Origin of the sequence: Pseudomonas sp. (genome assembly GCF_049301935.1) — a bacterium.
Lineage (GTDB): Bacteria > Pseudomonadota > Gammaproteobacteria > Pseudomonadales > Pseudomonadaceae > Aquipseudomonas.
Genome location: NZ_JBAQLP010000115.1, coordinates 1 through 49,510 on the forward strand (window position 1 = coordinate 1; position 49,510 = coordinate 49,510).

At 63.3% G+C, this 49,510-nt stretch carries 47 protein-coding genes and 1 pseudogene; 32 read left to right on the forward strand and 16 right to left on the reverse strand.

All coding sequences use genetic code 11. The features are described from left to right. Positions 1–2: 2 nt before the first annotated feature. From phoU to WA145_RS15330, 3 genes are all read left to right on the forward strand, one after another. Positions 3–734 (forward strand): phosphate signaling complex protein PhoU, encoded by a 732-nt coding sequence (gene phoU, locus WA145_RS15320; RefSeq protein WP_422582393.1) that lies wholly within the window; start codon positions 3–5, stop codon positions 732–734. A 133-nt stretch (positions 735–867) separates the two neighbouring features. Continuing rightward, on the forward strand, positions 868–1,773 hold the full coding sequence (locus WA145_RS15325; RefSeq protein WP_422582394.1) for a response regulator: 906 nt from the start codon (positions 868–870) through the stop codon (positions 1,771–1,773). A 123-nt stretch (positions 1,774–1,896) separates the two neighbouring features. Then, positions 1,897–2,793, forward strand: a complete 897-nt coding sequence (locus WA145_RS15330) for a peptidoglycan DD-metalloendopeptidase family protein (RefSeq protein WP_422582395.1) — start codon at positions 1,897–1,899, stop codon at positions 2,791–2,793. 139 nt (positions 2,794–2,932) lie between these two features. Here the strand turns inward: WA145_RS15330 and WA145_RS15335 are convergent, their stop codons facing one another. The 6 genes from WA145_RS15335 to glcC form a co-directional block, all read right to left on the reverse strand. Continuing rightward, positions 2,933–4,273 (reverse strand): hemolysin family protein, encoded by a 1,341-nt coding sequence (locus tag WA145_RS15335; protein WP_422582396.1) that lies wholly within the window; start codon positions 4,271–4,273, stop codon positions 2,933–2,935. Between the two features lie 69 nt (positions 4,274–4,342). Further along, positions 4,343–5,650, reverse strand: coding sequence for a phosphate regulon sensor histidine kinase PhoR (gene phoR / locus WA145_RS15340; RefSeq protein WP_422582397.1), 1,308 nt, complete (start codon positions 5,648–5,650; stop codon positions 4,343–4,345). Between the two features lie 49 nt (positions 5,651–5,699). Further along, the gene (gene phoB / locus WA145_RS15345; protein ID WP_090379663.1) at positions 5,700–6,389 is read right to left on the reverse strand and encodes a phosphate regulon transcriptional regulator PhoB; all 690 of its coding nucleotides are present in this window, start codon (positions 6,387–6,389) and stop codon (positions 5,700–5,702) included. Positions 6,390–6,486: 97 nt separating this feature from the next. Continuing rightward, on the reverse strand, positions 6,487–7,383 hold the full coding sequence (gene ubiA / locus WA145_RS15350) for a 4-hydroxybenzoate octaprenyltransferase (RefSeq protein WP_422582398.1): 897 nt from the start codon (positions 7,381–7,383) through the stop codon (positions 6,487–6,489). Between the two features lie 134 nt (positions 7,384–7,517). Then, complete coding sequence (locus WA145_RS15355) at positions 7,518–8,069, reverse strand: chorismate--pyruvate lyase family protein (protein WP_422582399.1); 552 nt, start codon at positions 8,067–8,069, stop codon at positions 7,518–7,520. A 74-nt stretch (positions 8,070–8,143) separates the two neighbouring features. Continuing rightward, positions 8,144–8,917, reverse strand: coding sequence for a transcriptional regulator GlcC (gene glcC / locus WA145_RS15360; RefSeq protein ID WP_422582400.1), 774 nt, complete (start codon positions 8,915–8,917; stop codon positions 8,144–8,146). Between the two features lie 256 nt (positions 8,918–9,173). On the opposite strand from glcC, the gene glcD reads away from it, so the two are divergent. From glcD to WA145_RS15420, 12 genes are all read left to right on the forward strand, one after another. Further along, the gene (glcD, locus tag WA145_RS15365; protein ID WP_422582401.1) at positions 9,174–10,673 is read left to right on the forward strand and encodes a glycolate oxidase subunit GlcD; all 1,500 of its coding nucleotides are present in this window, start codon (positions 9,174–9,176) and stop codon (positions 10,671–10,673) included. Continuing rightward, positions 10,673–11,737: a glycolate oxidase subunit GlcE gene (glcE, locus tag WA145_RS15370; protein WP_422582402.1), complete on the forward strand. Its 1,065-nt coding sequence runs from the start codon at positions 10,673–10,675 to the stop codon at positions 11,735–11,737. The genes glcD and glcE overlap by 1 nt, the downstream gene beginning before the upstream one ends. Before the next feature lie 3 nt (positions 11,738–11,740). Then, positions 11,741–12,958: a glycolate oxidase subunit GlcF gene (gene glcF, locus WA145_RS15375; RefSeq protein ID WP_422582403.1), complete on the forward strand. Its 1,218-nt coding sequence runs from the start codon at positions 11,741–11,743 to the stop codon at positions 12,956–12,958. 15 nt (positions 12,959–12,973) lie between these two features. Further along, positions 12,974–13,375, forward strand: coding sequence for a heme-binding protein (locus WA145_RS15380; RefSeq protein ID WP_422582404.1), 402 nt, complete (start codon positions 12,974–12,976; stop codon positions 13,373–13,375). A 69-nt stretch (positions 13,376–13,444) separates the two neighbouring features. After that, positions 13,445–15,622 carry a malate synthase G gene (locus WA145_RS15385; protein WP_422582405.1) on the forward strand — a complete coding sequence of 726 codons (2,178 nt, stop codon included), beginning with the start codon at positions 13,445–13,447 and terminating at the stop codon, positions 15,620–15,622. Between the two features lie 194 nt (positions 15,623–15,816). Then, a complete protein-coding gene (locus WA145_RS15390; protein ID WP_422582406.1) occupies positions 15,817–17,517 on the forward strand; it encodes an L-lactate permease in 1,701 nt (566 codons plus the stop codon). A gap of 147 nt (positions 17,518–17,664) precedes the next feature. Further along, a complete protein-coding gene (locus tag WA145_RS15395; protein ID WP_422582407.1) occupies positions 17,665–17,832 on the forward strand; it encodes a rubredoxin in 168 nt (55 codons plus the stop codon). Positions 17,833–17,928: 96 nt separating this feature from the next. Beyond that, on the forward strand, positions 17,929–18,096 hold the full coding sequence (locus tag WA145_RS15400) for a rubredoxin (RefSeq protein ID WP_422582408.1): 168 nt from the start codon (positions 17,929–17,931) through the stop codon (positions 18,094–18,096). A 63-nt stretch (positions 18,097–18,159) separates the two neighbouring features. Further along, positions 18,160–19,308: an NAD(P)/FAD-dependent oxidoreductase gene (locus WA145_RS15405; protein WP_422582409.1), complete on the forward strand. Its 1,149-nt coding sequence runs from the start codon at positions 18,160–18,162 to the stop codon at positions 19,306–19,308. Positions 19,309–19,492: 184 nt separating this feature from the next. After that, positions 19,493–19,765, forward strand: a complete 273-nt coding sequence (locus WA145_RS15410) for an HU family DNA-binding protein (RefSeq protein WP_108489153.1) — start codon at positions 19,493–19,495, stop codon at positions 19,763–19,765. A gap of 138 nt (positions 19,766–19,903) precedes the next feature. Then, the gene (locus tag WA145_RS15415) at positions 19,904–20,296 is read left to right on the forward strand and encodes a helicase (RefSeq protein WP_422582410.1); all 393 of its coding nucleotides are present in this window, start codon (positions 19,904–19,906) and stop codon (positions 20,294–20,296) included. A 79-nt stretch (positions 20,297–20,375) separates the two neighbouring features. After that, positions 20,376–21,113, forward strand: a complete 738-nt coding sequence (locus WA145_RS15420; RefSeq protein ID WP_422582411.1) for a hypothetical protein — start codon at positions 20,376–20,378, stop codon at positions 21,111–21,113. 54 nt (positions 21,114–21,167) lie between these two features. On the opposite strand, the gene WA145_RS15425 is transcribed toward WA145_RS15420, so the two are convergent. The 3 genes from WA145_RS15425 to WA145_RS15435 all read right to left on the reverse strand — a co-directional run bounded on the left by WA145_RS15425 (position 21,168) and on the right by WA145_RS15435 (position 25,676). After that, a complete protein-coding gene (locus tag WA145_RS15425) occupies positions 21,168–22,574 on the reverse strand; it encodes an HDOD domain-containing protein (protein WP_422582412.1) in 1,407 nt (468 codons plus the stop codon). A gap of 91 nt (positions 22,575–22,665) precedes the next feature. Beyond that, entirely contained in the window at positions 22,666–24,741 is a 2,076-nt protein-coding gene (gene recG / locus WA145_RS15430; RefSeq protein ID WP_422582413.1) for an ATP-dependent DNA helicase RecG, read from the reverse strand. Between the two features lie 8 nt (positions 24,742–24,749). Further along, positions 24,750–25,676 carry a hydrogen peroxide-inducible genes activator gene (locus WA145_RS15435; RefSeq protein WP_422582414.1) on the reverse strand — a complete coding sequence of 309 codons (927 nt, stop codon included), beginning with the start codon at positions 25,674–25,676 and terminating at the stop codon, positions 24,750–24,752. 268 nt (positions 25,677–25,944) lie between these two features. On the opposite strand from WA145_RS15435, the gene WA145_RS15440 reads away from it, so the two are divergent. The 14 genes from WA145_RS15440 (at position 25,945) to WA145_RS15505 (ending at position 41,759) form a co-directional block, all read left to right on the forward strand. Further along, entirely contained in the window at positions 25,945–26,358 is a 414-nt protein-coding gene (locus WA145_RS15440) for an NADH-quinone oxidoreductase subunit A (protein ID WP_090379694.1), read from the forward strand. 10 nt (positions 26,359–26,368) lie between these two features. Further along, positions 26,369–27,046, forward strand: coding sequence for a NuoB/complex I 20 kDa subunit family protein (locus tag WA145_RS15445; protein ID WP_422582415.1), 678 nt, complete (start codon positions 26,369–26,371; stop codon positions 27,044–27,046). Between the two features lie 56 nt (positions 27,047–27,102). Then, positions 27,103–28,884 carry an NADH-quinone oxidoreductase subunit C/D gene (nuoC, locus tag WA145_RS15450; protein ID WP_422582416.1) on the forward strand — a complete coding sequence of 594 codons (1,782 nt, stop codon included), beginning with the start codon at positions 27,103–27,105 and terminating at the stop codon, positions 28,882–28,884. Position 28,885: 1 nt separating this feature from the next. Then, on the forward strand, positions 28,886–29,398 hold the full coding sequence (nuoE, locus tag WA145_RS15455) for an NADH-quinone oxidoreductase subunit NuoE (protein ID WP_422582417.1): 513 nt from the start codon (positions 28,886–28,888) through the stop codon (positions 29,396–29,398). Between the two features lie 5 nt (positions 29,399–29,403). Continuing rightward, positions 29,404–30,753: an NADH-quinone oxidoreductase subunit NuoF gene (nuoF, locus tag WA145_RS15460; protein WP_422582434.1), complete on the forward strand. Its 1,350-nt coding sequence runs from the start codon at positions 29,404–29,406 to the stop codon at positions 30,751–30,753. 159 nt (positions 30,754–30,912) lie between these two features. Then, positions 30,913–33,633 carry an NADH-quinone oxidoreductase subunit NuoG gene (nuoG, locus tag WA145_RS15465; protein WP_422582418.1) on the forward strand — a complete coding sequence of 907 codons (2,721 nt, stop codon included), beginning with the start codon at positions 30,913–30,915 and terminating at the stop codon, positions 33,631–33,633. Beyond that, positions 33,630–34,622 carry an NADH-quinone oxidoreductase subunit NuoH gene (gene nuoH, locus WA145_RS15470; protein WP_422582419.1) on the forward strand — a complete coding sequence of 331 codons (993 nt, stop codon included), beginning with the start codon at positions 33,630–33,632 and terminating at the stop codon, positions 34,620–34,622. The genes nuoG and nuoH overlap by 4 nt, the downstream gene beginning before the upstream one ends. Before the next feature lie 13 nt (positions 34,623–34,635). Beyond that, positions 34,636–35,184 carry an NADH-quinone oxidoreductase subunit NuoI gene (nuoI, locus tag WA145_RS15475; RefSeq protein WP_422582420.1) on the forward strand — a complete coding sequence of 183 codons (549 nt, stop codon included), beginning with the start codon at positions 34,636–34,638 and terminating at the stop codon, positions 35,182–35,184. 9 nt (positions 35,185–35,193) lie between these two features. Beyond that, entirely contained in the window at positions 35,194–35,703 is a 510-nt protein-coding gene (gene nuoJ / locus WA145_RS15480; RefSeq protein WP_422582421.1) for an NADH-quinone oxidoreductase subunit J, read from the forward strand. Next, positions 35,700–36,008, forward strand: coding sequence for an NADH-quinone oxidoreductase subunit NuoK (nuoK, locus tag WA145_RS15485; RefSeq protein WP_090250586.1), 309 nt, complete (start codon positions 35,700–35,702; stop codon positions 36,006–36,008). Before nuoJ ends, nuoK begins: the two co-directional genes overlap by 4 nt. Beyond that, positions 36,005–37,855, forward strand: coding sequence for an NADH-quinone oxidoreductase subunit L (nuoL, locus tag WA145_RS15490; RefSeq protein WP_422582422.1), 1,851 nt, complete (start codon positions 36,005–36,007; stop codon positions 37,853–37,855). Before nuoK ends, nuoL begins: the two co-directional genes overlap by 4 nt. A 15-nt stretch (positions 37,856–37,870) precedes the next feature. Next, positions 37,871–39,400 carry an NADH-quinone oxidoreductase subunit M gene (gene nuoM, locus WA145_RS15495; RefSeq protein WP_422582423.1) on the forward strand — a complete coding sequence of 510 codons (1,530 nt, stop codon included), beginning with the start codon at positions 37,871–37,873 and terminating at the stop codon, positions 39,398–39,400. Between the two features lie 7 nt (positions 39,401–39,407). Next, a complete protein-coding gene (gene nuoN, locus WA145_RS15500) occupies positions 39,408–40,883 on the forward strand; it encodes an NADH-quinone oxidoreductase subunit NuoN (protein WP_422582424.1) in 1,476 nt (491 codons plus the stop codon). 24 nt (positions 40,884–40,907) lie between these two features. Then, positions 40,908–41,759: an SDR family oxidoreductase gene (locus tag WA145_RS15505; protein WP_422582425.1), complete on the forward strand. Its 852-nt coding sequence runs from the start codon at positions 40,908–40,910 to the stop codon at positions 41,757–41,759. Positions 41,760–41,773: 14 nt separating this feature from the next. Here the strand turns inward: WA145_RS15505 and WA145_RS15510 are convergent, their stop codons facing one another. The 6 genes from WA145_RS15510 to WA145_RS15535 all read right to left on the reverse strand — a co-directional run bounded on the left by WA145_RS15510 (position 41,774) and on the right by WA145_RS15535 (position 47,165). Further along, positions 41,774–42,508, reverse strand: a complete 735-nt coding sequence (locus WA145_RS15510; RefSeq protein ID WP_422582426.1) for a hypothetical protein — start codon at positions 42,506–42,508, stop codon at positions 41,774–41,776. A gap of 48 nt (positions 42,509–42,556) precedes the next feature. Next, complete coding sequence (locus WA145_RS15515; protein ID WP_422582427.1) at positions 42,557–42,937, reverse strand: RidA family protein; 381 nt, start codon at positions 42,935–42,937, stop codon at positions 42,557–42,559. Between the two features lie 147 nt (positions 42,938–43,084). After that, a complete protein-coding gene (spoT, locus tag WA145_RS15520) occupies positions 43,085–45,193 on the reverse strand; it encodes a bifunctional GTP diphosphokinase/guanosine-3',5'-bis pyrophosphate 3'-pyrophosphohydrolase (RefSeq protein WP_422582428.1) in 2,109 nt (702 codons plus the stop codon). Between the two features lie 60 nt (positions 45,194–45,253). Continuing rightward, entirely contained in the window at positions 45,254–45,517 is a 264-nt protein-coding gene (gene rpoZ, locus WA145_RS15525) for a DNA-directed RNA polymerase subunit omega (RefSeq protein ID WP_296130941.1), read from the reverse strand. A 114-nt stretch (positions 45,518–45,631) separates the two neighbouring features. Then, positions 45,632–46,252 (reverse strand): guanylate kinase, encoded by a 621-nt coding sequence (gmk, locus tag WA145_RS15530; protein WP_422582429.1) that lies wholly within the window; start codon positions 46,250–46,252, stop codon positions 45,632–45,634. Between the two features lie 49 nt (positions 46,253–46,301). Then, complete coding sequence (locus tag WA145_RS15535; protein WP_422582430.1) at positions 46,302–47,165, reverse strand: YicC/YloC family endoribonuclease; 864 nt, start codon at positions 47,163–47,165, stop codon at positions 46,302–46,304. A 141-nt stretch (positions 47,166–47,306) separates the two neighbouring features. Here WA145_RS15535 and rph point away from each other — a divergent pair, with 141 nt between their 5' ends. Together rph and WA145_RS15545 are read left to right on the forward strand one after the other, a co-directional pair. Further along, on the forward strand, positions 47,307–48,029 hold the full coding sequence (gene rph, locus WA145_RS15540) for a ribonuclease PH (protein ID WP_422582431.1): 723 nt from the start codon (positions 47,307–47,309) through the stop codon (positions 48,027–48,029). 41 nt (positions 48,030–48,070) lie between these two features. After that, positions 48,071–48,442, forward strand: coding sequence for a DUF4870 domain-containing protein (locus WA145_RS15545; RefSeq protein WP_422582432.1), 372 nt, complete (start codon positions 48,071–48,073; stop codon positions 48,440–48,442). Between the two features lie 61 nt (positions 48,443–48,503). Here the strand turns inward: WA145_RS15545 and WA145_RS15550 are convergent, their stop codons facing one another. Continuing rightward, positions 48,504–49,283 (reverse strand): exodeoxyribonuclease III, encoded by a 780-nt coding sequence (locus WA145_RS15550; RefSeq protein WP_422582433.1) that lies wholly within the window; start codon positions 49,281–49,283, stop codon positions 48,504–48,506. A gap of 93 nt (positions 49,284–49,376) precedes the next feature. On the opposite strand from WA145_RS15550, the pseudogene pyrE reads away from it, so the two are divergent. Then, a pseudogene (pyrE, locus tag WA145_RS15555) lies at positions 49,377–49,510 on the forward strand (orotate phosphoribosyltransferase); the annotation flags it as partial.

Genomic DNA, 49,510 nt, shown 5'->3' on the forward strand with positions numbered 1-49,510 from the left:
ACATGATCAACAAAGAAAACCTTACCCAGCATATCTCCCAGCAGTTCAACGTCGAGCTGGAGGAGGTGCGCAGCCACCTGCTGGCCATGGGCGGTCTGGTCGAGAAGCAGGTCAACGACGCGGTTACCGCACTGATCGACGCCGACTCCGGTCTGGCTCAGCAAGTGCGCGAGATCGATGACCAGATCAACCAGATGGAACGCAATATCGACGAGGAGTGCGTGCGCATTCTCGCCCGTCGTCAGCCGGCGGCATCCGACCTGCGGCTGATCATCAGCATCTCCAAGTCGGTGATCGATCTCGAGCGTATCGGTGACGAAGCCACCAAGATCGCCAAGCGCGCGATCCTGCTGTGCGAAGAAGGCGAAGCGCCGCGCGGCTACGTGGAAGTGCGGCATATCGGCGATCAGGTACGGCGGATGGTGCAGGAGGCGCTGGACGCCTTCGCCCGTTTCGACGCCGACCTGGCGCTGTCGGTGGCGCAGTACGACAAGACCGTCGACCGCGAATACAAGACCGCGCTGCGTGAGCTGGTGACCTTTATGATGGAAGACCCGCGCTCGATCTCGCGCGTGCTCAACATCATCTGGGCCCTGCGTTCGCTGGAGCGCATCGGCGACCACGCGCGCAATATCGCCGAACTGGTGATCTACCTGGTACGCGGCACCGACGTCAAACACCTCGGCCTGACCCGCATGCAGGAAGAAGTGCAGGGCACCAAGAAAGGCAGCTGAGCCGGCTGTTGCGGGCGGCGTTGGCGCGCCGCTCGCACGGAAGATATAGATGATCGCGACATCGGATGGATTTCGGTTGGCCTTTGGCCAGCAGCCGTGACTATGCTTATGGCCATTAGAACGGGAGTGGCCGATGAGCAAAGTCAGCGTGCTGGTAGTGGACGACGCAACCTTTATCCGTGATTTGGTGAAAAAGGGCCTGCGCGATCACTTTCCAGGCATCCAGATCGAGGAAGCCGTGAACGGGCGCAAAGCTCTGCAGATGCTGACGCGCCAGCCGGTTGACCTGATTCTCTGTGACTGGGAAATGCCGGAAATGTCCGGCCTGGAACTGCTCACCTGGTGCCGCGAACAGGAAGCCCTGAAGATCGTCCCGTTTATCATGGTCACCAGCCGCGGCGACAAGGACAACGTGGTGCAGGCGATTCAGGCCGGCGTTTCCGACTTTATCGGCAAGCCGTTTTCCACCGAACAACTGATCACCAAGGTGAAAAAGGCCTTACACCGTGCAGGCAAGCTACAGACCATGATGGCCAGCACCGCGCCGAAGATGCTTAGCAGTGGCTCTTTCGCCAACGACTCACTGTCCGCTCTGACCGGCGGCAAAGCCGACGCGGTTAAACCGGCTGCAGCTGCCGTGACCGCCACCGCGTTTGCCGTAAAGCCTGCAGCCAAAGCACCGGCCGCCAGCGCGCCCAGCGGTCGGGGGCAAGGCCAGCTGCGTTTGCCCGGTGGCGCTACCCTGTCCTGCGTGATCAAGGCGCTGAGCCTCAAGGAAGCGCTGCTGGTGGTCAAACGCACCGAGGAGCTGCCGCAGGTGCTGGAAAGCGCCGTGCTCGATCTGGAGCAGGGCGAGGCGGCGGAAACCGCACGGCTCAACGGCTACCTGCATGCCGTCGCGGCCTTCGAGCCGAAACCGGACAGCGAGTGGCTGCAACTGACCTTCCGATTCGTCGACCGCGATCCGCAGAAGCTCGACTACATCTCCCGGCTTATCGCCCGGGGGACCGCGCAGAAGCACTTCAGCCCCGGCGCCTGAGCAAGCCCAGTCCTACCGGTGCATGCGAGATGGCTCACAACCCGCGCGCGCCGGTTCGCTTAGCGTGGGATCGGCTGCTAATCTCAACGATCCGGACAAACAAATCATAAGATCCGAGTCGTTATGCTAGGGCGCTTGATACTTCTCTGCAGTTTGTTGACCCTTGCCGGCCAGGCAGCGGCGTTGACTATTTACAAGTACACCGATGCCAACGGCGTGGTCACCTACACCGACCAGGCCGCGCCCGGTGCGCAGGTGTTCGTGTTTCGCGACCGCATGGTCGAGCGCCTGGACAATCAGGTAAAGCTGGAAACCAAGAAGCACGAAGCCGGTGAAACCCTGTTGGTGCGCAACGACCTGTTTGCCCCGGTGCAGATCGAGCTGCGCCTGGACGCCACTGACAACGTCACCGGCGTGCCGAACAAGCCGATCAGCTGGGTGCTGCCGCCGCGCAGCAAGATCCGCCTGGCCACCCTGGCCCCACGCGATGCCAGCCAACCCATGCGTTACACCCCCAAGCTGCGCTACGCCATGGGTGATCCGCGCCTGCTGCCGACGCAGAAGAGCTACCCGCTGCCGTGGCGTGGCGGCCCGTTCCGCCTGACTCAGGGTGCCAACGGCAAGTACAGCCACTTCACCCCCAAAGGCCGCTACGCCATGGATATCGCCATGCCCGAAGGTACGCCGATTGTCGCGGCGCGCGGCGGGGTTGTGGTGAAAACCGAGAATCGGCAGAGTGGCCGTGGCAACAACCCATCCGGCAACTATGTGCGCATCCTGCATGACGACGGCACCATGGGTGTCTACCTGCATCTAATGAAGGGTTCGGTGGCGGTCAGCGAAGGCAGCCGGATCAACGCCGGCAGCCTGCTCGCGCGCTCCGGCAATACCGGCAACAGCACCGGCCCGCACCTGCACTTCGTGGTGCAGCGCAATGTCGGCTTGGCCCTGGAGTCGATTCCGTTCGACTTCAATCAGCCGGTCAACAGCCTGCCTAATTTTGCCGTGGGCGGTGAGTAGGCGCGGTTTAGATCGTAGGATGGGTTGAGCTTGCGATACCCATGCGGTGCGGCTGGCGTTGTTGATGGGTTACGCCTGCGGCTAACCCATCCTACGGCCCCTATCGCGGCAAGGCGCATCACAGATCGCACGGTGCCGCTCAATCCAGCTTAAGCACCTTGGCCAGGACGATCTTCGGGCCTTTCATCTTCTTGACGATAATCCGTAGGCCGTCGACCTCCAGCACTTCCTCTTCCTCGGGCATGCGCTTGAGGGTTTCGTAGATCAGCCCAGCCAGGGTTTCCGCTTCGACGTGATCGAGGTCGACACCGAGCAGGCGTTCGACCTTGGCCAGTGGCGTGTCGCCGCGTACCAGCAGCTTGCCCGGCTGATAGGCGAGGATGCCGCGCTCGGCCTTGCGGTGTTCGTCCTGGATGTCGCCGACCAGGGCTTCCAGCACGTCTTCCATGGTCAGGTAGCCGATCACCTTGCCATCGGCTTCTTCGACCAGGGCGAAGTGCGAGCCGCCGATGCGGAACTGCTCCAGCAGGCTGGACAGCGGCATATGCCGGCCGACCCGTTCGATCGGGTGCATCAACTCGGCCAGTTTCAGCGCCGAGGGCAGCATCTCCAGCAGCGACAGGTGCAGCAGCAGGTCCTTGATATGCAGCACGCCGACGTACTCGCCACTGCTGTCATCGTAGACCGGGTAGCGGCTGTACTTGTGCCGACGGAACACGCTGAACACTTCGTCCAGGGTGGCCGTCAGCGGCAGGGACACCAGGTCCTCGCGCGAATTCGCCCAGTCCACCACTTCCAGCTCGCCCAGCTCCACGGCCGAGGCCAGTACGCGCATGTCCTGGTCGCTGGGGTCGCTGGCGCGGCTGGAGTGGAGGATCAGCTTAAGCTCGTCGCGGCTGTAGTGGTGTTCATGGTGCGGCCCCGGCTCGCCCTGGCCGGCCACCCGCAGAATGGCGTTGGCGCTGGCGTTGAGCAGGAAGATCGCCGGGTACATGGCCCAGTAGAACAGATACAGCGGCGCGGCGGTCCACAGCGACAGCAGCTCGGGTTTGCGGATGGCCCAGGACTTGGGCGCCAGCTCGCCGACCACGATATGCAGGTAGGAAATGATAAAGAACGCGGTAAAGAAGGCGATGCCATGTATCAGCTTCGGCGACTCGATGCCGATACCCGCGAGCAGCGGTTCGAGCAGGTGGGCAAAGGCCGGTTCGCCGACCCAGCCCAGGCCCAGGGAGGCCAGGGTGATGCCCAGCTGACAGGCCGAGAGGTAGGCGTCCAGTTGGTTGTGTACGGTGCGCAGGATATGTCCGCGCCAGCCATTTTTTTCCGCCAGGGCATCGACCTTGGTGGCGCGCAGTTTGACGATGGCGAACTCGGCGGCGACGAAAAAGCCGTTGAGCAGCACCAGAAACAGGGCGAAGAGCACGAGGCCGAAATCGGCGAAGTAGTTGCTGGCGACGTAACTCGTGGAGGGGTCCATAGAGGGTTCGGCTAGTGGATGAGCGCTAAAGGGTGGGGGCTGACAGGCGGCTTTGCAAGTAGCGCGCGGTTACTGGCCGCGCCGCACCACCTGCAGCGCCGGGAAGTGGCAGGTGAAGGTGCTGCCCTGGCCCAGGCTGCTGTGGATATCCAGCCGCCCACGGTGGCGCAGCAGCACATGCTTGACGATGGCCAGGCCCAGGCCGGTGCCGCCGGTGTTGCTGGCGCGGCTGGAATCGACCCGGTAGAAGCGTTCGGTCAGGCGCGGCAGGTGCTTGGCCTCGATGCCCAGGCCACTGTCCTGCACGCTGAGGTGGGCGCCCTGGTCATCGCCCCACCAGCGAATGCGGATCTCGCCTTCGTCCGGGGTGTATTTCACCGCGTTGAACACCAGATTGGAGAAGGCGCTGCGCAGCTCCGCCTCGCTGCCCTTGAGCTTGAGGTGCGGGTCCGCCTCCAGGCTGATGCGGTGATGACGCTCGCCAGACAGCGCCTGGGCATCGTTCTGGATACTCAGCAGCAGCAGATCGACGGCCACCGGCTGGTTGTCCGAGGGGTAGTCGGTGGCTTCCAGCTTGGCCAGCAATAGCAGGTCATTGAGCAGGTTCTGCATGCGCCCGCCCTGTTGCTGCATCTGCTGCAGGGCGCGCAGCCAGCGTGGGTTAACGCCCTCGACGTTGTCCAGCAGGGTTTCCAGGTAGCCGGCGATCACTGTCAGCGGGGTGCGCAACTCGTGGGACACGTTGGCGACGAAGTCCTTGCGCATCTGTTCCAGCTGGAACAGCCGAGTGATGTCGCGCACCAGCATCAGGTGTTCACGGTTGCCGTACTGGGTGATATGAAATTGCAGGCGCAGGCGGTCGCTGACCGGTGAGGGCAGCTCCAGCGGTTCGTTGTAATTGTGGTTCTCGAAATATTCGATAAAGCGCGGATCGCGCACCAGATTGGTGATCTGCTGTCCGCTGTCCTGGGGTGTTTTCAGGCCCAGGAGTTTTTCCGCGGCGATGTTCCACCACTCCAGGTTGCCGTCGCGGTCGAGCATGATCACCGCATCTTTCAGCGCGGCGGTGGACTCCTGCACGCGGTCGATCACCGCCTGCAGGCGGCCACGGACTTTCTGGTCGCGGCGCTGCAGGTGATAGATGCTGTCGAACACTTCACCCCACAGGCCGTAGCCATCGGGCGGCGCTTCGTCAGCCTGGCGGGTGCGCAGCCATTGGTGCAGGCGCAGCAGTTGCTGCAGGTGCCAGCCCAGGTAGCCGGCCAGGCCGAGTACCAGGGCCCAGGCGTATTCGCCGGTGATCAGCCCAAGCAGCAGGCAAACACCGACCAGCAGCAACAAGCGACGTATCAGGGGGCCGCGCCAGTCTTGATTCAATTCGAACTCATCCGCCAATCAATCCATGGTTGCCAGGTGCTGCAGGGGCTCAGCTCTTGGTGGAGAAACGGTAACCCGTGCCGCGCACGGTTTGCACCAGGTTTTCGTAAACCTCGCCGAGGGCTTTGCGCAGGCGGCGGATATGCACGTCGACGGTACGCTCCTCGACATACACGTTGCCACCCCAGACCTGATCGAGCAGCTGGCCACGGGTGTAGGCGCGCTCCTGATGGGTCATAAAGAACTGCAGCAGGCGGTATTCGGTGGGGCCCATCTCGGCGGGTTTGCCGTCGATGGTCACGCGGTGGCTGACCGGATCGAGCAGCAGGCCGCCAACTTCAATCGGCCCTTCGCTGTCGGTCGGGCCGGCGCGGCGCAGCACGGCTTTCAGGCGCGCGACCAGTTCGCGCGGAGAGAACGGCTTGGTGATGTAGTCGTCGGCGCCGACTTCCAGGCCCTGGATCTTGTTGTCCTCTTCGCCCTTGGCGGTGAGCATGATGATCGGGATATCGCCGGTCAGCTCATCGCGCTTGAGGCGCCGGGCCAGTTCGATGCCGCTGGTGCCGGGGAGCATCCAGTCGAGCAGAATCAGATCGGGTTTACGGTCGACGATGATGGCGTGCGCCTGCTGGGTATTCTCCGCTTCCAGGCACTCGTAGCCGGCCATTTCCAGGGCCACGGCGATCATTTCACGGATCGGTGCTTCGTCATCGACGATCAGGATGTTCTTGCCAACCATGGGTCAAGCCTCGGGTCATCTCGCTGTAATGGGCTGCATTAGATAACGGAATTATTGCAGCGATATGACAGCTGCGCGGCAGGGCACGCGAAGATGCCTACCCGCGCACAGCGTAGTCCAGCACCAGGCCGATAAAGATCGCCAGACCGGCCCAGTGGTTGTGCAGAAAGGCATTGAAGCAGGCCATCGGCTTGCGGTTGCGGGTCTTGTGAAACTCCCAGGCAAAGCAGCCGGCGGCTGCCAGCAGGCCGAGGTGGAAGTACAGGCCCAGCTCGAAACGCGCCGCCGCCAGCAGCAGGCAGAGCAGCGCCAGGCCCTGGAGGATGACGATGATCAGGCGGTCGGCATCGCCGAACAGGATGGCGGTGGATTTCACCCCGATCTTCAGGTCGTCCTCGCGGTCGGCCATGGCGTAGTAGGTGTCGTAGGCCACCGTCCACAGCAGGTTGGCGATATACAGCAGCCAGGCCTCCGGTGGTGGCATCTCTCCAGTCACCGCGCTGAAGGCCATCGGCATGCCCCAGGAGAACGCTGCACCCAGTACCACCTGGGGGTAGAAGGTGTAGCGCTTCATAAAGGGGTAGCAGGCGGCCAGGGCCAGGCCGCCGAACGACAGCCAGATGGTGGTGGCATTGGTAAACAACACCAGTACGAAGCTGGCCGCCACCAGCACGGCGAACAGCATCAGAGCTTCACGCGGCTGCACCTTGCCACTGGCCAGCGGCCGCGCCTGGGTGCGGCTGACATGGCCGTCGAAGTTGCGGTCGGCGTAGTCGTTGATCACGCAGCCGGCGGCGCGCATCAGCAATACACCAACGACGAAGATAAACAGGTTTTTCGCGCTCGGCACGCCGCCTGCCGCCACCCACAAGGCCCACAGCGTTGGCCACAGCAGCAGGTAGATGCCGATGGGCTTGTCCAGGCGCATCAGCTGGATAAAGTCCCAGGCGCGTGGGTGCAGGCGGTTGAGTGAATGCAGCAGGCGGGTGTACATCGGGCGCGTCTCCGTGCGAGTTGCGGCTGATTATACGGGCGATATGGGGTCTGTAGGATGGGTTGAGCGCAGCGATACCCATGGGGTGCAAGGGGTGCTGCTTATTGATGGGTTACGCCTGCGGCTAACCCATCCTACGGCTCGATGGTGGCCGCGGCCCAGAAGGCCGGCAGGAATACCTCGGCCACCAGCACCCCCAGCGCGCCACGGCTAAAGCATGAGCGGCGTGCCCATAAGCGTTGGTTGCAGGCTTGCACTGGCAACCACTGCGCCGGGTAGCGGCATGCCTGCAGCTCACCCCGGTCGAAGGCGCGGTCGCTGAACAGCAATTCCCCCAGCGAGCGGCTGCCCAGCTGATCCAGTGCCAGGCCCGAGCCTTCCAGGGCGCTGCGCGCCGCCACGCTGCGGGCGAATATCCAAGGTTGGCCATGGCCACGCAGGTACACCTCGCGCACCCAGCCCTGGCTGCCGTCGGGCACGCCAAGGGCAGCACATTCGTCGCTGCGCAGGCGCTGCCAGCCCTCGATCAGCGGGGTGACGCTGAAGCCATCGGCCGACAGGGCGGTCAGCCGCCGCGTCAGCGAGTCCTTATTGAACAGCCAGTCGCGCACCACGGCCGTGGGTGTGGGGTGCAGTTGACTGGCGGTCAGCCAGCGCGGCGGGTGGGCGAGGGCGGCGTGGGGCACGAGCAATTTCACCGTTGGCAGAGGCGCGCGAGTCTAGCACGGCCGTTCGCCGGCGCTCACTGGCTGCGCGCCGGTCACGACCAGCCCTCCAGGCGCATGGTCGCGCGCACTAGGCGCTGCTCTTCCTGCTCGATGTCCTTGAGGTTGTCGCGGATGCTGAAGATGTGCGCGCGCGCGGCCCGTTGTGCCTGCTCTGGCAGGCGCTCGATCACCGCGTGATAGAGACGCGCGTGCTGGCGGTCAATCTGGCGCTTCTGCAGGGGGCGATGGTAGAGGTTGTTGACCGAGGCAAACACCGTGCTGAGCATCAGGTCGGTGAGCGACTGCAGGGTGTGCAGCAGCACCGGGTTGTGCGAGGCCTCGCAGATTGCCAGGTGAAAGGCATGGTCCAGGCGGGCGTGTTCACGGGGTTCGAAGCCCTCCGGCTGGGCGTGGGCAGCGAGCATTTCCTCGTAGCGGCGGGTCAGCAGGACGAAATCCGCGTCGGTGCCGCGCAGCGCGGCCAGGCGCGCCGATTCGGCCTCCAGCAGGGCGCGTACCTCCAGCAGATCAAACAGGGTGCGCGGTTGCGAGCTGAACAGGTGCATCAGTGGGCTGGCATCGCGTGGCCCATTGAGGTTGGCCACGCGTGAGTCGCGGCCCTGGGCGGTTTCGATAATGCCGCGTCCGCGCAGCGCCTTGAGCCCCTCGCGCAATGCCGAGCGGGAAATCCCCAGCTTTTCGCACAGGCGACGTTCCGAGGGTAGCGCCTGGCCGACTTTGAGCACGCCATCGACGATCAGGCGCTCGATGCGCTCGGACACCACATCGCTGACTTGGCGGCGTGCCGCCGCTGCTGAATCTGTCATCACCGAACCTCTCTGGCACTGGTAGTACCAATTTTTATGTGGTCGCCAAGGGTTTTCCAATATAAGCGCTTCGCTTAGATTTAATAAGGCTTACAGAGGAAAAGCGCTGAAAGGTAGGAGAAAGAAACTGGTACGACCAGTGCTTTATGCGATGGACGCTCTGCGGCAGGAGGTCTAAACATGCAGGCCACATAGCAGCCTGGGCGCCCAGTACCCAGGCCGCACACAATAACAACGCTGCCTGATTGAGCCTGCCATGAGCATTCTGTACGACGAGCGCGTCGACGGCGCGCTGCCTAAAGTCGATAAGCCAGCCCTGCTGGCCGAACTGCGCGCCTGCCTGCCGGACCTGGAAGTGCTGCACACCCAGGAAGACCTTAAGCCTTACGAGTGCGACGGCCTCTCGGCCTATCGCACCACGCCCATGCTGGTGGTGCTGCCCGAGCGTCTGGAGCAGGTCGAGAGCCTGCTCAAGCTCTGCCACCGGCGCGGCGTGCCGGTGGTGGCGCGCGGCGCCGGTACCGGTTTGTCCGGCGGCGCCCTGCCGCTGGAGCAGGGCATCCTGCTGGTGCTGGCGCGCTTCAACAAAATTCTCGAAATCGACCCGGCCGGGCGTTTCGCCCGGGTTCAGCCTGGCGTGCGCAACCTGGCGATTTCCCAGGCGGCGGCGCCCTACGGTCTGTATTACGCGCCTGATCCGTCTTCACAGATCGCCTGCTCGATCGGCGGCAACGTCGCCGAGAACGCCGGCGGCGTGCACTGCCTGAAGTACGGCCTGACCGTGCACAACCTGCTCAAGGTGGACATCCTCACGGTCGAAGGCGAGCGCATGACGCTCGGCTCCGATGCCCTGGATTCACCCGGCTTCGACCTGCTCGCGCTGTTCACCGGCTCGGAAGGCATGCTCGGCATCGTCACCGAGGTCACGGTCAAGCTGCTGCCCAAGCCGCAGGTGGCCAAGGTATTGCTGGCCAGTTTCGATTCGGTGGAAAAGGCCGGGCGCGCGGTGGGCGACATCATCGCGGCGGGCATCATTCCCGGCGGCCTGGAGATGATGGACAACCTGGCCATCCGCGCCGCCGAAGACTTTATCCGCGCCGGTTACCCGGTGGAGGCCGAAGCCATCCTGCTGTGCGAACTGGACGGCGTCGAAGCCGACGTGCATGACGAATGCGAGCGGGTGCGGGCGGTGCTGGAACAGGCCGGCGCCACCGAAGTGCGCTTGGCCCGCGACGAAGCCGAGCGGGTGAAATTTTGGGCCGGGCGCAAAAATGCCTTCCCGGCGGTTGGGCGCATCTCGCCGGACTACTACTGCATGGACGGCACCATCCCGCGCCGCGAGCTGCCGGGTGTGCTCAAGGGCATTGCCGAGTTGTCTGCCGAATACGGCCTACGCGTGGCCAACGTGTTCCACGCTGGCGACGGCAATATGCACCCACTGATTCTCTTCGATGCCAACCAGCCCGGCGAGCTGGAGCGCGCCGAAGCCATTGGCGGCAAGATTCTCGAACTCTGCGTGAAAGTCGGCGGCAGCATCACCGGCGAGCACGGCGTGGGCCGCGAGAAGATCAACCAGATGTGCGCCCAGTTCAACAGCGACGAGCTGACCCTGTTCCACGCGGTAAAAGCGGCCTTCGACCCCAGCGGCCTGCTCAACCCCGGCAAGAACATTCCGACCCTGCACCGCTGCGCCGAGTTCGGCGCCATGCATGTGCACCACGGTCAGCTGCCTTTCCCCGAACTGGAGCGTTTCTAATGGTTATGCGGCATGACGCAGATGCCAGTACGGCGCTGCTGGAACAGGTCAACCACGCCCTCAACAACGGCACTGCGCTGCGCATCCAGGGTGGTAACAGCAAGGCGTTTCTCGGCCGCCAGGTCGCCGCTGAGGTGCTCGATACCCGTGCCCACCGTGGCATCGTCAGCTACGACCCGACCGAGCTGGTGATTACCGCGCGCGCCGGCACGCCGCTGAGCGAGTTGCAGGCGGCGCTGGATCAGGCCGGGCAGATGCTCACGTGCGAGCCGCCGCATTTCAGCCCGCACGCCACCGTCGGCGGCATGGTCGCGACCGGGCTGTCCGGGCCGCGCCGGCCATGGTCTGGCTCGGTGCGCGATATGGTGCTCGGCACCCGCCTGATCACCGGTTTCGGCAAGCACCTGCGCTTTGGTGGCGAGGTGATGAAGAACGTCGCCGGTTACGACCTCTCGCGCCTGCTTACCGGCAGTTTCGGCTGCCTCGGGGTGCTCACCGAAGTGTCGCTCAAGGTGCTGCCCAAGCCGCGCCAGTGCGTCAGCCTGCGCCTGGAGATGGACGCTGCCGTGGCCCTGCGGAAATTGGCCGAGTGGGGTCAGCAACCCATTCCGCTGAGCGCCGCCAGCCATGACGGGCGTGCCCTGCACCTGCGTCTGGAAGGCGGCGAAGGCTCGGTGGCCGCCGCCCGCGAACGCCTCGGTGGCGAGCTTTTGGCCGCGAGCTACTGGGACGAGCTGAATGAACAGCGCCTGGAGTTCTTTGCCGATACGCGGCCGCTGTGGCGCCTGTCGCTGCCGAACAACTGCGCTCTGCTGGACTTGCCGGGTGAGCAGCTGATCGATTGGGGCGGCGCCCAGCGCTGGCTGAAGTCGGACGCCGCTGCTGCGTTGATCCGCGCGGTTGTCGGCACCCTCGGCGGGCATGCCACCTGCTTTAGCGCCGACCACTGCGACACGCCGTTTCAGCCGCTGGCCGCGCCGCTGTTGCGTTACCACCGGCAGTTGAAAGCCCTGCTCGACCCGCAAGGGATCTTCAACGTCGGCCGCCTGTACGCAGAGATTTAAGCCATGCAAACCAACTTGAGTGAACAGGCCAAGCAACTGCCGCGCGGCGAAGAAGCCGAGAGCATCCTGCGTTCGTGCGTGCATTGCGGCTTCTGTAATGCCACCTGTCCGACCTATCAACTGCTTGGCGATGAGCTGGATGGCCCACGCGGGCGTATCTACCTGATCAAGCAGGTGCTCGAAGGCAATGCAGTTACCGCCAAGACCCAGCTGCACCTGGACCGCTGCCTGACCTGCCGCAACTGTGAAACCACCTGCCCATCGGGCGTGCAGTACCACAACCTGCTCGACATCGGCCGTGCTGTGGTGGATGCCGCCGTGCCGCGCCCACTGGCCCAGCGCGTGCTGCGCGAAAGCCTGCGTGCGGTGGTGCCGAATGCAACCTTGTTCAAAGGCCTGACCCAGGTCGGCCAGGTATTCCGTCCGTTGCTCCCAGCCAGCCTCAAAGCCAAATTGCCACGCCTTACCAATGCCGCCAAGCCACGTCCCGCGCCGCGCCATGCGCGCCGGGTACTGATGCTGGAAGGCTGTGTGCAGCCTGGTTTGGCGCCCAACACCAATGCCGCTACGGCGCGGGTGCTTGATCGTCTGGGCATCAGCGTCACGCCGATTGCCGAAGCCGGTTGCTGCGGTGCGGTGGATTACCACCTCAACGCCCAAGAACAAGGCTTGCAGCGTGCGCGGCTGAATATCGATGCCTGGTGGCCTGCCATCGAGCAAGGCGCCGAGGCCATTGTGCAGACCGCCAGCGGCTGCGGTGCGTTTGTTAAGGAATACGGGCACATGCTGGCGCAGGACTCGGCCTATGCCGAGAAGGCCAAGCGTGTCAGTGCGCTGGCCAAGGACCTGGTTGAGGTGTTCAGCGCCGAGCCACTGGAGCAGCTCAATGTGCGCGCCGATAAGCGCCTGGCCTTCCATTGCCCCTGCACCCTGCAGCATGCACAAAAGTTGGGTGGCGCCGTTGAAGGCGTGCTCACTCGTCTTGGCTTTGGTTTAACCGCCGTGCCCGACAGCCACCTGTGCTGTGGCTCGGCCGGTACCTATTCGCTGACCCAGCCGGAGCTGTCCAGACAGCTGCGCGACAACAAGATGAATGCCCTGGAAAGCGGCAAGCCGGAGGTGATCGTCACCGCCAATATCGGCTGCCAGACCCACCTCGACGGCGCCGGCCGCACCCCCGTGCGGCACTGGATCGAGCTGGTCGAAGAAGCCCTGAATTAATCGGAGACACAACCCATGCACAGCAAAGCCGTACTCAGCCAGACCGACGTCAGCCGCATCCTCCAGGCTGCCCGCGCCGAAGCACAGCGTAACAACTGGGCGGTATCGATTGCCGTGGTCGACGACGGCGGCCACCCGCTGGCCCTGGAGCGCCTCGACGGTTGCGCGCCGATCGGCGCCTATATCGCCAGCGAAAAAGCCCGCACCTCGGCCCTCGGCCGCCGTGAGTCGAAAGGCTATGAAGACATGGTCAATGGCGGGCGCAGCGCCTTCCTCTCGGCGCCGCTGCTGACCTCGCTGGAAGGCGGTGTGCCGGTACTGGTCGACGGCCAGGTGGTCGGCGCCATCGGCGTGTCCGGCGTAAAGGCCGAGCAGGACGCGCAAGTGGCCCATGCCGGCGCGCAGAGCCTGACCTGAATTGAACCCGAGCCGGCACCCCGGGTGCCGGTGGCGTGATGCGCCGCAATAATTGATGGAGAGTTGAAGATGAGTGATCGCGTGAATATCCAACGCCTGCAAGTGGCCAGCGAACTGCAACGCTTTGTCGATGAAGAAGTGCTGCCGGGCACCGGGCTGGCGCGCGATACGTTCTGGGCCGGGTTCGACGCGCTGGTCCATGAGCTGGCGCCGCAGAACCGTGCGCTGCTGGCCGAGCGTGAGCGTCTGCAGCGTGAACTGGACAGCTGGCACCGCGCCCATCCGGGGCCGGTGACGGATATGCCGGCCTACCGTGGTTTCCTCGAGTCGATCGGCTACCTGTTGTCGCAGCCGCAGGAGGTGCAGGTCAGCACCGCCAATGTCGACAGCGAGATCAGCAGCCAGGCCGGTCCGCAGCTGGTGGTACCGGTGATGAATGCGCGTTACGCGCTGAACGCCGCCAACGCTCGCTGGGGCTCGCTGTACGATGCGCTGTACGGCACCGATGCGATCAGCGAAGCCGGCGGCGCCGAGAAGGGCCCGGGCTACAACCAGGTACGTGGCGCCAAGGTGATCGCCTTCGCCCGCGCCTTCCTCGACCAGGCCGCGCCGCTGGCCAGCGGTTCGCATGCCGACGCCACGGCTTACCAGGTGGTCGCCGGCCAGTTGCAGGTAAGCCTGGCCAATGGCAGCCAGAGCGCGCTCAAGCAGCCGGAAAAATTCATTGGCTATCAGGGCGCCGCGCTGCAGCCGCAGGCCGTGCTGCTGAAGAACAACGGCCTGCACGTGGAAATCCAGATCGATCCGCACAGCCCGATTGGCCGCACCGACGCCGCTGGGGTCAAGGACCTGCTGCTGGAGGCGGCGCTGTCGACCATTCTCGATTGCGAGGACTCGGTCGCCGCGGTGGACGCCGCCGACAAGGTGCTGATCTACCGCAACTGGCTCGGCCTGATGCAGGGCGACCTGAGCGAGGAGCTGGACAAGGGCGGCAAGCGCATTATCCGCCGGCTCAACCCGGACCGCGACTACACCGCCGCCGATGGTTCCGGCCTGAGCCTGCATGGTCGTTCGCTGCTGTTCGTGCGCAATGTCGGCCATCTGATGAGCAACCCGGCGATCCTCGACGGCGACGGCAACGAAATTCCCGAAGGCATTCTCGATGGCGTGATGACCAGCCTGATCGCCCTGCACGACCTTAAGCGCCAGGGCAATTCGCGCACTGGCAGCGTGTATATCGTCAAACCGAAGATGCACGGCCCGGCGGAAGTGGCCTTCGCCGACCTGTTGTTCAGCCGTATCGAAGACCTCCTCGGCATGCCACGGCATACCCTGAAGATGGGCATCATGGACGAGGAGCGGCGCACCAGCGTCAACCTCAAGGCCTGCATCGCCGCCGCCAGTGCGCGGGTGGCCTTTATCAACACCGGTTTCCTCGACCGCACCGGCGACGAAATGCACACGGCCATGGCAGCCGGCGCGATGCTGCGCAAGGGCGACATGAAAACCAGCCAATGGATTCAGGCCTACGAGCGCAACAACGTGCTGGTCGGCCTGGCCTGCGGCCTGCGCGGCAAGGCGCAGATCGGCAAGGGCATGTGGGCCATGCCCGACCTGATGGCCGACATGCTGGTGCAGAAAATCGGCCACCCCAAGGCCGGCGCCAATACCGCCTGGGTGCCGTCGCCGACCGCCGCCGTACTGCACGCCCTGCATTACCACCAGGTGGACGTGCAGGCGGTGCAGCGCGAGCTGGAACTGATCGACCTGAATGGCCAGCGCGACAGCCTGCTGAACGACCTGTTGAGCGTGCCGGTAGCGGTTGAGCGCAGCTGGAGCGCGGCGGATATCCAGCAGGAACTGGACAACAACTGCCAGGGCATCCTCGGTTACGTGGTGCGTTGGGTCGAGCAGGGCGTCGGCTGCTCCAAGGTGCCGGACATTCACAACGTCGGCCTGATGGAAGACCGCGCCACCTTGCGCATTTCCAGTCAGCACATCGCCAACTGGCTGCACCACGGCGTGGTCAGCGAGGCCCAGGTCAACCAGAGCCTGCAGCGCATGGCCAGGGTGGTCGACCAGCAGAATGCCGGCGATCCCCTGTACCGGCCGATGGCCGCCGATTATGCGGCCTCGATGGCGTTCCAGGCCGCCTGCGATCTGGTCTTCAAGGGCCGCGAGCAACCCAGCGGTTATACCGAGCCGTTGCTGCATGCCTGGCGTCTGCGCTTCAAGCAGCAGGCCTGAGCGAGGCTCGAGCGCCTGTGGTGAGGGCGAAGTACAACCGGCCCCGACAGCCCATGGCTGGCGGGGCTATTGAGCATGAGCGCGGCGGCGGGTGATCCCTGTCGACGCGGCTCACAGAGCGCATGCGCTCTCGATGCGTGGCACCGGGTACCCCCGGAAAACTGTGGTTCACAAAAAGAAAAAGGAACCAATCCATGAGTCAAACACTGCTGTCCATCCTGGCCTTTGTGCCGCTGGTGCTGGCGGGTGTGCTGCTGATCGGCTTTCGCTGGCCAGCCAAGTACGCCATGCCGGTGGTCTTCCTGCTGACGGCCATCATTGGCCTGACCGCCTGGGACATGTCCTTCAATCGGGTCCTGGCATCCAGTCTGCAAGGGCTGATTCTCACCGCTGCGATTCTCTGGATCATCTTCGGCGCCATTCTGCTGCTCAACACCCTTAAACATTCGGGTGGCATCGCCGCTATCCGCCGTGGCTTCTCCACCATCACCCCCGACCGCCGGGTGCAGGCCCTGATCGTCGCCTGGCTGTTCGGCTGCTTTATCGAGGGTGCCTCGGGCTTCGGTACGCCGGCCGCCGTCGCCGCGCCGCTGTTGGTGGCGTTGGGCTTCCCGGCACTGGCTGCCGTGGTGCTGGGCATGATGGTGCAATCCACGCCGGTCTCCTTCGGGGCCGTGGGTACACCGATTCTGGTCGGCGTTGCTGGCGGGCTGGATCAGGCGGGCATGTCCGCTCAGCTGGTCACGCTCGGCAGTAGCTGGGAGGTGTTCTTCCACCTGATTTTCTCCCGTGTAGCAATCACTCACGGGTTGATCGGCATCTTTATGCCATTAATCATGCTGTCGATCATGACGCGCTTCTTCGGCAAGAATCAGTCGTGGAAAGAAGGCCTGGAAATGGCCCCATTTGCCATCTTCACCGGCTTGGCGTTCGTCATACCCTACATCGCCGCTGGCGTGTTCCTCGGCCCTGAGTTTCCGTCGATGATCGGTGCCATGGTCGGTCTGGCGATTGTGATCCCGGCGGCCAAGGCCGGCTTCCTGCTGCCTAAGACCGTGTGGGACTTCGCCGATGCCAAAGACTGGCCAGCCGAGTGGATGGGCAAGATCGAGATGAAGCTCGAAGACATCGCCGGCAAAACGCCGATCTCGGTACGCATGGCCTGGGCGCCATATGTGCTGTTGGCGGCCTTCCTGGTGGCTTCGCGGGTGTTCCCCGAGCTCAAAGCGGCGCTGTTGTCGGTCAGCTTCGGCTGGATCGACATCCTCGGCGAAACCGGTATCTCCGGTAAGCTCGAGCCACTGTACCTGCCGGGCGGCATTCTATGCATGGTGGTACTGGTGACCACACTGCTGCACCGCATGCGCCTGTCCGAACTGGGCGCGGCCGTGCATGAGTCGAGCCGCACGCTGCTGGGTGCTGGGTTCGTGCTGATCTTCACCATTCCCATGGTGCGTATCCTGATCAACTCCGGGGTTAACGGTTCCGATCTGGTGTCGATGCCGGTGGCCATGGCACAACTGGTGGCCGACAGCGTGGGCGGTGTCTATCCATTCTTCGCGCCGGCAGTCGGTGCCCTGGGTGCCTTTATCGCCGGTTCCAACACCGTGTCTAACCTGATGCTGTCACAGTTCCAGTTCAACGCGGCAAGCCTACTAGGGGTGTCTGGCGCGATGATGGTGGCCGCGCAGTCGGTTGGTGCGGCGGCGGGCAATATGATCGCGATCCACAACGTGGTGGCGGCTTCAGCCACCGTGGGTCTGCTGGGGCGTGAAGGCATCACCCTGCGCAAGACCATGCTGCCGACCCTCTACTACCTCTTGGCTGCGGGTAGCTTGACCATGATTGCCATGTACGGCATGGCCATCAGCGATCCGCTGGTGGTTTTACCCTGAGGTACGGGGCTGCTCAGGCTTCAGTGGGCGGCTCCCGACTTTAGTTGGCCTGTTGCACCGGCTATTCATCGCCCGGCGGCTTGGCGCACTTGCGTAGATACGGTAGTTTCCACCGCGCAATAGCCGTGTGATTCGCCTGAGGTAGTTATGAAGAAGTGGCAATGTGTAGTCTGTGGACTGATTTACGACGAGAGCCAGGGCTGGCCTGATGAAGGCATCGCCGCCGGCACGCCCTGGCAGGATGTCCCGGAAGACTGGCTGTGCCCTGACTGTGGCGTCGGCAAACTGGATTTTGAAATGATCGAAATCGGCTGAGCTCAAGCTGTAACAGACGGCGACCTAAGGGTCGCCGTTTTGTTTAGTGAATGCGCATACTAGATACCAACGAGCTGAATAGGCGGCGAGGTGGCTATGCGCAAGTGGCAGTGTGTGGTGTGCGGTTTTATCTATGACGAAGCCCTCGGCCTGCCCGACGAAGGCATCGCACCCGGTACGGCCTGGGAAGATATTCCCGCCGACTGGCTGTGTCCCGATTGCGGCGTCGGCAAGCTGGATTTCGAGATGATCGAAATCGCCTGAGCCGCGTCAGCCCTGAAATCTATTACGGCCGCCGCAATGCGCGGTCTGTGTGAGGAATGCAGTATGAGTGCACCTGTCGTCATCGTCGGCACCGGCCTGGCCGGCTACAACCTGGCCCGTGAATTTCGCAAGCTGGACAGCCAAACCCCGCTGCTGCTGATCACCGCCGACGACGGTCGCTCGTATTCCAAGCCGATGCTGTCCACCGGCTTTGCCAAGAACAAGGACGCCGATGGCCTGAGCATGGCCGAGCCGGGCGCCATGGCCGAACAGCTCAAGGCAGAAGTGCGCACCCATACCCGGATCAGCGGCATCGACCCCGGCCACAACCGGCTGTGGATCGGCGAAGAGGCCGTACCCTATCGCGATCTGGTGCTGGCCTGGGGCGCCGAGGTGATTCGCGTGCCGGTGGAAGGCGATGCCAGTGACGCGATCTTCTCGATCAATGACCTGGAGGACTACGCGCGCTTTCGCACCGCCGCCGCCGGCAAACAGCGCGTCCTGCTGCTGGGCGCCGGGCTGATCGGTTGCGAGTTTGCCAATGACCTGAGCCTGGGTGGCTATCAGGTCGAACTGGTCGCGCCCTGCGAGCAGGTGATGCCCGGTCTGCTGCATCCGGCGGCTGCGGCCGCAGTTCAAGCCGGCCTGGAAGGCTTGGGCGCGCGTTTCCACCTCGGTCCGGTGCTGGCCAGTCTGCATCACCAGGGCGATACGCTGCAGGCGCACTTGTCTGACGGCACGCTGCTCGAGTGCGATCTGGTGCTTTCGGCCGTGGGTCTGCGTCCGCGTATCGAACTGGCGGCTGCGGCCGGGCTGGCGGTCAATCGCGGGGTGGTGGTCGACCGCCAGCTGCGCACCTCCCACGCCAATATCTACGCCCTGGGCGACTGCGCCGAGGTCGATGGGATCAACCTGCTCTACGTCATGCCGCTGATGACCTGCGCCCGCGCCCTGGCGCAAACCCTGGCCGGCACCCCGACGGCGGTGAGCTACGGGCCGATGCCGGTCACGGTGAAAACCCCGGTCTGTCCGCTGGTGGTATCGCCGCCACCGCGCGGCTTGCAAGGCGAGTGGAGCGTGGAAGGTAGCGCTGGCGACATCAAGGCGCTGTGCCATGACAGCAGCGGTGCGCTGCTCGGTTACGCGCTCACCGGCACTGCCGTGCAGGAAAAGCTGGCCCTGAATAAGCTTTTACCTGCACTTATGGCCTGAATGACGGCCGTTCTGTCGGATATGCCACAAAGTTGCCCGGTTTAACTGTCGGACAAGACTGGCGCAGGGCCGGATGGCATGCCATTCTCCCTCAGTCTGCCGCAGCCTAGAGCTGTTGCCGCGCCTTGGTATCTGCTCGCGCAGAGCAGCCCGGACACAACAACAAAAACCGAAAGAGGCATTTATGCGTAAACCGGAACTCGCCGCCGCCATCGCCGATAAGGCGGATCTGACTAAAGATCAGGCAAACCGTGTACTTAACGCGGTACTCGAAGAAATCACCAGCGCCCTGAACCGCAAGGACAGCGTCACCCTGGTGGGCTTCGGTACTTTCGTGCAACGCCACCGCGGTGCTCGCACCGGTAAAAACCCGCAAACCGGCGAGCCGGTCAAGATCAAGGCCAGCAACACCGTCGCCTTCAAGCCGGGCAAGTCCCTGAAAGACGCGGTCAACTGAGTCCTCAGGCCCGGAGCCTTTGGCTCCGGGCTGCTCCCGCCGGCTGGCGTGTTCACGCCGTTCTTTCAGCCGGATGTAGTCCCCGCCGCAAACCGCTACAATGCGCCGCCTTTTCCTTCCCTTTGCGAGGCCGCGCGCATGAAATTCCGTTTTCTTCTGTGGATGCTGGGCCGCCTGATGAACAAGGCCAGCCGTGACAACCCGGCGTTCCAGCAGCAACTGGTGGACCGCGACATGGTTTTCCAATTGCACACCCTGGACGGCAAGGTTGCCCGTCACTTTATCGTCAAAGACCAGCGCATCAGCAGTAAGCGCGGCCCGGCCAGCGAGCCGGCGTTTGCCCTCGGCTTTAAGGATGCCGCCTACGGTTTCGCCACCATGAGCGCGAAAAACAAGCAGCTGGCGTTTATGCAGGGCATCCAGAACAAGGACATCCAGATCCAGGGCAACCCGGCATTGGTGATCTGGTTCCAGGGGCTGACCAAGCACCTGATGCCGAAAAAGCCAGACGCCGCGAAAAAGGCTGCCTGAGCCTCATCGCCGCGCGCCAGGGCTGGCCGGCGCGCGCGGCTTTCGCTAGGCTGGGCATAGCCCTAGTGAGAGTTTGCCCATGCGTCTGCTGTTGAGTGCCCTGCTGTTTTCCACCTCCCTGGCCCATGCCGCGCCCCCCAAAGCCGAAGCCTTTGCGCCATTATTCGAGCTGGCCGGCATCCGTTTGCTCTGCGAACAGAGCGCGCCGCTGGTGCAGCGCGGCCTGAGCGATAAACAGCAAGCACAGTTGGCCAAGGTGTTTGCCGCCGACGGCCTGTGCCTGGACCTGGCCAAGCAGCTGACCGGCACGCTCGATCAAGCCCAGCTGCAACAGGCCCAACGCCTGCTGGAAAGCCCGCTGGCGCAGGGCTTTACCGCTGCCGAGCGTGCGGTCGGTGAGGGCGGCGCAGAAGGTTTGGCGGCTTATCGCAAACAACTGGCCGCGCGCCCGCCGCGCGAGGAACGCCTGGCGCTGGTGCGGCGCCTGGATGCCGCCGCGCACACCACCACCTTGGCCACCCTGCTGCGTTATGAGGTCGGCAAGACCCAGGCGTTTCTGGCCTTGCAGGGCCGTGGCGAAAGCATCGACGAAAAGGCCCTGAGCGCTCAGACCAAGGCCCAGAAGAACGCATTGCGGGCGTCCAGCGCCGAGGCGGTGGAGGCCTTTATGCTCTACGCCTACCGGCAGATGCCCAGCGAGAAACTGGCCGAATATGCTGCCCTGTATGAGCAACCCGCCGTGGCCCGGTTGCTCGATAGCAGCGTGCAGGTGCTGCCGCAACTGTTCGCCGCACGGCGGGCGCAGCTCAAGCAGTAATCATTCGACTGCAACGACAAAGGGGCCCGTAGGCCCCTTTGTGTTTCTGCAGATTTAATGCGCGGGGTGGAATTGCGCGGCCAGTTCGCGCAGCGCAACTTCGGCGGCCAGCACCTTGCTTACGGCTTCTTCGGCCTTGTCCCGGCTGATACCGAGGTTGTCGAACAGGCTTTGCGCAATCTCGCTCTGCGGCCCGGCACCGATGCCGCGATTGCGCAGCAGGCTGACCGACAGGCACACCAGGTTCGGGTAGGTGGCGTGGGGGCCGCTGTACTCGGGGTCATGCTGGAAGCGCAGGGCGCTGGCCAGTTCTTCCGGCATATCCCAGTAACGCATCAGCCAGGCGCCGATCTGCTCGCGGCTGATACCAAGCAAATGCTGCTCGATATAGCTGGAAGGCAGGTGTGGATTGACCTCCAGGTGCCGGCAGATCAGCGAGAAGTGCGGCGGAAACACATGCGCCAGTACCAGATAACCGAAGTTATGCAGCAGGCCGGCGAGGTAGGTCAGGCCGGCTTCCGGACGCTGTGCGCGCGGAATGGCGCGGGTCAGCCCTTCGATCACCGCGGCGCTGTAAATGGCCTGCTGCCAGTACGGCGTAGCGTGCTGCGGTTGATCTTTGGGCAGGCTCAGGGTTTTACCCAGCGCCAGACCGAGGGCCAGGTTGATCACCAGGTCGAAGCCCAGCACGCGGACGATGGCGTCTTCCACCGAGCGGATTTTCCCGGGCGCGGCGTAGTAGGGCGAGGCCGCCCAGCTGACCACCTGGGCGGCCAGCGCCGGGTCGGTTTCGACCACGCCGGTGATGTCATCCACCGTGGCATCCGGGTCGACACGCAGCTTGATGATCTTCTGCGCGGTTTCCGGCAGCGGTGGAATCTCGATGGTTTCTTCCAGGCGCTGCTGGATGCGCCGGGCGGTAAAGGCCTGCACTGCCTGGGTGATCTCCGCGCGATCGTCGTCGGGGCGATCGAGGTTCAGACGGATATTCTCCAGCGGCTCGCCGAAACGCGCGGCGCTGGCCTTGCTCAGCAGGCTCTTGAAGGCCTCGGTGCTTAGCTCCAGCAGCACGCCGCGCTGGCCCGACTCGATATACAGGCTCGGCACCTGCAGCAGGCGTTCGTCATACAGGCAGGGCGAGCTGGTCAGCGGCGGCAGGCCGGGCAACACTTTCAGGCTGTGTTTGCCGAGCATGCGCTCCAGGCGCTCCGGCTTGACCGCAGTCAGCTGGCGGCCGGTCAGTTCGGTCAGGCGGTTGAGGTCGAGCAGCTGGCTCTGCGGATAGAGCACCAGCAGGGCGCCCACTGTGTCATCCAGCAGCACCGCTTGCAGGCGTTGCGCGGCGGGCAGACCGGGCAGATCACGGCAAACTTGGTAGGCCAGACCGAGCTTATCCAGCAATTGCAGAATCACCGCAGGGGGCTGCGGCGCGGTGTCGGTGGAGAGGGCGAGTTCGGTCATGATGGCGTCCGGCTGAGGCAGCATTCTTGGCAAGTATAAACGGCGGTTGTGGCAGGCGAGGCTTGAGGCGACGGTTGCCCTGTGCGCTGCTTCACACTTGCCCGTATTGTTGGCCGTGGCGCAACCAGCGTTCAAGTAGCGGGCTGACATGCTGTGGCCAGTGTTGCAGCAGCGCCTGCGCGGCGTCGCGTACGGCGGGCAACAAGTCGGCATCGCGCATCAGATCGGCGACCTTGAACTGCAGCAGGCCGGTCTGGCGGGTGCCGAGCATCTCGCCGGGGCCGCGCAGTTCCAGGTCCTTTTCGGCGATGACGAAGCCATCGCAGGTCTCGCGCATGATGGCCAGGCGCTGGCGGCCCAGTTGCGACAGTGGCGCGTGATAGAGCAGCAGGCAGTGGCTGGCGGCGCTGCCGCGCCCGACCCGGCCGCGTAGCTGATGCAGTTGGGCCAGGCCCAGGCGTTCCGGGTTCTCGATGATCATCAGGCTGGCGTTGGGCACGTCGACGCCGACCTCGATCACCGTGGTGGCTACCAGCAGCTGCAGTTGGCCCTGTTTGAACTGATCCATCACCGCAGCTTTTTCCGCAGGCTTCATGCGCCCGTGGATCAGCCCGACATTCAGTCCGCCGAGCGCTGCCGATAAATCCTCGAAGGTGGTTTCCGCGGCCTGGCAGGTCAGCTCTTCGGATTCCTCGATCAGCGTGCACACCCAATAGGCCTGGCGCCCTTCATTGCAGGCCAGGCGCACGCGCTCGACCACTTCCAGGCGGCGGCTGTCGGCGATTACCAGGGTATTCACCGGGGTACGGCCGGGCGGCAGTTCGTCGAGGATCGAGGTGTCGAGGTCGGCGTAGGCACTCATCGCCAGGGTTCGTGGGATCGGCGTGGCGGTCATGATCAGCTGGTGCGGACACATGCGCCCGCCGATGCCTTTCTGGCGTAGGGCCAGGCGCTGTTGCACGCCGAAGCGGTGTTGCTCATCGATAATCACCAGGGCGAGTTTGTGGAACTGCACCTCCTCCTGAAACAGCGCGTGGGTGCCAACCACCATGGGCGCGCCGCCAGCGATCTGCTCCAGGGCGCTGGCGCGGGCCTTGCCCTTGAGTTTGCCGGCCAGCCAAGCGACGTCCAGGCCCAGCGGCGCCAGCCATTTGCGGAAGTTGATGAAATGCTGCTCGGCAAGAATCTCGGTCGGCGCCATCAGCGCCACCTGGTAACCGGCTTCCAGTGCTTGCAGGGCGGCGAAGGCGGCGACCACGGTCTTGCCGGCGCCGACATCGCCCTGCACCAGGCGCAGCATTGGCTCGCTCTGGCTGAGGTCGTAGGCGATTTCCGCGCCGACCCGCTGTTGCGCGCCGGTAGGGCTAAAGCCCAGGTTGGCCAGGTATTGCTGCGGCAGGCTTTGCGCCAGCGGCAGCGCTGGTGCCTGCTGGGCGCGGACGCTCTCGCGCAGGCGTTGCAGCGACAGTTGATGGGTCAGCAGTTCCTCGAAGGCCAGGCGGTGCTGGGCCCAGTGGCGGCCTTCGGCGAGTTCTTCTAGGTCGGCATCCGGCGGTGGCCGATGTAGATAGCGAATCGCCTGATCCAGCGGGCTGAGCTGGTAATCGTCGGCCAGTTCGCGCGGCAGCCAGTCCGGCAGGCTGTGCGGGCCGAGGCGCGCCAGGGCCTGTTCGCTAAGCTGACGCAGGCGTTGCTGGGTCAGGCCTTCGGTGGTCGGGTAGATCGGCGTCAGGGTCTGTTCCACGGCAATCGGCTCGCTGCCGGACAGTGCGCGGTATTCCGGGTGGTAGATCTCCAGGCCCGACGAGCCGGGGCGAACTTCACCGTAGCAGCGCACCTGGGTGCCGCGCTTAAGGCCTTCTTTCTGCGCCTGGCTAAAATGGTAGAAACGCAGGGAGAGGGTGCCGCTGCCGTCCTGCAGGCGCACCAGCAGGCTGCGCCGGCGCCCCATGACCACGTCCGCGCCAGCGACTATGCCTTCCACCACCGCATCCTGACCGGGGCGCAGCGCGCCAATCGGCACGATGCGGGTGCGGTCCTGGTAGCGCAGCGGCAGGTGAAACAGCACATCCTGCAGGGTTTCCAGGCCAACCTTGGCGAGCTTTTCCGCCAGGGCCGCACCCACGCCTTTCAGCGCGGTGACAGAAACCGCGGCCAGTTCGCTCATGGCCTGGCTTAGCTGCTCTTGGGCAGTGGACGCGCCACCGAGCAAAGGCGGATCGAGTCGGTCAGTACTTCGATGGCGTTTGGCCGCGGGAAGCTGGCGCGCCAGGCGATGGCCACGGTGCGGAACGGCGCGGGCGCGCTGAGTGGGCGTACTTCGATCACGCCGGGGGCGTAGTGATGACTGTCGACCGCGGAGAACGGCAGGATCGACACGCCAAGGCCGGAGGCGACCATATGGCGGATGGTTTCCAGCGAGCTGGATTCCACCGTGGTGTGCTTGGCGCTGTCTTCGCCGCCCTTGCGCAGGGTCGGGCAGGCTTCCAGCACCTGATCGCGGAAGCAGTGGCCTTCGCCGAGCAGCAGTAGGCTCTTGTCATTCAGCAGCTTGCTGTCGATGGTCTTCATCGCAGCCCAGGGGTGGCCAGCCGGCAGCAGGGCGTAGAAGGGTTCGTCGTACAGCGGCTTGGTCAGCACGTCGGCCTCAACGAACGGCAGGGCGATGATGATCGCGTCCAGCTCGCCATTGCGCAGCTTGTCGCGCAGCACATGGGTGAAGTTCTCTTCGATATACAGCGGCATCTGCGGGGCGACGCGGTGCAGTTGCGGAATCAGATGGGGGAACAGGTAGGGGCCGACGGTGTAGATCGCACCGATCTTCAACGGTGCGGCCATCTGGTTCTTGCCGGCCTGGGCCAGCTCGCGGATGCCCTGGGCCTGCTCCAGCACCTTCTGCGCCTGGGTGACGATGCCTTCGCCGACCGGGGTCAGGCGCACTGCGCTCTTGCTGCGCTCAAAGATCAGCACACCCAGCTCATCTTCGAGTTTCTTCACCCCCACCGACAGCGTCGGCTGGCTGACGTGACAACGCTCGGCGGCGCGGCCGAAGTGCTGTTCCTGAGCGAGGGTGACTATGTAGCGCAGTTCGGTGAGGGTCATAGTCTTTATCCATTGAGATGCAGCCAAGCATAGCGGCTGTATTCAATGGAACCAACTGCTGATGCGCTTCAGCGCCGGTGCTGGGTGTGTTGAACGGGTTTTGGCGATTGGCTACGCATTTATGTCGCTTTGTGAACAGAAAATAATTAGTTACTAAAACGTTGTGCGCATAGAATTGCGACCATACTTTGCGGGCGACCCAGCTTGGGCTTCGCACTCGCCATAACAAAATTATACAAGCCGTTCCTTTTACCCAAGGAGTACCGGCATGCCTGATGCGGTAACGACCATGTCCCATAACTGGGCTTTTGCTGTATTCCTGCTGGGAGTCTTCGGGCTCATTGCGTTCATGCTTGGGCTGTCCAGCCTGCTGGGTAGCAAAGCCTGGGGGCGCAGCAAGAACGAACCTTTTGAGTCCGGCATGTTGCCCGTCGGCAGCGCGCGCCTGCGCCTGTCAGCCAAATTCTATCTGGTCGCGATGCTCTTCGTGATCTTCGACGTTGAAGCCCTCTTTCTCTTCGCTTGGGCAGTCTCGGTGCGCGAAAGCGGCTGGGCTGGGCTGATCGAAGCTACAGTCTTTATAGCAATTCTGTTGGCAGGTCTTGTCTACCTTTGGCGGATCGGGGCGCTCGATTGGGCACCTCAGGGCCGTCGTGAGCGGCAGGCGAAGCTAAAACAATGAGGCTTTGGCGATGCACTACAAACTTACTCGGATCGATCCGGATGCGCCCAATGAGCGCTATCCGGTCGGCGAGCGGGAGACTGTTTCCGACCCGCTGCTAGACGATCAAGTCCACAAGAACATCTACATGGGCAAACTTGCCGATGTACTGAATGGCGCAGTGAACTGGGGGCGCAAGAACTCCCTATGGCCGTACAACTTCGGCCTGTCCTGCTGCTATGTGGAAATGACCACCGCCTTTACTGCGCCGCACGACGTGGCGCGGTTTGGTGCGGAAGTGATTCGAGCCTCCCCACGCCAGGCGGACTTCATGGTCATCGCCGGCACCTGCTTTATCAAGATGGCCCCGGTCATCCAGCGCCTGTACGAGCAGATGCTGGAACCCAAGTGGGTGATCTCGATGGGCTCCTGCGCCAACTCCGGCGGCATGTACGACATCTACTCCGTGGTCCAGGGGGTCGACAAGTTCCTGCCGGTCGACGTCTATATTCCCGGTTGCCCGCCGCGTCCCGAGGCGTTTCTGCAAGGCTTGATGCTGCTGCAGGAATCCATCGGTCAGGAGCGCCGGCCGTTGTCCTGGGTGGTCGGTGATCAGGGTGTTTACCGTGCCGACATGCCTTCGCAGAAAGAACAACGGCGCGCCGAGCGGATCGCCGTGACCCATCTGCGCAGCCCCGACGAAGTGTGAGCCTGGGCACGCCCCCGCCCGCCTACTGACGCCGTTGACCGATAGCGACCGAGACCATGACTGCAGACAGCATTCTGTCCATACCGCCGTACAAGGCTGACGACCACGATGTGGTCGTCGAACTGAATTCCCGTTTTGGCGCCGAAGCCTTTACCGCCCAGAGCACCCGTACCGGCATGCCGGTGCTGTGGGTGGCCCGCGAGCGCCTGGTCGAGGTGCTGACCTTCCTGCGCAATCTGCCGCGCCCCTACGTCATGTTGTATGACCTGCATGGCGTCGACGAGCGCCTGCGCACCCAGCGTCGCGGCCTGCCGGATGCGGATTTCACGGTGTTCTATCACCTGATGTCGCTGCAGCGGAACAGCGATGTGATGATCAAGGTCGCCCTGTCCGAACGCGACCTCAATGTGCCCAGCGTCACCAGCATCTGGCCCAACGCCAACTGGTATGAACGCGAAGTCTGGGACCTCTACGGCATCCACTTCAGCGGCCACCCGCTCCTGACGCGGATCATGATGCCGCCGACCTGGGAAGGTCACCCGCTGCGCAAGGATTACCCGGCGCGCGCCACCGAGTTCGATCCGTTCAGCCTGACCCTGGCCAAACAGCAGCTGGAAGAAGAGGCCGCGCGCTTCAAACCGGAAGACTGGGGCATGAAGCGTGGTGGCGAGCATGAGGACTATATGTTCCTCAACCTCGGCCCCAATCACCCCTCGGCCCACGGCGCGTTCCGCATCATCCTGCAACTGGACGGTGAAGAGATTGTCGACTGCGTGCCGGAGGTTGGCTATCACCACCGTGGCGCCGAGAAGATGGCCGAACGGCAGAGCTGGCACAGCTTTATTCCCTACACCGACCGCATCGACTACCTCGGTGGGGTGATGAACAACCTGCCCTACGTGCTGGCGGTGGAAAAACTCGCGGGCATTACCGTGCCGCAACGGGTCGACGTGATTCGCATCATGCTGGCCGAGTTTTTCCGCATCACCAGCCATCTGCTGTTCCTCGGCACCTATATCCAGGACGTCGGCGCAATGACCCCGGTGTTCTTCACCTTCACCGACCGTCAGCGCGCCTACAAGGTGATCGAAGCCATCACCGGCTTCCGTCTGCACCCGGCCTGGTACCGCATCGGCGGTGTCGCCCATGACCTGCCGCGCGGCTGGGACAAACTGGTCAAGGAGTTCGTCGACTGGCTGCCCAAGCGCCTCGACGAGTACGAAAAGGCCGCCCTGCAGAACAGTATCCTCAAGGCGCGGACCATCGGTGTGGCGCAATACAACACCAAGGAAGCGCTGGAGTGGGGCACCACCGGCGCCGGCTTGCGCGCCACCGGCTGCGACTTCGACCTGCGCAAGGCGCGGCCTTACTCCGGCTACGAGAACTTCGAGTTCGAAGTGCCGCTGGCTGCCAATGGCGATGCCTACGACCGCTGCATGGTGCGTGTGGAAGAGATGCGTCAGAGCATCAAGATCATCGACCAGTGCCTGCGCAACATGCCGCAAGGTCCGTACAAGGCCGATCACCCGCTGACCACGCCGCCGCCGAAAGAGCGCACGCTGCAGCACATCGAAACCCTGATCACCCACTTCCTGCAGGTGTCCTGGGGCCCGGTGATGCCGGCCAACGAATCTTTCCAGATGATCGAGGCGACCAAGGGCATCAACAGCTACTACCTGACCAGCGACGGCAGCACCATGAGCTACCGCACGCGCATTCGCACGCCGAGCTTCCCGCACCTGCAGCAGATCCCTTCGGTGATTCGCGGCAGCATGGTCGCCGACCTGATCGCCTACCTGGGCAGTATCGACTTCGTTATGGCTGACGTGGACCGCTGACATGATCCAGACAACCCACAGCAACACGCTAATCCAGACTGATCGTTTTATCCTCAGCGCAGCCGAACAGGCGGCCATTGAGCACGAGATGCACCATTACGAAGACCCGCGCGCGGCGTCGATCGAAGCGCTGAAGATCGTGCAGAAAGCCCGTGGCTGGGTGCCGGATGGCGCCGCCGATGCGATTGGCGAAATCCTCGGCATTCCCGCCAGCGACGTCGAAGGCGTGGCCACCTTCTACAGTCAGATTTTCCGTCAGCCGGTAGGCCGCCACATCATTCGCGTATGCGACAGCATGACCTGCTATGTCGGTGGCCATGAGTCGGTCGTCGCTGAAATGCACAAGCAGCTGGGTATCGGCCTTGGCGAGACCACCAACGACAGCCGCTTTACCCTGCTGCCGGTGTGCTGCCTGGGCAACTGCGACAAGGCCCCGGCGCTGATGATCGACGACGACACCTTTGGTGACGTGCAACCTGACGGCGTGGCCAAACTGCTGGAGGCCTACCAATGAATGGTATGAAAACGCTGACCTCCATCGGCCCGGCCAACAGGATTGCCCGCAGCGAGGAGACTCACCCGCTGACCTGGCGCCTGCGTGACGACGCCCAGCCGGTGTGGCTGGAGGAATACCAGGCGAAGAACGGCTACGCCGCCGCGCGCCAGGCGCTGAGTGAGATGGCTCAGGCCGATATCGTGCAGACGGTGAAAGACTCCGGCCTCAAGGGCCGTGGTGGTGCCGGCTTCCCCACCGGGGTGAAGTGGGGCCTGATGCCCGCCGACGAGTCGATGAACATCCGCTACCTGCTGTGCAACGCCGATGAGATGGAGCCGAACACCTGGAAAGACCGCATGCTGATGGAGCAGCTGCCGCACCTGCTGGTGGAGGGCATGCTGATTTCCGCCCGCGCGCTCAAGGCCTATCGCGGCTACATCTTCCTGCGCGGCGAGTACGTCGATGCCGCGACGAATCTGAATCGCGCCATCGAGGAAGCCAAGGCCGCCGGCCTGCTCGGTAAGAACATCCTCGGCAGCGGTTTTGATTTCGAGCTGTTCGTCCACACCGGCGCCGGGCGTTATATCTGCGGTGAAGAAACCGCGCTGATCAATTCCCTCGAAGGCCGCCGCGCCAACCCGCGCGCCAAACCGCCGTTCCCGGCCGCCGTCGGCGTGTGGGGCAAGCCGACCTGCGTGAACAACGTCGAGACCCTGTGCAACGTGCCGGCCATCGTCGGTAATGGCGTGGACTGGTACAAGAGCCTGGCCCGCCCCGAGAGTGAAGACCACGGCACCAAGCTGATGGGCTTCTCCGGCAAGGTGAAGAACCCCGGCCTGTGGGAGCTGCCCTTCGGCGTAAGCGCCCGCGAGCTGTTCGAGGACTACGCCGGCGGCATGCGCGATGGCTATACCCTCAAGTGCTGGCAACCCGGCGGTGCCGGCACCGGCTTCCTGCTCCCTGAACACCTCGATGCGCTGATGTATGCCGGCGGTATCGGCAAGGTCGGCACGCGCATGGGCACCGGCCTGGCACTGGCGGTGGACGACAGCATCAGCATGGTTTCGCTGTTGCGCAATATGGAAGAGTTCTTTTCGCGTGAATCCTGCGGCTGGTGCACGCCGTGCCGCGATGGTCTGCCCTGGAGCGTGAAGATCCTCCGTGCGCTGGAGCGCAAGCAAGGCACGCAGCAGGACATCGACACGCTGCTCGGTCTGGTCAATTTCCTCGGCCCCGGCAAGACCTTCTGCGCCCACGCACCGGGTGCCGTTGAGCCGCTGGGCAGTGCGATCAAGTATTTCCGCTCGGAGTTCGAGGCAGGCATCGCCAGCTCGGCGGCTCCGGCCGGGCAAGTAGAAACCGTGAGCCTATAAATAACGCCCCCTCTCCCCCTAGGAGAGGGCTGGGGTGAGGGAAGTTGGCCAACTCCGACCATTACCCCTCACCCCCGGCCCCTCTCCCCAAGGGAGAGGGGAGACAAAAGCATTCCATTAGCCAAGCCCGCTTCGGTGGGCAAAGAAGAAACCTGAACCATGGCCACTATCCACGTAGACGGCAAAGATTTCGAAGTCGATGGGGCGGACAACCTGCTGCAGGCCTGCCTGTCCCTCGGTCTCGATATCCCTTACTTCTGCTGGCACCCGGCGCTCGGTAGCGTCGGCGCCTGCCGCCAGTGCGCGGTCAAGCAGTACAGCGATGAAAACGATACGCGCGGGCGCATCGTCATGTCGTGCATGACGCCGGCCACCGACAACACCTGGATCAGCATCGACGATGAAGAATCCAAGGCGTTCCGCGCCAGCGTTGTTGAATGGTTGATGACCAACCACCCGCACGACTGCCCGGTGTGCGAAGAGGGCGGCCATTGCCACCTGCAGGACATGACAGTGATGACTGGCCACAACCAGCGCCGTTATCGCTTCACCAAGCGTACGCACCAGAACCAGCAGCTCGGCCCGTTTATCGGCCATGAGATGAACCGCTGCATCGCCTGCTACCGCTGCGTGCGCTACTACAAGGACTACGCCGGCGGCACTGACCTGGGCGTGTACGGCGCGCATGACAACGTGTACTTCGGTCGGGTCGAAGATGGCGTGCTGGAAAGCGAGTTCTCCGGCAACCTGGTCGAGGTCTGCCCGACCGGTGTGTTTACCGACAAAACCCACTCCGAGCGCTACAACCGCAAGTGGGACATGCAGTTTGCCCCGAGCATCTGCCATGGCTGCGCCAGCGGCTGCAACACCAGCCCCGGCGAGCGCTACGGCGAATTGCGGCGCATCGAGAACCGTTTCAACGGCGATGTGAACCAGTATTTCCTCTGCGACCGTGGCCGTTTCGGCTACGGCTATGTCAACCGCACGGACCGTCCGCGTCAGCCGCTGCTGGTGAATAAAGACGGTGGCGCAACGCTCGGCATCGACGCCGCGCTGGACAAGGCCGCCGAGCTGCTCAAGGGCAAACGCGTCATCGGCATCGGCTCGCCGCGCGCCAGCCTGGAAAGCAACTTCGCCCTGCGTGAGCTGGTCGGCGAGGCCAGCTACTACTCCGGTATTGCCGCTGGCGAGCTGGAGAATATCCGCCTGATCCGCGACATCCTGCAGAACGGCCCGCTACCGGTGCCGACCCTGCGTGAAGTCGAGCTGCACGACGCGGTATTTATCCTCGGTGAAGACCTGACCCAGACAGCCGCACGCCTGGCCCTGGCCCTGCGTCAGACGGTCAAGGGCAAGGCCACTGAAATCGCCGCGTCGATGAAAATTCAGGACTGGCACATGGCTGCCGTGCAGAACGTCGCTCAGGACACGCTGCATCCGCTGTTTATCGCCAGCGTCACCGCCACGCGTCTAGATGACATTGCCGAAGCCTGCGTGCATGCGGCGCCGGCCGACCTGGCGCGTATCGGTTTCGCCGTGGCCCACGCCATCGACCCGAGCGCACCGGCGGTCAGCGGTCTGGACAGTGACGCAGCCGAGCTGGTGCAGCTGATTGCTGAAGCGCTGCTTGAAGCCAAGCGGCCGCTGATCGTCTCCGGCGCCTCCCTTGGCGAGAGGAGCCTGATCGAAGCCGCCGCGAATATCGCCAGTGCGCTGAAAAATCGCGAAAAGAACGCCTCCATCAGCCTGGTGGTGCCGGAAGCCAACAGCATGGGCCTGGCTCTGCTGGGTGGCGAGTCTGTCGATGCGGCGCTGCAAGCGTTGACGACTGGCCAGGCCGATGCCGTGATCGTGCTGGAAAACGACCTCTATCGCCGCGCCGATGCGGCCCAGGTCGATGCCGCATTGGCGGCCGCCAAGCTGGTGATCGTCGCCGACCATCAGCACACCGCTACCAGCGAAAAAGCCCACCTGCTGCTGCCGGTGGCCAGCTTCGCCGAAGGCGATGGCACCCTGGTCAGTTTCGAAGGCCGTGCTCAGCGCTTCTTCCAGGTGTTCGAGCCGAGCTACTACGACGCCAATATTCTGATTCGCGAAGGCTGGCGCTGGCTGCATGCGCTGCACAGCACCCTGCAGGGCAAGCCCCTCGACTGGACCCAGCTGGATGCGGTGACCGCCGCCGTTGCTGCCAGCAACAGCCTGCTGGCACGTATCGGCGAAGCCGCGCCCAACGCCACCTTCCGTATCAAGGGCCTCAAGCTGGCCCGTGAGCCGCACCGTTACAGCGGTCGCACCGCCATGCGCGCCAATATCAGCGTGCATGAGCCGCGTCAGCCGCAGGACCAGGACTCGGCCTTCGCCTTCTCCATGGAAGGCTATTCCGGCAGCCAGGAAGACCGTCAGCAGATTCCATTCGCCTGGTCGCCGGGCTGGAACTCGCCGCAGGCCTGGAACAAGTTCCAGGACGAAGTCGGCGGTCATCTGCGTGCCGGCGATCCGGGCGTGCGCCTGATCGAAGCCAAGGGCACGGTGCTGCCCTGGTTTAACGTAACGGCGGCCTTTAACCCGACACCGGGCACCTTGCAGGCCGTGGCGCTGCATCACCTGTTCGGCAGTGAAGAAACCTCGGCCGGCGCCGCGCCGCTGCAGGAGCGCATCCCTGCACCTTACGCGCTGCTGGCCAAGGCCGAAGCGGATCGCTTGGGCGTTAATGACGGCGCGCTGCTGAGCCTGACAGTCGCTGGGCGGACCCTGCGCCTGCCGCTGCAGATCACCGAAGAGCTGGCCATCGGTGTGGTCGGCCTGCCAGTCGGTTTGGAGGGCATGCCGGCGCTGATCGCAGGTAGCGTGGTCACCCGCATTGAGGAGGCCGCGCAATGAGTTGGCTGAGCCCCGAAGTGCTGGACGTGCTGATCGCCGTACTCAAGGCCATCGTGATTCTGCTGGTAGTGGTGGTCTGTGGCGCGCTACTGAGCTTTGTCGAACGGCGCCTGCTGGGCTGGTGGCAGGACCGCTACGGCCCCAACCGGGTCGGGCCGTTCGGCATGTTTCAGATCGCCGCCGACATGATCAAGATGTTCTTCAAGGAGGACTGGACGCCGCCGTTCGCCGACAAGTTCATCTTTATCCTCGCGCCGATGATCGCCTTCGCCGCCATGTTGCTGGCCTTTGCGATTATCCCGATCACCCCGAACTGGGGCGTGGCGGACCTGAATATCGGCATCCTGTTCTTCTTCGCCATGGCTGGGCTGTCGGTGTATGCCGTGCTGTTCGCCGGCTGGGCCAGTAACAACAAGTTTGCCCTGCTCGGTGCGCTGCGCGCCTCGGCGCAGACGGTGTCCTACGAGGTGTTTCTGGCGCTGGCGCTGATGGGCATCGTCGCCCAGGTCGGCTCGTTCAACATGCGCGATATCGTCGATTACCAGGCAGAAAACCTCTGGTTCATCATTCCGCAGTTCTTCGGCTTCTGTACCTTCTTTATCGCCGGTGTGGCGGTGACTCACCGTCACCCCTTCGACCAGCCGGAAGCCGAGCAGGAGCTGGCCGATGGTTACCACATCGAATATGCCGGGATGAAATGGGGCATGTTCTTCGTCGGCGAATACATCGGCATCATCACCATCTCGGCGCTGCTGGTCACCCTGTTCTTCGGCGGTTGGCACGGGCCGTTTGGCATCCTGCCGCAGATTCCGTTTTTCTGGTTCGCCCTGAAAACCTGCTTTTTCATCATGATCTTCATCCTGCTGCGCGCCTCGATTCCGCGGCCACGGTATGACCAGGTTATGGCTTTCAGCTGGAAGTTCTGCCTGCCGCTGACCCTGATCAACCTGCTGGTGACCGGCGCATTCGTGCTGGCCGCGGCCCAGTAAGGAGAACCACAGAATGTTCAACTACATACGGGATGTGCTGCACGGCACCTACACCCAACTGCGCAGCATGGTCATGGTCTTCAGCCATGGCTTTCGCAAGCGCGACACCCTGCAATACCCGGAAGAGGCGGTGTACCTGCCGCCGCGCTATCGCGGGCGCATCGTGCTGACCCGCGACCCCGACGGCGAAGAGCGCTGCGTGGCCTGCAACCTCTGTGCGGTGGCCTGCCCGGTAGGCTGTATCTCGCTGCAGAAGGCCGAGACCCCGGATGGCCGCTGGTACCCGGATTTCTTCCGCATCAACTTCTCGCGCTGCATCTTCTGCGGCCTGTGCGAAGAAGCCTGTCCGACCACGGCGATTCAGCTCACCCCGGATTTCGAGATGGGCGAATTCAAGCGCCAGGACCTGGTGTACGAGAAGGAAGACCTGCTGATCAGCGGCCCGGGCAAAAACCCGGACTACAACTTCTACCGCGTCGCCGGTATGGCGATTGCCGGCAAGCCGAAAGGCGCCGCGCAAAACGAAGCCGAGCCCATCAACGTCAAAGGCCTGCTTCCTTAAGGGGGGGATATGGAATTCGCTTTCTACCTCGCCGCCGGCGTTGCCGTGGCGGCCACATTCAGGGTGATCACCGCGAGCAATCCGGTGCATGCCCTGCTGTATCTGATTCTCTCGCTGCTGGCGGTGGCGATGACCTTCTTCGCCCTCGGCGCACCCTTTGCCGGCGCGCTGGAGATCATCGTCTACGCCGGCGCGATCATGGTGCTGTTCGTGTTTGTGGTGATGATGCTCAACCTCGGCCCGGCGGCGGTCGAGCAGGAGCGCCAGTGGCTGACGCCCGGTATCTGGACCGGCCCGGCGATCCTCTCGGCGTTGTTGCTGGGGCAATTGCTCTATGTGCTGTTGCAGTCGCCCAGTGGCGCGGCCCTCGGTTTGCAGACCATTGATGCCAAAGCCGTCGGTATCGCCCTATACGGGCCATACCTGCTGGCGGTGGAATTGGCGTCGATGCTGCTGCTCGCTGCGCTGGTCGCGGCCTATCACCTCGGCCGTCACGATGCCAAGGAGCCAACGGCATGAATGCGATTCCCCTGGAGCACGGCCTGGCGCTGGCCGGCGTGCTGTTCAGCCTCGGTCTGATCGGCCTGATGGTGCGGCGCAATATCCTGTTTGTGCTGATGAGCCTGGAAGTGATGATGAATGCCACTGCCCTGGCCTTCGTGGTGGCGGGCAGCCGTTGGGCCCAGCCTGACGGCCAGGTGATGTTTATCCTGGTGATCACTCTGGCCGCCGCCGAAGCCAGTATTGGCCTGGCGATCCTGTTGCAGCTGTATCGCCGCTTCAACACCCTCGATGTCGACGCTGCCAGCGAGATGCGCGGATGAACCTTCTATTGCTGACCTGTGTCTTTCCGCTGCTGGGCTGGTTGCTTCTGGCCTTCTCGCGCGGGCGTTTCTCCGAAAACCTTTCTGCGCTGATTGGCGTCGGCTCGGTGGGCCTGTCCGCCCTGACCGCAGCCTGGGTGATCGTGCAGTTCAACCTTAATCCGCCGGAAAACGGCGTGTTTACCCAGGTGCTGTGGCAGTGGATGAGCGTGGCCGGTTTTGCGCCGAGCTTCACCCTGTACCTGGATGGCCTGTCGCTGACCATGCTCGGCGTGGTTACCGGGGTGGGCTTTCTGATCCACCTGTTCGCCAGCTGGTATATGCGCGGCGAGGAGGGCTACTCGCGCTTCTTCGCCTACACCAACCTGTTTATCTTCAGCATGCTGCTGCTGGTGCTGGGCGATAACCTGCTGGTGCTGTACTTCGGCTGGGAGGGCGTGGGGCTTTGCTCCTACCTGCTAATCGGCTTCTACTTCAAGCACAGCGCCAACGGTAATGCGGCGCTCAAGGCCTTTATCGTCACCCGCGTTGGTGACGTGTTTATGGCCATCGGCCTGTTTATCCTGTTCCTCCATCTAGGCACCCTGAATATTCAGGAGCTGATGGCGCTGGCGCCGCAGAAGTATGTGGAAGGCGACAGCTGGCTGTGGATTGCCACGCTGATGCTGCTCGGCGGCGCAGTGGGTAAGTCCGCGCAACTGCCGCTACAGACCTGGTTGGCCGATGCCATGGCCGGCCCGACCCCGGTTTCCGCGTTGATCCACGCGGCGACCATGGTCACTGCCGGCGTTTACCTGATCGCGCGGACCCACGGCCTGTTCCTGCTGACTCCGGACATCCTTGAGCTGGTTGGTATCGTCGGCGGCGTGACCCTGGTGCTGGCCGGCTTTGCCGCGCTGGTGCAGACCGATATCAAGCGCATCCTCGCCTACTCGACCATGAGCCAGATCGGCTATATGTTCCTTGCCCTAGGCGTTGGCGCCTGGGACGCGGCGATTTTCCATCTGATGACCCACGCCTTCTTCAAGGCGCTGCTGTTCCTCGCTTCCGGTGCGGTGATCAACGCCTGCCACCACGAGCAGAACATCTTCAAGATGGGCGGTTTGTGGAAGAAACTGCCGTTGGCTTACGCCAGCTTTATCGTCGGTGGCGCAGCGCTGGCGGCGTTGCCGTTGATCACTGCCGGCTTCTACTCCAAGGACGAGATCCTCTGGGAAGCCTTTGCCAGCGGTCATCAGTGGTTGCTCTATGCCGGCCTGGTGGGCGCCTTCCTGACTTCGCTCTACACCTTCCGCCTGATCTTTATCGCCTTCCATGGTGAGCAGCAGACCGAGGCCCATGCCGGCCATGGCGTGGCGCACTGGCTGCCGCTGGTAACCCTGATCGTGCTGTCGACCTTTATTGGCGCGCTGATCAGCCCGCCGCTGGCCGGTGTGCTGCCGCAGAGCGTCGGCCATGCCGGCGGCGAGGCCAAGCACAGTCTGGAAATCGCCTCCGGAGCCATCGCGATCATCGGCATCGTGCTGGCCGCGCTGCTGTTTCTCGGCCAGCGCAGTTTCGCCACAGCGGTGGCGCAGAGCGCGCCGGGGCGCTTCCTCTCGGCCTGGTGGTTCGCCGCCTGGGGCTTCGACTGGCTCTACGACAAGCTGTTTGTGCAGCCCTACCTGCGGCTTTGTCGGTTGCTCGGGCGTGACCCGATCGACCGCAGCATTGGCCTGATTCCGCGTCTGGCGCGAGGCGGCAACGCCCTGCTGGCCAGCAGCGAGACCGGCCAGGTGCGCTGGTACGCCACATCGATTGCCGGGGGCGCCGTACTGGTGCTCGGCCTGCTGCTGATTCTGAATTAAGGAAAACCGACCGTCATGATTCTGCCCTGGCTAATCCTGATCCCCTTTATCGGCGGCCTGCTGTGTTGGCAGTGCGAGCGCTTCGGCAATGTCCTGCCGCGCTGGATCGCCCTGCTGACCATGGCCCTGCTGTTTGGCCTGGGCCTGTGGCTGTGGGCCACTGGTGACTTCAGCCTGGCCCCCGCACCTGGCGCTGCGCCGCAGTGGGCGGCCGAGTTCCAGCTGCCGTGGATCGAGCGTTTCGGCATCAGCGTGCACCTGGCGCTGGATGGCCTGTCGGTGCTGATGATCAGCCTCACCGGCCTGCTCGGCGTGCTCTCGGTGCTGTGCTCGTGGAATGAGATCCAGAACCGCGTCGGCTTCTTCCACCTCAACCTGATGTGGATTCTCGGTGGCGTGGTCGGCGTGTTCCTCGCCGTCGACCTGTTCCTGTTCTTCTTCTTCTGGGAAATGATGCTGGTGCCGATGTATTTCCTCATCGCGCTCTGGGGGCATAGCGGCAGCGATGGCAAGACGCGGATCTACGCCGCCACCAAGTTCTTTATCTTCACCCAGGCCAGCGGCCTGATCATGTTGCTGGCGATCCTCGGCCTGGTGTTTGTGCACTTCGACCAGACCGGGGTGCTGACCTTCAACTACGCCGATCTGCTCACCACCAAGATGGCTGCCGGCACCGAATACATCCTGATGCTCGGCTTCTTTATCGCCTTCGCAGTGAAGTTTCCGGTGGTGCCCTTCCACTCCTGGCTGCCGGACGCCCACGCTCAGGCGCCGACGGCCGGCTCGGTGGACCTGGCCGGTATCCTGCTGAAAACCGCCGCCTACGGCCTGCTGCGTTTTGCCCTGCCGCTGTTCCCCAATGCCTCGGCGGAGTTTGCGCCCATCGCCCAGTGGCTGGGCGTGTTCGCCATCATCTACGGCGCGCTGCTGTCGTTCGCGCAGACCGATATCAAACGCCTGGTGGCCTATTCCAGCGTGTCGCATATGGGCTTTGTGCTGATCGCCATCTATTCGGCCAGCGAGATCGCCCTGCAGGGCGCGGTGGTGCAGATGCTCGCCCATGGCCTGTCCGCCGCCGCACTGTTTATCCTCTGCGGCCAGCTGTATGAGCGCCTGCATACCCGCGATATGCGCGAGATGGGCGGTGTCTGGGCGCGTATGCCCTGGCTGCCGGCCATCAGCCTGTTCTTTGCCGCTGCCGCGCTGGGCCTGCCGGGTACCGGCAACTTCGTCGGCGAGTTCCTGATCCTGCTGGGCAGCTTCCCGAGCGCGCCCTGGGTCGTTGTGCTGGCGGCCACCGGCCTGGTATTCGGCTCGGTCTACGCACTGATCATGATTCACCGCGCCTTTTTCGGTCCGGCCAAGGCGCAAACCGCCTTGCCTGGCCTGCAGCTGCGCGAGCTGAGCATGGTGCTTGGCCTGGCTGTGCTGCTGATCCTGCTCGGTGTGTACCCGCAGCCGGTGCTCGATACCTCTGCTGCCAGCATGCAAGGCGTGCAGCAGTGGCTGGGTAGCGCCCTCAATCAACCTGTTCCGGCCCGGTAAGTAGCGTATGGAATTCACGACTCAACACTTTATCGCGCTGCTGCCGCTACTGATCACCAGTGCCACGCTGGTGCTGGTGATGCTGGCGATTGCCTGGAAGCGCAATCACGCCATGACCTTCGGCCTCTCGGTGCTGGGCCTCAACCTGGCCCTGCTGTCGCTGCTGCCGGCCCTGGGCATAACGCCCATCGAGGTCACCCCGCTGCTGCTGGTGGACAAGTTCGCCTGTTATTACATGGCCCTGGTGCTGGCCGCGACCCTGGCCTGCGTGACGCTGACCCACGCCTACCTGGGCGGTGAATCGGGCAAGGGCTACCCGGGCAACCGCGAAGAGCTGTACCTGCTGATGCTGCTGTCTGCCGCTGGCGGCCTGGTGCTGGTCAGCGCGCAGCATCTGGCGGGCCTGTTTATCGGCCTGGAACTGCTCTCGGTGCCGACCTACGGCATGATCGCCTACGCCTTCTTCAACAAGCGTTCGCTGGAAGCCGGGATCAAGTACATGGTGCTGTCCGCCGCCGGTTCGGCGTTTCTGCTGTTCGGCATGGCGCTGCTGTACGCAGAATCCGGCAACCTGACCTTCGCCGGTATCGGCGCCAAGCTGGCCGCCGATGGCCTGCCGAGCATGCTGGCGCAGCTGGGCGTGGGCATGATGCTGATCGGCCTGGCGTTCAAACTGTCGCTGGTGCCGTTCCACCTGTGGACGCCGGATGTCTACGAGGGCGCGCCGGCGCCGGTGGCGGCCTTCCTCGCCACGGCCAGCAAGGTCGCGGTATTTGCCGTGCTGCTGCGCCTGTATCAGATGTCGCCGGCCACTGCCGGCGGCTGGCTGAATGAGCTGCTGACGCTGATTGCGATTGCCTCGATCATCTTCGGCAACCTGCTGGCGCTGCTGCAGAACAACCTCAAGCGTCTGCTCGGTTACTCCTCCATCGCCCACTTCGGCTACCTGCTGGTGGCGCTCATCGCCAGCAAAGGGCTGGCCGTGGAAGCGGTCGGCGTGTACCTGGCCACCTATGTGCTGACCAGCCTGGGTGCGTTCGGCGTGATTACCCTGATGTCGACGCCCTACAGCGGTCGCGATTGTGATGCGCTATACGAATACCGCGGGCTGTTCTGGCGCCGTCCTTACCTGACCGCTGTGCTTACCGTGATGATGCTGTCACTGGCCGGTATTCCGCTGACGGCTGGGTTTATCGGCAAGTTCTATGTGGTCGCCGCTGGTGTGCAATCTCAGCAGTGGTGGCTGCTGGCCGCTTTGGTGATCGGCAGTGCCATCGGCGTGTTCTATTACCTGCGGGTGATGGTCACCCTGTTTATGCTTGAGCCGAACCTGCGTCGCCACGATGCACCGTTCAACTGGGCACAGCGTGCCGGCGGCATGATGCTGCTGTTCGTCGCCGTACTGGCGTTCTTCCTCGGTGTATACCCGCAGCCGCTGCTGGAGCTGGTGCAACAGGCCAGCTTGGTGGCACTGTTGCCCTGATGAATAACCAGGGAATACGCAACGATGAGTAAGACACTGATGATTGCCGGCTGTGGTGATGTTGGCAGCCGTCTGGGTCAGCAGCTGAACGCTGCGGGCTGGACGGTGTACGGCCTGCGTCGCAGCGTGGCGCTGTTGCCGCAGGGTATTCGCCCGGTTGCCGGTGATCTGCATGCCGACGCCTGCCCAGCCGCCTGGCCGAGCGAACCGCTGGATTACCTGGTGTATTGCGCGGCCGCCACCGACCATGACGAAGTCGGCTACCGCGCCGCCTATGTCGACGGCCTGCGCCGCGTGCTCAGCTGGCTGGCGCAACAGGGTCAGCGGCCCAAGCGCCTGCTGTTTGTTTCCAGCAGTGGCGTGTATGGCCAACAGCTCGGCGAGTGGGTGGATGAAAGCTCGCCTGCTGAGGCCGATAGTTACTCCGGACGGATCATGCGTGAAGCCGAGCAGCTGGCCTTGCATAGCGGGCTGCCCGCCAGCCTGGTACGCCTTACCGGCATCTACGGTCCAGGCCGCGAATGGTTGCTCAAGCAGGTGCGCCAGGGTTATCGGGTGGTCAGCGAACCGCCGCTGTACGGCAACCGCATCCATGTCGATGACGCGGCCGGGCTACTGGCCTATCTGCTGCAGGCCGATGCCCGTGGTATGCCGCTGGATGATTGCTATATCGGCGTCGATGACCAGCCGGCGCCGCTGCATGAGGTGGTGGCCTGGTTGCGTGAGCAGCTGGAGGTCAGTCATTGGTCCGAGCAATCGACGGTGCGCCGCTCGGGCAGCAAGCGTTGCAGTAACGCCCGCGCCCGCGCCCTGGGTTGGACACCGCAGTACCCGAGCTATCGCGAAGGTTACCGGATGATTCTGGCGCAGGTGTAGCGGATAGGTAGGGGCTAGCGTTTGACCAGCAGCCAGCGCTGCTGGCCTTTGTAGTAGCTGGGCATTTCATCGATCTGTGAGCGATTGAGTGCTTCGAAGACGCGCAGCTGATCGCCTTCACGCTCGAACAGCCAGCTTTGTCCCTGGTCGCCCAGTTGCAGCCAGAGGCTGTCGAACTCGCCGCTCATGGCCGCGCAGTCTCCTGCCAGGCACAGGGCATAACGCTCGGCGCCTGGCAGGCCCTGTAGACTGCCATCGGCCTGGAACAGCACCAGGCCGCCCTCGCCCAGGCCTTCCTCGATCAGCCAGGTGCCGCCCAGGTAGGCGCTGTACAACGCCTGTTCGAAGCTGCTCCCCGGCGGGGCAAGTGGACCTGGGGCTGTCTGGGCGCGGACAAAGCGCTGCTCCGGCCAGGTATCGCTCTGCGCCTGAATAAGTTCGCCGTTGCCGAGGCTCAGGCTTTCCTGAAAGTCACCGTAGAACTGCACGCGCAGTTGGCCATCGGCCTGGCGCTCGAAGCTGCCTTCACCACGCTCGAAACCATTGCTGAAACTGGCCAGCTGGCGCGGGTTGTCGAGCTGCCATTCCAGATTGGGGCCGTAGGCCAGCAGGGCTTCGCGCAGGTTGCCGCCTTCGACGGCGGCATCAATGGCGGCTTGGTTGATCCAGGTGCCGCTGGGGTCATGCGACGGACTAGCGCAACCGCTGAGCAGGGCGCCGGTGAGCAGGGCAACAAACAGGCAGCGCATGGGCCGTCCTCAAGAGGGAAGGGCGGGGCAGCGGCCCCGCCGCGGGACTTATTCGAGAACCAGAATAGCGTCCATTTCCACCTGCGAGCCGCGCGGCAGGGCGGCTACGCCGATAGCGGCGCGGGCCGGGTAGGGCTGCTCGAAGTAACGGCCCATGACTTCATTGACCTTGGCGAAGTGCGCCAGGTCGGTGAGGAAGATGTTCAGCTTGACGATGTCCTTGAACGAACCGCCAGCGGCTTCTGCCACGGCCTTGAGGTTCTCGAACACCTGCACGGTCTGGGCTTCAAAGCCTTCCACCAGCTCCATGGTTTTTGGGTCCAGGGGGATCTGCCCGGACATGTACAGGGTGTTGCCCGCCTTGATCGCCTGGGAGTAGGTACCGATTGCGGCTGGGGCCTTGTCGCTGGTGATAACGCTCTTGCTCATGGGAACTCCTGCAAAGCTGATGGGGTAGAACACTGCGGCGCGCCTGGGCGCACTGCCAGTTAGATTGCCTAGGTTGGGTGAAAGCCACAGCGGCTGTCAAAGTACAGCTGGCGGCTGATTGCGCTGTGCAATTTGGGTATTGGCCGATCAGGCGCGGGCGCGGGTGATGCGGATTACCCCGGTCAGGGCGCGCAGCTTTTTGATCACGCGGGCCAGGTGTACGCGGTCATGCACGCTGACCACCAGTTGCACGACGCTGATACGGCCATCGCGCTCGTCCATGCTGATTTTCTCGATATTGCCATCGGCGGCATTCACGCTGCCGGCCAGCAGGGCGATCAGGCCGCGCTGGTGTTCCAGCTCGACGCGCAGTTCGACATTGAACTCGCCGGTAACGTCTTTGGCCCAGGACAGCTGGATGCATTTTTCCGGGTTGTGGCGGATCTCGCCGATGTTCTTGCAGCTGTCCAGGTGCACCACCATGCCTTTGCCGGCGGACAGGTGGCCGACAATCGGGTCGCCCGGAATTGGCGTGCAGCACTTGGCGTAACTCAGCACCAAGCCCTCGGTGCCGCGAATCGCCAGCGGGCCTTCGCTGCTCGGCAGGGCATCGCCACTGTCGCTGAGCAGGCGGCGCGCCACCACATAGGCCATGCGGTTGCCAAGGCCGATGTCTTCCAGCAGGTCTTCGATCACCTCCTGATGGTATTCGGCGAGCACGGCCTTGACTCGCTCGGGCGAGAGCTTGTCGACGCGGCTGTCGAAGCCGGCCAGTACCTTGTTCAACAGGCGCTCGCCAAGGCTGATGGACTCCGAGCGGCGCTGCAGTTTCAGCGCATGGCGAATATGCGTACGCGCCTTGCCGGTGACCACAAAGCTCAGCCAGGCCGGGTTTGGCCGGGCGCCGGGAGCGGTGACGATTTCCACCGTCGAGCCGCTTTCCAGGGCTTGCGACAGCGGCGCCAGGCGGCGGTTGATGCGACAAGCAATGCAGGTATTGCCGACGTCGGTGTGTACGGCGTAGGCAAAGTCGACCGCCGTGGAGCCTTTCGGCAGCTCCATGATGCGGCCCTTGGGCGTGAACACGTAGACCTCGTCGGGGAACAGGTCAATCTTCACGCTCTCGATAAATTCCAGCGAGTTGCCGGCGCGTTGCTGCATCTCCAGCACGCCCTTGACCCACTGCCGTGCGCGGGCGTGGCTGCCCTTGGGCTGGTCTTCCTCGTTGGATTTGTACAGCCAGTGCGCGGCGATGCCGTTGTTGGCCAGCTCTTCCATCTCGCGGGTGCGAATCTGAATCTCGATCGGTACGCCATGCATGCCGAACAGCGTGGTGTGCAGCGACTGGTAGCCGTTGGCCTTGGGTATTGCGATGTAATCCTTGAAGCGGCCGGGCAGGGGTTTGTACAGGTTGTGCACGGCGCCGAGCACGCGGTAACAGGTGTCGACCTTGTCGACGATGATGCGGAAGGCGTAGACGTCCATGATTTCGTTGAACGCCCGGCGCTTGCCGCGCATCTTCTGGTAGATGCCGTAGAGGTGCTTCTCGCGGCCCATCACCTCGCCTTCCATGCCTTCGCGGGCCAGGCAGTGGGTGATCGACTCTTCGATCTTGTTGACGATTTCCTTGCGGTTACCCCGAGCGCGCTTGACCGCTGCGCGGATGCGCTCGGAGCGCATCGGGTGCATGGCCTTGAAACCCAGGTCTTCGAACTCGATGCGCATGCTGTGCATGCCCAGGCGGTTGGCAATCGGTGCGTAGATTTCCAGGGTTTCCTTGGCGATGCGCCGGCGTTTTTCGCCGGACAGCACTTCCAGGGTGCGCATGTTGTGCAGGCGGTCGGCCAGCTTGACCAGAATCACGCGGATATCGCGGGCCATGGCCATGGCCATCTTCTGGAAGTTCTCGGCCTGGGCTTCGGCCTTGGTCTCGAAGTTCATCTGGGTCAGCTTGCTGACCCCATCGACCAGTTCTGCCACGGATTCGCCGAACTGCGCGTCCAGGGCTTCCTTGGCGATACCGGTGTCTTCGATCACGTCATGCAGCATGGCGGCCATCAAGCTCTGATGGTCCATGTGCATGTCCGCCAGGATGCTTGCCACCGCCAGGGGATGGGTGACGTAGGCTTCGCCGCTGCGGCGGCGTTGGCCGTCGTGGGCTTGTTCGGCGTAGAAATAGGCGCGGCGCACCAGGTTGACCTGGTCGCCGTCGAGGTAGGTCGAAAGTCTGTCGGCGAGGGCGTCTATGCTCGGCATGGGCGTTCCCCTTGCCGATTCAGATGACCCTGCGCCTGACGACGTCGACCCGGCATAGGCTTACAGAGGCTCGTTAGCCTCGTCCTCGAATGCAGCAAACAATGGTTCTTCTTCGACGATATCGTCTTGCGCGATGACGTCGTAGCTCATCAGGCCAGCGGCGATTTCGCGCAGCGCGACCACGGTCGGCTTGTCATTTTCCCAAGCCAGCTTCGGTTCTTTGCCACCGGTAGCCAGTTGGCGCGAGCGCTTGGTAGCGAGCATGACCAGCTCAAAGCGGTTATCAACGTGATCCAGGCAATCTTCGACGGTAACGCGGGCCATGGTGTTCCTCGTAGCAAATGCGTAATAGAGCTGGGCCCAAACGGGCGAGCGGACTGGATAGTCTAAAAAATCACCCGCATTAAGGGAAGCTTTGATTTGCCGCGGCGCGATAAGTCAGACCAGTAACTCGCTGAGCAAACCGCTGTGGCGTTGCTGTTGTGGGCCTTGCAGCAGCTGATTGGCGCGGAAAATCGCCTTCAGGTCGCTCAAGGCGTGGGCAAAGTCATCGTTGATCAGCAGGTAGTCATATTCGACGTAATGGCTCATCTCGCTGACGGCCTCGCGCATGCGCCGCTCGATGATCTCGCCACTGTCCTGGCCGCGGTTGGTCAGGCGATGGCGCAGCGCTTCCTGGGTTGGCGGCAGAATAAAGATCGATTTGGCTTCCGGCATCAGCCGACGGACCTGTTGCGCGCCCTGCCAGTCGATTTCCAGAATCAGGTCGAAGCCGTCGCGCAGGGTCTGTTTGACCCATTCCTGCGAGGTGCCGTAGAGATTGCCGAAGACTTCCGCGTGTTCGAGGAACTCGGTCTTGTCGAGCATGGCGTGAAACTGCTCGCGGCTGACGAAGTGGTAGTTCACCCCATCCACTTCGCCCGGGCGCATGGCGCGGGTGGTGTGCGACACGGATACGCGAATCTGCGCCTCGTTGTCGATCAGCGCCTTGACCAGGCTGGTCTTACCCGCGCCGGACGGGGCGGAAATGATGTAGAGGGTGCCGGTGGTTATGCTCATGGATCAATCCTGGAACGCATTGTTCGAAGAGTAGCAGTAGCGGTTTGCCTTACTCGATGTTCTGTACTTGCTCGCGCATCTGCTCGATCAGCACTTTCAGGTTGACTGCCGCCTGAGTGCTGCGGGTGTCGAAGGCCTTGGAACCGAGGGTGTTGGCTTCACGGTTGAGCTCCTGCATCAGGAAATCCAGGCGCCGGCCGGCCTGGCCGCCGCTTTTCAGCACACGGCGTACTTCGCTGACGTGGGTGCTGAGGCGGTCCAGTTCTTCGGCGACATCGCTTTTCTGCGCGAGAATCACCAGCTCCTGCTCCAGACGTTGCGGATCCAGTTCGGCCTGCATTTCGGCGCAACGATCGAGAATCTTCTGCCGTTGTCCGGCGAGCATCTGCGGCACCAGTTCGCGCAGGGTGAGCACTTGTTCGAGAATGCTGTCCAGGCGCTCATTGAGCAGCTTGGCCAGTTCCGCGCCTTCGCGTTCGCGGCCCTTTTTCAGCTCGTTCAACGCTTCGGTGAACAGGCTTAGGGCGCTTTGGTTGAGGGTCTGTGGGTCGGCGGCGTCGGCCACCAGGACGCCGGGCCAGCCGAGCACTTCCAGCGGGTTGAGTGCCGCGGGCTGTTTGATCAGGCCGGCTACGCTTTCGGCGGCGGCGACCAGTTGTGCGGCACGCTGCAGATCGACTTGCAGGGCTTTGCCGGCATTGTCGTCGCTAAAGCGCAGGGTGCATTCGACTTTGCCGCGCGACAGGCCGTTGCGCAGCGCTTCGCGTACCGCGCCTTCGAGGTCGCGGAAGCTTTCCGGCAGGCGCAGGTGCGGTTCCAGATAGCGATGGTTGACCGAGCGCAGCTCCCAGCTCAGGGTGCCGTTGGCGCCTGCCTGCTCGGCGCGGGCGAAGGCAGTCATGCTGTGGATCATGGGGCGAACCTCGGGAAAAGTCGGAGCTGAAGGCGCAGGATTGTAGCGCAGTGCGTCGGCCGCTCCCAATTCGGCACACCGCTACGGGCTTACGGCCCTATAATGCCGAGCAGATTTTTTATTCAGAGCAGGAATTCCTAGATGAAACGTCCCAGTGGCCGCGCCGCCGATCAGTTGCGCTCGATTCGCATCACCCGCAACTACACCAAGCATGCCGAGGGTTCGGTGCTGGTGGAATTTGGCGATACCAAAGTGATTTGCACGGTCAGTGTCGAGTCGGGCGTTCCGCGCTTTCTCAAGGGCCAGGGCCAGGGTTGGCTGACCGCCGAGTACGGCATGCTGCCGCGCGCCACCGGCGAGCGTAACCAGCGTGAAGCCAGCCGTGGCAAGCAGGGCGGTCGTACCCTGGAAATCCAGCGCCTGATCGGCCGTTCGCTGCGTGCCGCGCTGGATATGTCCAAGCTGGGTGAGAACACCCTGTATGTCGACTGTGACGTGATCCAGGCCGACGGTGGCACCCGTACCGCGTCCATCACCGGCGCCATGGTGGCCCTGGTCGATGCGCTGAAAGTGATCAAGAAGCGCGGCGGCCTGAAAGGCGGCGACCCGCTCAAGCAGATGATTGCCGCCGTATCGGTGGGCATGTACCAGGGCGAGCCGGTGCTGGATTTGGATTACCTGGAAGATTCCGCGGCCGAAACCGACCTCAACGTGGTGATGACCAGCACCGGCGGCTTTATCGAAGTACAGGGCACCGCCGAAGGCGCGCCGTTCCAGCCAGCCGAGCTGAACGCCATGCTGGCGTTGGCGCAGAAAGGCATGACTGAGCTGTTCGAGCTGCAACAGGCGGCTTTGGCTGACTGATAAACGCCACCCTACTACCCGCAACGCTAAGGAGAAGCACCATGAGCGACGAATCCCAAGTGCCGCAGCCAACGCCCAGCCAGGAGGCCCGGCAATGGGCCATGTTCTGTCACTTCGCCGCCTTTCTCGGACTGGTGTTTCCCTTCGGCAATCTACTCGGGCCGCTGATCGTCTGGCAGATCAAGAAGGACCTTGATCCGTTCGTCGATGCTCAGGGTAAGGAAGCGCTGAACTTCCAGATCAGCGTGGCCTTGGCCGCGCTGCTGTGCTTCCTGCTGATGGTAGTGGTGATAGGTTTTCCGCTGCTGGTGCTGGTCGGCATCGCCGCCTTGGTACTGACCATTATTGCCGGGATCAAGGCCAATGAAGGCCAGGCCTACCGTTATCCGTTTGCCTGGCGCTTGGTGAAATAAGCGTCTTGCGGACAATAAAAAGCCGGCACATCTGCCGGCTTTTTGCTGTCTGCTGATCGGGCTATACGCTGAGAGTCCAGTCGTAATCGACGATCAGCGGCGCATGTTGGGAGAAGCGCGGCTGGCGCGGCAGGCGGGCGCTGCGGATGCTGCGGCGCATACCGGGGGTGAGCAGCTGATAATCGAAGCGATAGCCGAGGTTGAGCAGCTCGGCCTGCTCGCTGTCCGGCCACCAGCTGAACTGATCGCCTTCGCGGCTGACTTCGCGCAGCGCATCGACATAGCCCATGGTGCCAATCACTTCATCCAGCCAGGCGCGTTCCGGCGCGAGGAAGCCCGGTGATTGCTGGCAGTCGCGCCAGTTCTTCACGTCGAGCTTCTGGTGCGCCACATAGAACGAGCCGCAATAGATGTACTCGCGGCGCTTGCGGCGCTGCTTATCCAAATAGTGGGTGAAGTCGTCCATAAACTTGAATTTCTGATTCAAGCTTTCATCACCGCTTTGCCCGGTTGGCAGCAGCAGGGTGGCAATACTTACTTTGTCGAAATCGGCCTGCAGGTAGCGCCCATAGCGGTCGGCCATTTCAAAGCCCAAACCGCTGATTACCGCCTTGGGTTGCAACCGCGAATACAGCGCCACGCCACCTTGGCTGGGCACTTCTGCATCGCAGGCATAGAGGAAGTAGCCATCCAGTTGGAGGGCTTGGTCGTCCAGTTCAAAGGCGGAGGCGCGGGTGTCCTGCAGGCAGATGACGTCGGCATTCTGTGCTTGCAGCCAACTGAGCAAACCGCGCTCGACTGCCGCATGAATACCATTCACGTTCACACTGATGATCCGCATAAATGGCCCCCAAAATCACGTGCGTGTATGATACCCGAGCTCACCTCTATTAGCTAAATTACCTAGTAAATCCGTGCCGTCCGGGGCTTTTCCATGCAAGCGTATCAACGTGATTTCATCCGTTTTGCCATCGAGCGTGGGGTTCTGCGCTTTGGCCAGTTCACCCTCAAATCCGGGCGTATCAGTCCTTATTTCTTCAATGCCGGGCTGTTTGACAGCGGTTTGGC

What these genes read in the sequence shown, in the direction of transcription:
- nuoH (WP_422582419.1), top strand. Translation starts at nt 33,630, where the DNA reads ATGAGTTGGCTGAGCCCCGAAGTGCTGGACGTGCTGATCGCCGTACTC.
- WA145_RS15515 (WP_422582427.1), bottom strand. Translation starts at nt 42,937, where the DNA reads ATGAGCAAGAGCGTTATCACCAGCGACAAGGCCCCAGCCGCAATCGGT.
- glcE (WP_422582402.1), top strand. Translation starts at nt 10,673, where the DNA reads ATGGTTATGCGGCATGACGCAGATGCCAGTACGGCGCTGCTGGAACAG.
- glcC (WP_422582400.1), bottom strand. Translation starts at nt 8,917, where the DNA reads ATGACAGATTCAGCAGCGGCGGCACGCCGCCAAGTCAGCGATGTGGTG.
- WA145_RS15545 (WP_422582432.1), top strand. Translation starts at nt 48,071, where the DNA reads ATGAGCGACGAATCCCAAGTGCCGCAGCCAACGCCCAGCCAGGAGGCC.
- nuoF (WP_422582434.1), top strand. Translation starts at nt 29,404, where the DNA reads ATGAAAACGCTGACCTCCATCGGCCCGGCCAACAGGATTGCCCGCAGC.
- spoT (WP_422582428.1), bottom strand. Translation starts at nt 45,193, where the DNA reads ATGCCGAGCATAGACGCCCTCGCCGACAGACTTTCGACCTACCTCGAC.
- WA145_RS15425 (WP_422582412.1), bottom strand. Translation starts at nt 22,574, where the DNA reads ATGACCGAACTCGCCCTCTCCACCGACACCGCGCCGCAGCCCCCTGCG.
- nuoG (WP_422582418.1), top strand. Translation starts at nt 30,913, where the DNA reads ATGGCCACTATCCACGTAGACGGCAAAGATTTCGAAGTCGATGGGGCG.
- ubiA (WP_422582398.1), bottom strand. Translation starts at nt 7,383, where the DNA reads ATGTACACCCGCCTGCTGCATTCACTCAACCGCCTGCACCCACGCGCC.
- nuoE (WP_422582417.1), top strand. Translation starts at nt 28,886, where the DNA reads ATGATCCAGACAACCCACAGCAACACGCTAATCCAGACTGATCGTTTT.
- WA145_RS15445 (WP_422582415.1), top strand. Translation starts at nt 26,369, where the DNA reads ATGCACTACAAACTTACTCGGATCGATCCGGATGCGCCCAATGAGCGC.
- gmk (WP_422582429.1), bottom strand. Translation starts at nt 46,252, where the DNA reads ATGAGCATAACCACCGGCACCCTCTACATCATTTCCGCCCCGTCCGGC.
- WA145_RS15410 (WP_108489153.1), top strand. Translation starts at nt 19,493, where the DNA reads ATGCGTAAACCGGAACTCGCCGCCGCCATCGCCGATAAGGCGGATCTG.
- WA145_RS15385 (WP_422582405.1), top strand. Translation starts at nt 13,445, where the DNA reads ATGAGTGATCGCGTGAATATCCAACGCCTGCAAGTGGCCAGCGAACTG.
- WA145_RS15440 (WP_090379694.1), top strand. Translation starts at nt 25,945, where the DNA reads ATGCCTGATGCGGTAACGACCATGTCCCATAACTGGGCTTTTGCTGTA.
- WA145_RS15550 (WP_422582433.1), bottom strand. Translation starts at nt 49,283, where the DNA reads ATGCGGATCATCAGTGTGAACGTGAATGGTATTCATGCGGCAGTCGAG.
- WA145_RS15435 (WP_422582414.1), bottom strand. Translation starts at nt 25,676, where the DNA reads ATGACCCTCACCGAACTGCGCTACATAGTCACCCTCGCTCAGGAACAG.
- WA145_RS15380 (WP_422582404.1), top strand. Translation starts at nt 12,974, where the DNA reads ATGCACAGCAAAGCCGTACTCAGCCAGACCGACGTCAGCCGCATCCTC.
- WA145_RS15390 (WP_422582406.1), top strand. Translation starts at nt 15,817, where the DNA reads ATGAGTCAAACACTGCTGTCCATCCTGGCCTTTGTGCCGCTGGTGCTG.
- nuoK (WP_090250586.1), top strand. Translation starts at nt 35,700, where the DNA reads ATGAATGCGATTCCCCTGGAGCACGGCCTGGCGCTGGCCGGCGTGCTG.
- WA145_RS15510 (WP_422582426.1), bottom strand. Translation starts at nt 42,508, where the DNA reads ATGCGCTGCCTGTTTGTTGCCCTGCTCACCGGCGCCCTGCTCAGCGGT.
- WA145_RS15325 (WP_422582394.1), top strand. Translation starts at nt 868, where the DNA reads ATGAGCAAAGTCAGCGTGCTGGTAGTGGACGACGCAACCTTTATCCGT.
- nuoC (WP_422582416.1), top strand. Translation starts at nt 27,103, where the DNA reads ATGACTGCAGACAGCATTCTGTCCATACCGCCGTACAAGGCTGACGAC.
- nuoM (WP_422582423.1), top strand. Translation starts at nt 37,871, where the DNA reads ATGATTCTGCCCTGGCTAATCCTGATCCCCTTTATCGGCGGCCTGCTG.
- WA145_RS15405 (WP_422582409.1), top strand. Translation starts at nt 18,160, where the DNA reads ATGAGTGCACCTGTCGTCATCGTCGGCACCGGCCTGGCCGGCTACAAC.
- nuoL (WP_422582422.1), top strand. Translation starts at nt 36,005, where the DNA reads ATGAACCTTCTATTGCTGACCTGTGTCTTTCCGCTGCTGGGCTGGTTG.
- glcD (WP_422582401.1), top strand. Translation starts at nt 9,174, where the DNA reads ATGAGCATTCTGTACGACGAGCGCGTCGACGGCGCGCTGCCTAAAGTC.
- WA145_RS15415 (WP_422582410.1), top strand. Translation starts at nt 19,904, where the DNA reads ATGAAATTCCGTTTTCTTCTGTGGATGCTGGGCCGCCTGATGAACAAG.
- WA145_RS15535 (WP_422582430.1), bottom strand. Translation starts at nt 47,165, where the DNA reads ATGATCCACAGCATGACTGCCTTCGCCCGCGCCGAGCAGGCAGGCGCC.
- WA145_RS15395 (WP_422582407.1), top strand. Translation starts at nt 17,665, where the DNA reads ATGAAGAAGTGGCAATGTGTAGTCTGTGGACTGATTTACGACGAGAGC.
- phoU (WP_422582393.1), top strand. Translation starts at nt 3, where the DNA reads ATGATCAACAAAGAAAACCTTACCCAGCATATCTCCCAGCAGTTCAAC.
- WA145_RS15505 (WP_422582425.1), top strand. Translation starts at nt 40,908, where the DNA reads ATGAGTAAGACACTGATGATTGCCGGCTGTGGTGATGTTGGCAGCCGT.
- WA145_RS15330 (WP_422582395.1), top strand. Translation starts at nt 1,897, where the DNA reads ATGCTAGGGCGCTTGATACTTCTCTGCAGTTTGTTGACCCTTGCCGGC.
- WA145_RS15335 (WP_422582396.1), bottom strand. Translation starts at nt 4,273, where the DNA reads ATGGACCCCTCCACGAGTTACGTCGCCAGCAACTACTTCGCCGATTTC.
- recG (WP_422582413.1), bottom strand. Translation starts at nt 24,741, where the DNA reads ATGAGCGAACTGGCCGCGGTTTCTGTCACCGCGCTGAAAGGCGTGGGT.
- glcF (WP_422582403.1), top strand. Translation starts at nt 11,741, where the DNA reads ATGCAAACCAACTTGAGTGAACAGGCCAAGCAACTGCCGCGCGGCGAA.
- rpoZ (WP_296130941.1), bottom strand. Translation starts at nt 45,517, where the DNA reads ATGGCCCGCGTTACCGTCGAAGATTGCCTGGATCACGTTGATAACCGC.
- phoB (WP_090379663.1), bottom strand. Translation starts at nt 6,389, where the DNA reads ATGGTTGGCAAGAACATCCTGATCGTCGATGACGAAGCACCGATCCGT.
- nuoJ (WP_422582421.1), top strand. Translation starts at nt 35,194, where the DNA reads ATGGAATTCGCTTTCTACCTCGCCGCCGGCGTTGCCGTGGCGGCCACA.
- nuoI (WP_422582420.1), top strand. Translation starts at nt 34,636, where the DNA reads ATGTTCAACTACATACGGGATGTGCTGCACGGCACCTACACCCAACTG.
- rph (WP_422582431.1), top strand. Translation starts at nt 47,307, where the DNA reads ATGAAACGTCCCAGTGGCCGCGCCGCCGATCAGTTGCGCTCGATTCGC.
- nuoN (WP_422582424.1), top strand. Translation starts at nt 39,408, where the DNA reads ATGGAATTCACGACTCAACACTTTATCGCGCTGCTGCCGCTACTGATC.
- WA145_RS15400 (WP_422582408.1), top strand. Translation starts at nt 17,929, where the DNA reads ATGCGCAAGTGGCAGTGTGTGGTGTGCGGTTTTATCTATGACGAAGCC.
- WA145_RS15420 (WP_422582411.1), top strand. Translation starts at nt 20,376, where the DNA reads ATGCGTCTGCTGTTGAGTGCCCTGCTGTTTTCCACCTCCCTGGCCCAT.